The organism is Acinetobacter sp. UBA3461 (assembly GCF_002381195.1).
GTDB lineage: Bacteria > Pseudomonadota > Gammaproteobacteria > Pseudomonadales > Moraxellaceae > Acinetobacter > Acinetobacter schindleri.
Genome location: NZ_DFRO01000017.1, coordinates 1 through 45865 on the forward strand (window position 1 = coordinate 1; position 45865 = coordinate 45865).

Genomic DNA, 45865 nt, shown 5'->3' on the forward strand with positions numbered 1-45865 from the left:
TTATTCTAAACACCCCCTGTCTGATGGCAGGGGGTGTTTTTTTATATAATTTTTTAATTTATTTCGAATTTTTAAAAGCAGATAAGATCATTTGATAAAAATAAGATACTAATTAATATTAATATTAAAAATGAATAGCTTAAATGGTGCATAAAAAATGCAAGGAATTGTATGTAATTTAACAAATCTATGTTATAAAAAATTAAAGCGGCATAAAAATTGCTTATAAAGCGCGGTTTGAATAATGAGGGGTAACAATGAAATTATCAGTGGGCTTAAAAGTTGCGAACTCGCTGTCATTAACTCCACAATTACAGCAAGCAATTCGTTTATTGCAACTGTCGAGTCTGGAACTTGAACAAGAAATTCAGTTACAGCTAGATAGTAATCCTTTGCTGGAAAAAGTTGAAGAACAATCAAATTTAGAAAGTTTGTCTACTTCTGAACTTGAGCCTGACCAAAAAGACTTAACCAATGAATTGAATGCAGATCATTTGCCTGATGATTTGCCTGTAGATACCGATTGGGATGATGTATATACCCATCAACCAACCAGCTTGGGTGCAGCTGAATACGAAGAGCGTGAAGATAATCGTCAGGGACATTTAAGCCTACAGCAACATCTCATTGAACAGGTAAATCTGCTACATTTTTCTAAGATTGATAAGTTGATTGCACATTGCATTATCGACTCCTTGGATGATAAAGGTTTTCTTGAAGTTGATATTTCGGAAATTACAGCCTCAGTTCAACACTTGCTGCAAAGCATGGACTATGAGGAAGAAATTGAAGATGATGAAGTCCTTGTAGTACTCAAACATATTCAACGATTAGAGCCTATTGGTGTCGGTTCGCGCAATTTGGCTGAATGCCTGATGGTTCAGCTGGATAATTTGCCCGCTTCCACACCTTGTCGTAATGATGCAATCAAGCTGCTACAGCATTATGAACTACTCATTACCAATGAATTACCTCGGCTGATTAAGCAAACTGGTTTGAATCCAGAGCAGTTGCGCTGTGCAGTAGATTTACTTAAAACCTTAAAGCCACATCCTGGTCTGGAATTTGAAGATCGTGAATCTGATTATCAGGTGCCCGATGTTGTCGTGTTGAAAAAGAATGACTGCTGGCAAGTAATGTTGAATCCTGACGTGATGCCAAAACTACGTGTGAATTCGTTTTATGCCAATATGATTCGTCGTGCGGATCAAAGTGATGACAATCAGTATTTAAGAAATCAGATGCTGGAAGCCAAAAATTTCATTAAGAGTATCGATGAACGTCATAAGACTTTGTTAAAAGTAGCCACTTGTATTGTCGAACATCAAAAAGCTTTTTTAGAAATTGGTGCTGAAGGGATGAAACCTCTAGTATTACGTGATATTGCTGAAGAAGTGGAGCTCCATGAATCAACAGTTTCTCGGGTGACAACCAATAAATACATGCTGACACCGCGTGGTCTTTTTGAATTGAAATATTTCTTTTCCAGTCATGTCGGTACGACTTCGGGTGGGGAAGCATCTTCAACTGCGATTCGTGCCAAGATTAAGAAATTGATTTCTGAGGAAAATATACGTAAGCCGTTGTCGGATAATGCAATTGCCAATATGTTAAAAGAGGAAGGTATTGATGTAGCAAGACGTACAGTCGCTAAATATCGTGAATCGTTACATATTCCTTCATCTTCTGAACGAAAGGTCTTGATCTAAGTTTTAAAATCTGACTATTCTAGAGATTCATCATGACACTATGATGAATCTCTTTTTCTTTTGAGGAACCGTAAAATGATTTGATCCAATTTCTGAACTGTAACCTTGCATTGGTTATTGTCATCGAATCATTTGACTGTGACTCGTCTAATCCTAACGAAGTTGAGGGATAGAACTATGCAAATAACAATTCGTGGACATCATTTATCTATTACGCCAGCAATTGAAGATACTATAAAAACAAAGTTCCAGCAGATGACTAAACATCTGGATCAAGTGAACAGTATGCAGGTTAAACTTTCAAAAGATCATCAGATTGATAAGCGCTCTAAAAAAGGAAGCAGTAATCATATTGCGGAAGCGATTATCAGATTACCGGGAATCGAATTTTTTGCGCATGCCAATGCCGATGATATGTATACCTCGATCAAGCTTTTGACAGAAAAATTAAAAAAACAAATTGATCGATATCGAAAAATGAACCTGAATTATCAGCCATTGGCTTTATAATCGGGCAGAATGGAAAAAGAGGTTTTTAAAAGCCTCTTTTTTTATATATATAATGTATGTGACTAATGAATTATTTTTTTTATTTATAGTAAAATGATCCGTTTTACACCCTTAGTCCTATAAGAGGTCTTGTGATGAATAATGAACAGCTCGCTGAAATCTTAAAAGCCGCGTTCCCAGAGGCTGACATTGCTGTGAGTGGTCAGGGCGGCAAATATGATCTCCGTATTGTGGATGATCAATTCGATGGTAAGCGACCAGTTGCTCGACAACAAGCTGTTTATGCTCCTCTCAATTCTTATATCGCCAGTGGTGAAGTCCATGCCGTAACAATTCGCGCAATGACCAAAGAAGAATGGCGCAAAGCAAGCTTATTTGGAGCTTAATAGATTAATGGATAAATTTTTAATTCAGGGCGGCAATAAGCTCGAAGGTGAAGTGCGTATTTCCGGTGCGAAAAACGCAGCACTTCCACTACTGGCTGCAATGATTCTTGCAGATACTCCCATTACCTTGACCAATGTGCCTAATCTGAAAGATGTAAACACATTGGTTAAGCTTATTGCCGGTCTCGGGATCACCATGAAATATGAAGGTGATACTGTGGTTGCGGATACTTCAACCCTGGATAACCAGTTTGCACCATATGAGTTAGTAAAAACTATGCGTGCATCCATTTTGGTGCTTGGTCCATTGCTGGCGCGCTACGGTAGTGCGCAGGTGTCTTTACCTGGTGGTTGTGCGATTGGTTCTCGTCCTGTTGATCAGCATTTAAAAGCTTTGGAAGCGCTTGGTGCTGAAATTCAGGTGGAAGCTGGTTATGTCCATGCCAAAGTTGATGGTCGTCTGAAAGGTGGCGAAGTTGTCTTTGACATGGTGACCGTGGGTGGTACCGAAAATATTCTGATGGCGGCTGTGCTGGCAGATGGCGTAACGACAATCCGTAATGCAGCACGTGAACCTGAAATTACCGATCTTGCGCAAATGCTGATTAAAATGGGTGCCAAGATTGAAGGTTTAGACACAGATACGCTGATTGTCACTGGTGTTGAAAGCCTACATGGCTGTGAATATGCTGTGGTTGCTGACCGTATTGAAACAGGTTCATATTTAGCTGCTGCTGCGATCACAGGCGGTAAAGTAAAAACAACGAATACAGATCCAAACCTGCTTGAATCAGTATTAGAAAAATTTGAAGAAATGGGTGCAGAAGTTACACGTGGTGACGACTGGATCGAACTGGATATGATGGGTAAACGCCCGAAAGCTGTCAGCTTCCGTACTTTGCCGCATCCAGAATTTCCAACAGATATGCAGGCTCAGCTAATGGCAGTGAATGCAATTGGCCGCGGTTTTGCGACAATTTCCGAAACGATTTTTGAAAACCGTTTCATGCATGTTCCTGAGTTAGCTCGTATGGGGGCGAATATTCAGGTTGAAGGTAATGATGCTGTGGTGACGGGTGTGGAAAAACTTTCTGCAGCACCGGTGATGGCGACAGATTTACGCGCTTCATTCTCTTTGGTACTGGCAGCGCTTGCCGCTGAAGGGGAAACAGTGATTGACCGTATCTATCATATTGACCGCGGTTATGAAGATGTCGAAGCGAAGTTACAAGGTTTAGGTGCCCAAATTAAGCGAGTAAGTTAATGAGCGATATGAGAAACGATGATCCAAACTTTGACGTAATGGGCAATTTTGATCATGGTTTAACTTTAGCATTAAGTAAGGGCCGTATTTTAAAAGAAACTCTACCGTTACTTGAAACGGCAGGTATTAACCTGCTGGAAGACCCGGATAAGTCGCGAAAGCTGATTTTCCCGACGACCCATAAACAAGTTCGTATTCTGATTTTACGTGCTTCTGATGTGCCAACCTATGTTGAAAATGGCGCAGCAGACATCGGTGTGGCAGGTAAAGATGTGTTGATGGAGCATGGCGCGCAAAATGTCTATGAGCCATTAGATCTAAAAATTGCCAACTGTAAACTGATGACAGCAGGCAAGGTTGGCATGGAACGTCCGAAAGGCCGTCTTAAAATTGCGACTAAGTATGTGAATTTAACCCGTCAATATTATGCAAGCCTAGGTGAGCAGGTTGATGTGATCAAGCTTTATGGTTCTATGGAACTTGCACCGCTTGTGGGCCTGGGTGATTATATCGTTGACGTTGTCGATACGGGTAATACCCTTCGTGCTAACGGCCTAGAGCCACTGGAAGAGATCTGTAAAGTATCTTCACGTTTGATCGTCAATAAAGCCAGCTTTAAACGTAAACAAGTGTTGTTAAATCCAATTTTGGCACAGCTTGAACAAGCGGTTGAAGCACGTGAGCAAGCGAAAAAAGCTTAATTTTTCATTGTTCTAAAAGACCGTCCATAGGGGCGGTTTTTTTTATATCTCGAAATTTATTGATATTTTAGAGAAATCATCAATTTTGCCGAAAGCTATTTCCAATAAAACTCATGCTCAAGAAAGTAGATAGATAACCACAAAGCCTGTTAAAACAGGTAAACTAATCTTTTCCATATCAACCTTGTGGGTAAATTGATGCGACGTTTATCGACTCAAGATCAAAACTTCAAGCAGGTATTTGCTGACTTGTTAGCTTTTGAAACAGTGAGTGATCCTGAACTTTTAAAAACCGTAGATCAAATCATTGCTGATGTGCGTCAGCATGGTGATGCTCATGTTCTTAAACTTACTCAGCAGTTCGATCGACATCCAGCGCATCAATTTTCAGATCTGGAACTGACTCAAGAACAATTGAAAGCTGCCTTTGATGGTTTAACAGTTGAAGTGCGTGAAGCTTTAGAACTCGCTGCCAACCGTGTACGTGAATTCCACCAAGCACAAAAGCAAGATGGCTGGACCTATGTCGATGCTTTAGGTAATACCTTAGGTCAAAAAGTCACACCGCTGGATCGTGTGGGTATTTATGTACCGGGCGGTTTGGCATCGTATCCATCTTCAGTATTGATGAATGCAGTACCTGCCCATGTTGCAGGTGTACCTGAAATTATCATGGTGGTTCCTGCACCAAATGGTGAATTAAATCCATTGGTATTGGCTGCTGCATATTTGGCGGGCGTAATACGTGTCTTTACCATTGGTGGTGCGCAAGCAGTTGCAGCATTAGCCTATGGTACAGAAAGCATTCCATCTGTAGATAAAATCACAGGCCCCGGTAACCGTTTCGTTGCTGCGGCAAAACGTGCGGTATTTGGTCAAGTCGGTATCGATATGATTGCCGGACCTTCTGAAATTCTAGTGTATGCAGAAGGTGAAAATAATGCTGAGTGGCTGGCAATGGATTTATTGTCACAAGCTGAGCATGACACGGTTGCACAAGCGGTATTTATTACCCCTGATGAAGCCTTGTTAAATGCAGTTGGCGACTGGATTGAAAAGCATTTAGAGGCTTTACCAAAAGCAGAAATTGCCCGTACTTCGATTGAAAACCGCGGTGCATTGGTATTGGTGAAAGACCGTGCTGAAGGTGTAGAACTGATTAACCAAGTGGCGCCTGAACACTTAATGCTGTGTTTAGATGAAGCAGAAAAAATGGCTGAAGATATTCGTCATGCTGGTGCGATCTTCATGGGTCGTTACACCCCTGAAGCGATTGGTGACTACTGTGCAGGTCCAAACCACGTACTACCAACGTCGGGTACAGCACGTTTCTCATCCCCACTTGGTGTATATGATTTCCAAAAGCGTTCAAGCTTGATTATGTGCTCGGAACAAGGCGTGAAAACTTTAGCGAAAACTGCAGATGTATTGGCACAAGAAGAAAATCTTGATGCGCATGCACGTTCAGCACGTTATCGTTATCAGTAATTAAAAATATAAAACTTCTCCCTAACCCTCTCTTGCGCTTCATTTTAAAGCAGTGCTTTAAAACTTGCTCAGGAGAGGGAGATTACATGATTGAATTAATTATCTAGTAAAGCAATATGTAAGAGTTTAGAGATCCCTCTCCCTTTGGGAGAGGTTAGGAGAGGGCTAATAAGAGAACAAAGATGTCAAAGATCACCATAGAACAAATGCGTTTTTGGAGTGCTGAAGTACGTGAGTTAGAACCGTACACACCGGGTGAACAACCAAAAATCCAAAATCTTTTAAAATTAAACACTAACGAAAACCCATATCCGCCGTCACCGAAAGTGGTGGAAGCAGTCCAGAAAGTATTGGCAAATGGTGCAGATGTTTTACGTTTGTATCCTGACCCTGATGCCTCTGAACTGAAGCAAGCGATTGCGAAACAGCAAAGTGTGCCCGTTGAGCAAGTCTTTGTCGGCAATGGTTCGGATGAAGTTTTAGCGCATATTTTCAAAGCATTCTTCGTTCAAGAATTGCCATTGCTCTATCCAGATATCACCTACAGTTTCTATCCGGTTTATAGTCAGTTCTTTGGGGTGAAAACCAAAGTATTGCCGCTCAATGATGATTTTGAAATTGTAGTCGATGACTATAAACAACCAAATGGCGGCATCATTATTACCAATCCAAATGCACCAACCAGTATTGCACTGGGTTTATCTGCAATTGAAGAAGTGCTTCAAGCTAATCCAAATTCGGTTGTGGTGATTGACGAAGCCTATGTCGACTTTGGTGCAGAATCAGCGGTGGCGTTGGTTGAGAAATACGACAATTTGGTGGTCTGCCAAACCATGTCTAAGTCCCGCTCATTAGCAGGTCTACGGGTTGGTTTTGCGATTGCGCAGCCACATTTAATTGCAGCATTGGAAGCGGTTAAAAACAGCTTTAACTCTTATCCAATGGATCGTTTTGCCATTGCAGCAGCAGTAGCTTCCTTTGAAGACCAAGCTTACTTTGAAGCGCAAAATGCCAAAGTGATAGCGAGCCGTGAGAAATTGACAACACAGTTAAAAGAACTTAGATTTAAAGTTTTACCATCGGCTGCCAATTTCATTTTTGCATCATTGCCAAGCAAAGATGCAGGTGAGTTAGCATCTGAATTACGTGAACATGGTATTATCGTGCGCTATTTTAATAAGCCACGTATCAATCAGTTCTTACGTATTACTATTGGTACAGATGAGCAGAATCAACGTTTGATTGATACATTGAAAAATGAGATTTTGATTTAAGTGAATCTATCCCTTGCGGAGCAGTGCTCCTCATCCTTTGATAAAGGAGAGAACTCCTTCCTCTAGAAAAGATGAGAAGCATTGTTTCTCAAGGGGAGAGATTCATAAAAAAACGACTCAATTGAGGCGTTTTTTATTTATTCAGGTGTGTACCAAGTATTGAGTAGATTCAACATCGCTTCGACTTTATCAAAACATTCCTGATATTCGGCATCGCAGTCTGATGAAATGGTAATCCCCCCACCAGCCCATAGTGACATCTCATTTTGGTATTTCTGTATTGAGCGGATCAGAATATTCCAGGAACCAGTGCCATCAAAATTAAAATAACCCATTGAGCCACAATATGCACCTCGTGGCGCATCTTCAAGTTCTTCAATAATCTGCATGGCACGGATTTTAGGTGCACCAGTAATAGATCCGCCAGGAAGGGCGGACATTAAAACATTAAATGGATTTACATCTTTTTTTAATGTAGCTTGTACCTCACTAACCATATGATGAACTTGATTAAAGCTTTCAATATTGAACAGCTTTGGTGTTTTAACTGAGCCAGTTTCCGCATAAACACTTAAATCATTACGTAATAAATCCACGATCATCACATTTTCAGCTTGATCTTTCTCAGAATTTTTTAAGGTCTGTTTGGACTGCTCATCCAATATTGGATCTATATAACGCGGCATCGTGCCTTTGATCGGTTTGGTAATAATCCGTCGCTCAGATTGAAACTCAATAAACAGTTCTGGTGAACAACTTAACAGCTCAAACTCACCTACGCGTAAATAACCAGCATAAGGTGCATTGGTTAGCTGCCAAAATTGTTCTGCTGTAGCTAACACAGAGCCTTTAGCTTGTGCTGAAAATTCTTGAGTCAGGTTGATCTGATAACAATCACCAGCTTTGATATATTCCTGAACCTGACTGAAAGCCTCCTGATAAGCCGATTTATTCCAACGCGCTGTACATGGAGAAACTAAATTAAATTCAGACTTATCCTGGAATTGATCAAGTAAAGCCTGAATCTGCTGAAAAATATGTTTCGCTTGAGGATCACTACTTTTAAAAATCCATCCTTGAGGGTTGAGTTCTAAATAAGTAGAGAATTGCCCAATAAAAAGTGCTGGCTGCTGGCGCTGTCTATAATGAACTTGCTGCTGAGCTGCGTAGTCATAAGAAATGAATCCTACAAAGCCGCCATTAAATCTTGTAGAGTCCGAGGTTGATTTAGACGTGAAATTAATAGTTAAATCTGGCGCAACGACTTCATACTGATTAAAAGAAACAGCCTGATAAGTTTGTATAATATCATACTGTATAACTGTATAACGTTCAGCACAGCAGGCAATAAATGGCGTACCGTTGTCATATAAATATACAGCATGATCCAGGGAGCGCAATGCTTCCAAAATGGCATGCGGGGAACTATTTGAAGCAGACAGGAGATGTTGAAAAGTTAGGCTATGCATTCAGTTTAAAGCATTCAAGAGACTGAGATGATTCTATCTCAATTATCAAGAAAAATGAGGTAGAACTTGTATATACCGTTTATCGGTGAATAACGAAATGCGACCAACAACAGTTGAACAAAAAATGACACGCAGCTAATTTAGGGGGGCGAGCAAATCACTCAAGGATTAATTGTTCGTGCTGTCGTAAAATAAAAATACATCATGGACAAAGAGTGATTCACAACCAAAAAAATAATACTCTTGGGAGAGTACGAATGAAAAAATTCACTAAATTAGCTTTAATTTCTTCAATGGCGATTAGCGCAAATGCGATGGCAATGCAAGCCATGGATGATTCAGCATTAAGCGCAACTACAGGTCAAGACGGTTTGAGTATCGGTATTGGTATCTCTAAAATTGAAATTGAAAAGTTGTTTATTCATGACAATGGTGGTTTATCTACAACTGCTACGATGGAATCGTTTGGTGGTATAAAGTTAAAATCAGATCAAAGCGGTATTGAGTATACACCAGGTAAATTACCAACTCTTCAACGTGGTACAGTAGTTGAGATAGACACAAATACAGCTTCATATGATTCAGCCTCTCGAGCTGTTAATTTAGGTGGTAAAGGTGAATCTGCAGCAATTGTTATCTATGGTAATGGTATAGCTGGTGATGCAAACGAAACACATGGTCTTGTGATCGGTGCAAACTATGACGATAACGGTGCGTATTTGCTGGCTAGTCGTAACCTTGCAGATTTAACAATCGACTCTGATGCTGGTGATGGTAATCCATTCATTAATATTGGTGCAAAAGTTTCAGGTTTAGATATCAAAATTGGTAAAATTGGTGTTCAGGCTAGTGCAGCTTTAAATAATAGTGCTACCTCAATCCGTCGTGGTGGTACTGGCAAGGTTAATGATATCTTAAGTGGACTGTCTATCAAGACTGGTCCAATGTCAGCTAATATTCAATTAGGCGCCGCACCACAAGGCGCAATGATTCAATTGAGTGCTAAAATGGTTGGCGGCTTAACGATTGAAAACTTAGGTATTCTTGATAATTCAACGACTGGTGCAACAGTTGCTACAGGTGTAACCACATCAGGTCCAGGTGAAATTTTCATTGGAAGTATTAAGGTAACTGATGCTAATTCTAAAGATTTAACGTTGAATCAAAGTATCAGTGTATTCGGTGCATCAGGTTTACCAGCTGAAAATGCTAATAAAAATGGTTTCATTCGTATTGTAAGTACTAGTGGCGCGCATGATACTTATGTACAAGGTATTCAATTGGGTAGCCGAACTGCAGCTTCTATTGGTGATATGGAAGTTCAGGGCATGCAAACTTACTATAGCCCATCCCAAGGTACTTACCATCCAGGTGCGATTATTACTATCGCTGGTCACTAAGTTCAATCGAAAAAGCGCGTGTTTACACGCGCTTTTTTTATGACTGTATCATTTATCTAAAAAAATAAAAAAAGACTGTATTTTTTTGAAAAAGAAGGTATCTTTCTAGTTACAAGGAAGTAGGGTGAAAACTCTATAAAAAGAATAATCAGGCGCATCATGCCGATGATAAGAAAAGTAAAAAAATATGTTAGAGATCGCGTTGGGCTCGGCATTGATCTACTACGCTGCCAAAGAAGCCTTTGATATAAAGGAACAACCCGCTGAAACAGTTCGCTATACTGAAACCCTAGATTCCCGTCAGGATTCTTTTGTACGTATGCATCGTGAGCCCGTGCGGATTAAACCTGCCTTACAGGATCAATTTAGGGGAATTGTTAGACAAGCTTATGACTACAGTTGTGGCTCGGCAGCGCTTACGACCTTATTGAATGGTTATGTAGGTACGCAACTGGATGAACAGCAAGTAATGAATGGCTTAATGCAATTTGGTGAAACAGATAAGATTGTTGAACGCCGTAGCTTTTCTCTTCTGGATATGAAACGTTTTGTAGCCGCTTTGGGCTTGGAAAGTGGAGGCTATAGAGGAGAATTTGAAGACTTGGTCAAACAAGGGCAGCCGGCTATTGTTCCTATTTCTTATGCAGGATTTAAACATTTTGTTGTCTATAAAGCATATAAAGATGGGCGTGTTTATGTCGCAGATCCAGCACTCGGTAATATTAGTTTTGATGAACAACGTTTTAAACAGGTCTGGGAAAATAATACGCTGTATTTAATCAATGTGCCTGAGCAATATCGTAAAAACCTCTTGGCACTCCAAGATTCAGATATGCGCCATGTTGAGGATGCCACGATTAACCGTTATGCATTGGTAGATTTTCAGTATCCACAGTTCTATATGGAAAAAATTGCAGATAAGGCATCTACAATTCGTCTGGATACCAATATGAATCCAGAATCTGAGTCCTTTGGACAGCCAACCTATAACTTCTTAAGACTTTATTATAAGAGCAAGTAAAAACTAATTAAAAAACTGAATTAGAAAAATAAAAATGGTGGGATGCAACATGAAACGTGAATGGATGAACAAAACTCTCTTGGCACTTAGTGTTCAAATGGTCATGGGGGCAGCATATGCTGCAGATGAGCCGGCATTAGGGGAATACGAGGAAGTCGTAGAAGTAGAAGAAACTGTTGCTGAATCTGTAGCTGAACCTGAATTAGGTGGATATGAGCAAATCATTGAGACAGAGGAGAAAATAGCAGAATCTACACAACCAACTACTGTAGAACAACGAGTTACAGAGCCAGTACAAGCTTCATCTGCATTACAACAGCGTGAAGGGGATGCATCTCAAGAAACGAATCTTGAGGAGGTCTTTACTTCAAATGAGCGTCAGTATTCACTTATTAAGCAAGGTGAAATTTCATCGTATTATGATATTGACTATACCTATTATCGAGATACTCAGTTAGATCTGGAAATGGCACAAGGCCAACTGTATCAGTTACGTGTTCAGGAAAATGCAACCCATACGCTGACTAACACATTCACTGCACAATACGGTCTAAAGGACAATTTAACCCTAACAGCGTCTTTACCGCTGGTAACCAAAACAGACTTATTGAAAGATACGTCTACAGCAGGTTTAGGTGATATAAGTCTTGGAGCACGTTGGGAACCATTTCCATTAAAAGCAGGACGTCTGCCACTCATTTTATTTGGTAATCTTTCCACTAAGACCGGTGATAGTCCATATGAAATTAATGCGGCTGATGATTTATCCACAGGTAAGGGCTATTACGCTGTAGGCGTGGGAGCAAGTACCCGTAAATATATTGATCCAGTCGTATTGTTTGCTTCTGTTTCTGCCAATTATGGATTTAAAGTAACTGACTTAAATCAGCGTCGGGGTTACCGTGTAATTGATGAATTTGAACCCGGAATCAGTGGTGGTTTTGCTTTTGGTTTTGCTTATTCCTTTAATTACGATGTCTCAATGACAATGTCCTATCAGCAAAGCTTTAATACTGGTTCAGAGTTCAGATATTCAAGTGGTGAAAGTTACTCGCCAGCAGATCAAACCAGTTCAACCTTTGCAATTTCCCTCGGGGTACGTATCTCTCCTGAAACAATTGTCAATGGTACTGTAGGGCTAGGATTAACGGAAGATGCACCTGATGTCTCGCTCGGTCTATCTTTCCCACTCGATATTTTAGGTTTTGGTAAGAAAATTCGCTAAGGGGCTGTCTTATGAGACAAATTCGACTCAGCCCGTTAGTGAGTGCCATTCTTTTAACGGGTTGTTCAGGTGCAGCATTTGCACAATTAGGAACAAATTTATCGGTTGACCTGCGCTCGCTTTCACTAGGTAATGCAGTCACTGCAGATCCGCCAGGAGTTAATGCTGTTCATTTTAACCCGGCAGGTTTGACTAAAATTCAGGGCTTACAAACTGAGCAACAGATTATTATTGCTAATTTTGATATTGGACGTGAGTTCAGTGTCCCTGCTGGTTATAACGTTTTCGGTTATTCAGATGATCCTTTGGTTTGTAATGATGGACCAGAGGTCAATTCAGATCTATGTACTGATTTTAAAGATGGGCCGATCAGAGGTGACGTTGAATACGTTAGCTTATATGTACCTATTTTAAAAAAGATGGTAGATCTGGGGGAAGGGATGCCAGTGGCTGCACCCACTATGGGAATTGCCTATAATCCACCAGGCTCCAAAGCAACTTATGCGACAGCTGTATATGCACCTCTTATGGCGGGTTTTGGTGCTGAAAGTGGCAATCCTGCAAACTATATGGGGCAGCAGGTTGCACTTGAGCGGATTACCTATCTGTCACCTTCGGTAGGCTATCAGGTCAGTGATACGCTTTCGATTGGAGGTGGTGTCGGTATGTCATACCAAGCCATGGGTATGAAAACCGACCTACGTTTTCCGAATGAACTCATCGGCATGCTGAGAATGATCGATGAAGTGGTATGTACACCATTTAAAGAAAACTCGGACATTATCACCGATATTCTTTTACTCGGGATGTGTAATGCTCAAGAAGGAATGAATCCATTTGGCAAATTTGGTCAAATGCAACTTGGACTGGAACAATCCCTGAGCCCGAGTTATAACTTGGGTGTACTATGGGAACCTACTGAAGATTTCAGTTTTGGTATGGTCTACCAAAGTTCAGCAAAAATGCGCCTTAAGGGTAAATATCACATTGATAATGCCAGAGCGCCGCAGGAGATGATCAAGGGCTTGATGTCTTCTCCGACAGGGCAGATTCTTGCAGCGATTCTCGGATTCCCAAATTCTGTCCCATCGAGTGAATCTGGTTTGGTATCCATGGATCTGGAATTTCCTGCACATTTTCAGGCGGGGATTAAATATAAATTATTGCCTGATTTACAAGTTAATTTTGATGTTGGGTGGACAGATTATAAAGCCTGGGACAAATTCCGTTTCGAATTTGATCGACAAATTTCAGCATTGAAAATTGCCAAACTTTTATCTGCAAATGTTACCGATACTTCATTGGCATTACCCCTTGAGTTTACCTCGCCATGGAGTTGGGGAATCGGGTTTGAATACTCAGCAACAGACCGATTGAAGCTGCGTGCGGGTTATGAACCACGTTCGAGTGCTATTCCTGATAACAAGCGTAATACGATGGTACCGATCAATAATGCTCAATTATTTGGCCTAGGTGTAGGCTACAAGTTTGATGCAGACACAGATCTCGATTTATCTATTGGTTTCTTACGCAGTAAGGATAACATCCCAGCTAATACCAGTAGCCTTTCAAACCAGACAGGTGTTAACAACTTATTATTAAACCCATATGCGGGGTTAAATGTTAAAACAGATACTAAAATCACAATTTTAGGACTTAACTATAGAACAAGATGGTAGACATATCAGGATGATAGGACATTTATGGCTAAGGATGATAGTTGTGTTGACAACGGCACAATTAGGGAATATCTATGCCGGTACATTTCATACGATTATTGGTCCAGATGGCCGACCGATGGTAGTACAAAAAAATAATATTCAAACTAAAAAGGTCTTAGAATCAAATCAGAAAAATCAGATTTTATATCCTCAATCTCAGGTCATGACTGCACCCCCTAAACTTCAAAGCAGTCAAATCGTTATAGAACAGAAAATTAAACAGAATAATCCAATCGAGGATAAAATTAACTTATCTCATTCTGGGATTATTAATAAAACAGATACTTTATCTTCTTCTATTTTTACCAAAGAGATTTTAAAGACTAGATCGAACAACACCTTAAAACAGAATATTGATAATTCAATTGAACCTATTGTAGCCCAGCAGTCTGTTCTTAAAACTGAAGATATCCAGCCAACATTGGCCGAAAATTTAAAAAAGCACCTTGATGATCAAACTGATATTTTGGAAATAGAAGGAAACCAATACGTCAAAAATGAAGTACTTGAGGAAAAAGAATTTAATCTGGATGGTAAAAAACGCTTCTATACCATGCCGGAAGGTATAATTGATACTAAAAATGGAGCAACACGCCTACAAACGGTTCAACGTGAAAAAGGTATTGGACAATCGGTTATGCAGGCTTTATTTAAGAAAAATAGGGCTACTGGGCAGGATACTCCTCTCATTCTAGCTGTTACCTACTACCGTATTTCTGCAGAAACTGCTTCTGAAGGAATGGGGCGGACCTGTTTTCAGGATAAAAAACTTAAAAAAGCCAAGGATATTGCATTAGATACTCAGGTCAATCTCTGGCCTCGAGCACCTTTAAAGGATGAATTTGACTTTGAAGTGGTCAAGTTAAAACAACCCTTACAAAATATTCAGATTCAATCTTATGCATCCCGTCAAAAAGATCCTACTTTTTATTGGCCTTTTGCAGTGTTCTTGGATGAAAAAGGTTGTATTCTGGAAGGAGCTGGTGGATTTAAAAATAATGATTCAGCATCGGATTACCTGAAATATGAAAATATTGAGGGCATGATACAGGTACCACGTAATAGCCACTATTTATTATTAACGCCATTGGCCTCAGCAATTGATGTTGAGGAACGGGTATTAAGTAACCAGGGACAATTAAAATTAATAGGTGTCCGTTAAGGATAACGATATGAGCATCATGATGAATAAGAATAAAATACTATTACCTTTTGCATTCTCAGCTATGGCAATCATACTGCAAGGATGTGGTGGTGAAAGCGCGGATGTTATTCCAGGAAATAATGATAGTAGTACAGTCAATGGGGCCTGTATTGGCACAAATTCGGGTTGTATTGAATTTGCTTTAGATTATCCATTGCAAACTTTAGATTTCCATTGTGGTGATGATACAAAGCAAACATTTGTCACCACCTATGATGTAGATAAGGGTGTGGCAACAGGTGCCTGTAAAGTAGGCCAGTCAATTACTTTCTATATTCTAGGTAAAGATGAAAGACGTGTAGATCTGGGTTCATTCTCAATGAATAGGATTGGTAATGTTACATCTAAATCTCATTATCCACGTATGAATTTATTGGATATCGCTGAGGGCATCCGTAACACTAACTCAGCAGGTGATCTGTCTCAATATGATATTGCTATTCGCTTAGTCCAGTTAATTCAAGCCATGGGTTTAAATACTGATCAATTACGATCAGCAACGGAAATCTATCCTGTTGCGATAAATGAAGATATTCGAGCTGGACTTGATCAATTAGATGAAGATATTACTGTTGAAAAAATTAAGACTTTATCTGATCAGGATTTTGATGCCTTGCTGAAAAAATGGTTGGGACCAACAACGATTACTAAAGAACAGGCCGAACAGGTACTTCAAGCATTATTAAATATTTCAAATGCTGCTGTTTATCAGCCAGAATTTTCCCTGTTTTCTACTGAATCCTTAGGTAGTTATGTTACCGGTTCAGAAGGGTTAGTAGGATGCAGTAATCTTAACCGAGAATGCTCGCTAACAGATACTGACCTGACACATATCTTGGGTCACTTTATATTGATGACTGACCGTCAGGGGATGACTTTCGGCAGTGGCTTACAGTGGAAAGGCAAAATAGAAAGCACAACCCAGAATCCTGGTGATTTCACCACGATAGGTGGACTGAATGCTCATTTAATTCGTAGTATTAAACCTGTACAAATGACTGCTGATGCCCAAAATTCATGGATTGACCCGGAAACAAAACAAATTGCCAATACACCAGGTTATCTATTCAGAGTAGGTGACTCTACTACCGAGAAACTCAAGATTGAACAAGGTCGCTTATATAATGATTATATGATTGCTGGTAAAGAGCGTTTTTATAAGGTTTTGACCGGTAAGAGTGTGAGTTATAACTTAAATGAGAGTGAAAAACGTGAGCTAGGTCTGTGGCAGCAAACCGGGGGAACGCTGAATTTTGCTGGTACGATGGATCTTTATAAAATCTATCCAATCACACATTTGGACCGAAGGGTTTTCAAGACTCAAAATAATGTAAGAAATCAAGAAAATTATTTTTTCCCACTGTATGGAAATTTAAAATTTACCTTAACAAATGATTCAAACAGAATAATTAATTTGGGCATTGTGATTGATGAGAATGGTGATATTCGTACGAATATTAAACCTGCTACAGCAAAAGTTGATGAGTGTAGTGCTGAATACAATCCATCTACAATGCAAACAACCTATTTGGTCGAGGATTCTGAAGATGAGGATGCGGTAGAAACAGTACAACAATATCGTATTGGAACCGTTTCACGTGCCTTTGTACCTGCAGCAGTAAGAAAGAAAACAGACAATACACTTTCTATTCGTATGGTTTTCGCTAATGAGGAACTAGACGATTTGAACGGCGCTCTCATTGGTATGAATTCCACCATCAAGACATCAACTGATGGTTCTTCAGAATCCATAGTGGTAGGGGGAGCATTAGTGAATTTGACTGATTTATTTAATGTGAGAGTAACAGGTGACGGTACGAATACTCCTAAACCGACGATTAGTTTGACAGACTCTGAAGGAAATACAGTGAAATGGGCAAATAGTTTTGCTAGCTTTAGCCAAGTTTATGGTAAACAGAATCCTTCTGATGAAAGTGTTAAGAGATTATCCAAACTTGCAGGAGGTACAGTTGGCCTGACCGCTGCTGAATGCTATAAAGTAAAAACAAAATCCTAATATAAAAATTTCAATAAAAACCAGTCGCATCGACTGGTTTTTATTATTCGGTTCATCTGTTTTCAAGAGGGGGCATGTTGTTACATGAACCCTTCAAGCGGAAGCCAAGACACAAACTTTAACAGGGCTTTTTGATGCCATTTCATTTTCGGTTCTTTGGTCAAAGTTTTAATTTCACCATCCGGTTGCTGGATCTTCCAGTTGATATTCTGATTGGCATCTAATACCAGCTTATAAGCATATTTACTCAAGTTCTGATCCATGGTCTTATGCACAGCTTGTGCTAAGGAAGGGCTATTGAGTAATACACCAATCTCTGTATTTAGATAGGCTGAACGCGGGTCGAAATTAAATGAACCAATAAACACCTGTTTCTCATCTAAGGCCATCAGTTTTGCGTGTAAACTGGAACGACTCAGACCTTTCAAGCTCACTTTAGCCTTGTCAGCAATTTCCTTGGTATTGGCATTCAGGTTTGCTGCATCTGGCGCCGCTAGGAATTCGTACAACTGTACATCATGTTCCAGTAAATCTTTACGGTACTTAGAATAAAAAGCATGCACAACAGGAACATCATTGGCTTTATAAGAATTGGTGAGTACTCGAATCTTTATATCTTTTTGAGCCAGACTTTTGAGCCGTTCTGCACCTTCTTTTTCTGGTACAAAATAAGCAGAGACAATATCTACACTTTGTTCAGGTTTTTCCAGATGTTGTAACAATTGGAAATTCAGGTGTTCTTCTTTCTTTGCCTTGGACTTGATCTTGGTGGGTGGGTCTTTAACTACTTCTGCTTCAACCCAATCCAGCTGGATATTATGATCAAGCCATTTATCAAAAGCCTTAGACCTGTTGGCTAAGTCGAGGTAGTTTTGTACTCGTGGGTCATCCTGATGTGCTTTTAGCTGCTGTTTAAGGCTTTCAAAGCGTAGGCTATGGTGACGTGGATTAACAATATTCCGCACTGGATAGGCATAGTCATCATTCCAGTATTCATCAAAGGAATGGATAATCCCATCTGAGGCGGCACCAACCAGCAACACATCTACATCGGAAAATTGATAGGCATCACTTACATTGTAATACTGATTGCTCATATTACGTCCGCCAATCAAGGCAATCTGATTATCTGCAATAAAGCTCTTGTTGTGCATACGACGATTGATACGTTTCAAATCCAGTACCATATCCATGGCACGATGCTGGCGAAAACGATAGGGATTATATAAGCGGACATCGATATTCTGATGCTGATCCAGTGCCAGATAAATGCCTTCCATCTTCTTGGCATTGTTGTCATCAATCAGAAGGCGGACCTTTACTCCACGGTCGGCGGCCTGAATAATGCCATTTAAGGCCAGTGCGCCAATCCGGTCATTGTCCCAAATATAATATTGCAGGTCTAAAGTCTGCTCGGCCTTATGAATCAATTGCATACGGGCTGCAAGTGCTTCAAGTGGATCATAGAGAACATGATATCCAGTTAAACCTAGATATTGATCACGTAAAGGTTGAACAATTTTAGCTAGGGAAGTCTGTGAAGTATCAGTTTCAAAGGCAGTATGTGAAGGTCGTTCTACCTGCGGAGGAAGCGTGCTGCAGGCAGGGATCCCCAGAACAAGGCTCAAACCCAGTAAAACAGCAGATTTATATAGAGTATTACGTTGGGAAGTGACCATGGGCTGGTCAGCCTTGGAGCGGGGAGCATTCGTCATATGAATCTAAGCGTGATAAATTAGGTTTGAGTATAATTGCCAGCTGTGAAAAGATAAATACAGAGCAGAGAATGTACTAAAGAACTGGACAAGGCGAAATTATGGGGAATATCGATTCCGTGATCTTATATTTCTATATCGGAATGGCGATTTTGGCGCTGTGGTGTATATCGCAGGCGTGGATCAGTCAGTCACATACCCAGACGATTCATCCCTTTAAAGCCTTTACCCATCTGCTCGCTTATTATCTATCTTATCTACTGATTCCTTTATTTTTCTTTAGTATTTACGGCGGTTTTAATGGGTATTATTCCATTCATGAGGCAGTATTTATCTGTCTGCTCAGTGGTGTACTGTCTTATGCACGTTTTATTGAACCGCATTTAATCCAGATTAAGACTACCCGTTATCAGATTAATACTGATAAAAAAATGCGAAAACCTGTTCGTATTGCTTTAATTGCGGATTTGCATATTGGTTTATTTTCTGGTCATGAACGTCAGCTAAAACAAATTGTACATAAATTAAATCAGCAGCAGCCTGATTTGGTGGTCGTCGCAGGCGACTGGACCTATGAACCGGAAGATACTCTGACCCAAGAACTCGCCATTTTGCAGGAAATTCAGGCACCGGTATATTCTGTGAATGGTAACCATGACGAACAGTATCCGGGACCGCCTATTCAGGAGCTATTACATACTGCTCTAGCAAGCAATAATGTTATAGATATTGAAGGGCAAATTGTTGAGTTTGATGAATTTCGCTTGGTGGGTATTGGTGATCTCTGGGCGGGTAAAGCGGATATGCGGTTCTTGCCGGAGTTGCCGCAAGATAAGCCCTGGGTGATCCTGTCACATAACCCAGATACGGTAGACATGGTGCCGAAATTGCCAAGCCGGCCATTGATGCTCTCTGGGCATACGCATGGCGGGCAAGTGGAATTACCGTGGTTGACGGACTATGTGATGAAACGGGTGTCAATTCTCGGACATAAGCGCGGCTTATATCGACATGAACATGCCGATGTATTTGTCACTGTCGGAACAGGTCTCGTGGGTGTACCTTTCCGTTTTCGTGTACCACCTACCATCGATATCATCGAGCTTGTATAAATAAGTTGGCTGATTTCAATATCTAGCCAACCATCCAGATAATCAGCAGAATCAGAAGAATAATAGCTGCAATGATCCAGATCAGATGCGGTCCATTTTTTGCAGTGACTGGTTCAGCGACTTTTTCCTGTAACTCTTGGGTCGACTCTGGAATGGGTGGGCGGGTAGCATGATCTTGTGTAGCGCTTGTAGGGATGGAGACTGCAATAGAGTCGGTTAGCGCTTCAGTCTTCAGCTGTGGATTAATGGTGACATCATCACTAAATCTTGCGCCTTGTGTCTGTACCTGTAAAGCAGCATCATGTTCCATTACGATCGCGGCAATCACTTCAAGCGCCTGCTGTTGGTCTAATGGCGTGTGTTGAACAATATATTGGATGGCTTCGGTTTTCTTATCTTCTTCCAGTAAGACCACAATATGAACCAGCTGGTCTTCGGTCAAATGTTCGATTGGATCCTGCATATCTTATCCTTCTCGTTATGAATCCGTTTCTGTATTGTTCCGTAAATAGAGAGGGAGAAATAGCAGTTTTTTGTTGCACACCAAATTTCGGAAATAAAAAAGCCAGTGCGAACGCACCGGCTTTTCTTATAGGCCAATACCTGAATTAGATCTGATTGTTTACATCATCATTCTTGGTTTCACGAATGAGCAGGAATGCCAGCAGTGACAGGATAGAGGCTGCTGTCAGATAATAACCTACGGCAGATAAGCCATATTGTGTTGCCAGCTTGGTTGCGATTAAAGGCGCAAAAGATGCACCGAAGATGCCTGCCAAGTTGAAGGTCAAAGCGGAACCTGTATAACGTACTGAAGTCGGGAAGATTTCAGACAATACGGTACCAATTGGGCCATAAGTTAAGCCCATGATCGCAAGTCCGATACACAGGAACAGGAATACGATAACTGTACTGCCTGATTCAAGCATGTCGGCAAAGAAGATACCGAAGATCGCAGAAACGATACATACACCGATGGAAGTCGCTTTACGACCGAACTTTTCTGCGAATACAGCAGATAATGGAATGAATGCAGCAAAGCATAGCGTTGCAACTAATTGCAACTGAAGAAATTCTTCACGTGAATAGCCTAGCTGCTTAGTACCCCATTGCAGCGCAAAGACAGTTGTTAAGTAAAACACAACAAAGGTACAGATAGCTGCAATTGTACCCAGTACTAACATTTTAGAATGTTTTTTAAATACTTGAACAAAAGGTACGTTTACTTCTTTTTGCTTGTCCAAAACGTTCTGGAATGCAGGTGTTTCATGCAGTTTTAAACGAATCCAAAGACCTACAATAACAAGAAGCGCACTTGAAATGAATGGAATACGCCAGCCCCAAGCCATGAAGTCAGCTTCAGACATTAATGCACCGAGCGTCAAGAATGAGCCAGTTGCTAGAATAAAGCCAATTGGTGCACCCAATTGCGGGAACATACCATACCAGGCACGTTTACCTTCAGGTGCATTTTCAGTTGCAAGTAAGACCGCACCTGACCATTCACCACCCAGACCAAGGCCCTGACCTAAACGGCATAATGCCAAAAGCAAAGGCGCTACAATACCAATTTGACCATAAGTTGGCAGTAGGCCAATCGCTACCGTAGACAGTCCCATGGTGAGCAAGGCAGCGACCAGGGTGGCTTTACGACCAATTCTGTCGCCGAGGTGACCAAACAATGCCGCACCGATCGGACGCGCAATAAAGGCAATTGCGAAAGTCGCAAGTGACTGGATCGTTGCGGTCATTGGGTCTGTACTTGCCGGGAAGAACAAATAAGGGAAAATAATGACAGCGGCAGTAGCATAAATATAGAAATCGAAGAACTCGATTGTAGTGCCTACTAAACTCGCTGTTAAAACGCGGAATTTTGAGTTTTGTGCTGGCTGAGCAGCAGAATTTGACGACGCCATGAATGACCTTACACTTACTAAAAATAAAAGAACTTAGTTTTAAAAGCGTAATCTTTTTAAAAAAGGCGTAATTTCTTAAAAAAACAACTGCAATCTTCTCAATTCAACTCGCTCAGGGTCACTGAAATGGAGAATGAGAGGATTAAATCACGTAAAGATAGATGGACAGAAAATGTGATCCTGCGCCTATCAATACAAAAATGTGCCAGATAGCGTGCGTATATCTTACTCTTTTTAATGCATAAAACAATGCACCCACCGTATAAGCAAGTCCCCCAATGATGAGAAAGGTTAAAGATTGTACTGATAAATATTTCTGCATATCATCAATAACTAACAGTGCAAGCCAGCCCATTGCGAGATAAGCAAACAGGGAAAGTTTCTGAAAACGATGAATGAAAATGAACTTGAATAGTGTTCCAAAGACAGCAATGATCCATAAAGCAATCAACAAATACTGGGCTTTGGCCGTTGGAATGGCAATTGCCAGAAAGGGCGTATACGTACCGGCAATCAGATAGTAGATCGCAGTATGGTCAATTTTTTTATAGAAATAACGACGGTCTGCAGTTGTGGCCATGTGATACAGCATGGATGCAGAAAAAAGTACAATCATGCTCAGTGCATAGACCCATAAGCCAATCCATTGACCCGTACTAAGATAAGAGCCTTTAATCACCAGTAAAATACCGGCAATTACTGACAAGGCAGCACCTACACCGTGACTGATGTAGTTGATGCGCTCTTCGATAGCATCATAATCCTGAAGCAATGGTGCATTTGACATAGTTATCATTCTTCTTAAATATACAAATGTATAGTAATTCAATTTTGCTTTTAGGGTAAGAACATTTACACTTTAATGGCAATTCATTTCAGGTTTCTTTTATGTCCATTTTGGCTTCTCTCTCGGTTCAAGAACAGCAATTTCTGGATACTTTCCAGCAAGCCATTGAAACAGATCAATTTGATCGCCTGATTTTAAGTCAGTATAAGGGCGAACTGGAACAACTGGAGAAAATGACCTTGCGCATCATTTGGCTGAATGAGCAAAAAGTACTGAGTTGTCTGTACCGATATAAAACCCAGGACGTCACTAAAAATTATCCTTTAACTGAGGCTTTGTCTCAGGTCACTGAAATATTGGCCTGTTGCAAGCAGGCCAATCTGATCACTACAGCCGAAGAATTGCAGCTGAAAAAAAACAAGAAAAAAGTCATGCTGACCCGCAGCAAAACTCAACCTGTCGTTAAATCCAAAACTGCTGAACAGGGCCATGACCGGGTCAAGCAGCGTTATGTGGATCAGGACAGTGTATTTTTACAGCATCTCGGCATTACTGATCAACAAGGTCAGGTCATTCCGAGCATGGCGCGCAAGTGGAAACAGATTAACAAGTTTGTGGAAATTTTCTCGAATGCGCTTTCGCAGATTAAAGCCTCTCAGGAAGGTCTGCGTGTGGTGGACTTTGGTTCAGGTAAGGGCTATCTGACTTGTGCCTTGTATGACTATATGCAAAAGCATGGACAGACGCCGTGGGTGACGGGTGTAGAACTGAATCCGAAAATGGTCGAGTTTTGCCAGAAGGTGGCCGACCAATCCCAGTTTAACCAGCTCGATTTCTTCCAGGGTGATGTGCGCACCTATGAGCCTGAGCATCTGGATGTGATGATTGCTTTGCATGCTTGTGATGTAGCGACAGATTTTGCTATTCATACCGGTATTCGCCTGAATGCGCAGATCATCATGTGTGCCCCATGTTGTCACAAGGAGCTACGTCCCCAGTTACAGGCGCCAAAAGTTTTGAGTCCAATGCTGCAATTCGGGATTCATGCGGGCCAGCAGGCAGAAATGCTGACAGATACCATTCGTGCCTTGTTGCTGAAAGCCTATGGTTATGAAACTAAAGTATTCGAATTTGTTGCGCTTGAGCATACCAGCAAAAACAAAATGATTCTGGCGGTGAAGCGCAAGGACGATCAGGAACCGGATCAGGACGTGCTGAACCAGATTCAGGCTTTGAAAGAGATGTATGGGATTCAGAAACACTCCCTTGAATTATTGCTCAAGGATGAATGGGATCAACAGGGGATTGGTTGTAAATGCTAAATCATGCTGAGCTAAAAATTGTTGCAGGCACTTGGGCCGAGCTGGCTGCCGAAGCCAGACTGATTCGCGAAGCTGTGTTTATTCAGGAACAGCATATTGCACCGGAAGATGAATGGGATGCAGAAGATAAGCTGTGCACCCATTTTGTGGCTTATCTGCATGATCAACCGGTTGCCACAGCCCGACTATTAACAAGTAATAGTATCGGTCGTGTTGCAGTACTGAAATCAGCGCGTGGTTTCAAGATCGGTCAGCAGTTAATGCAGGCAGTGATTGACTATGCATGCGCTGAAGGACGGCAGTTTGTCAAACTTTCCTCTCAAGTACATGCTATCGGCTTTTATCAGGCTTTGGGTTTTCAGCTACAGGGTGATGAATATCTGGACTGTGGAATTCCACATATTGATATGTATTTACAACTTTAAAGATTCATTTTCAGATATAAAAAAGCGAGGCATGAACCTCGCTTTATTTATCTTAAGATCTTAGTGACCATGTGCACCATTTGCAGCATGTTCGGTATCCATATGGGCATGTTCATCTGCTGACATATGCTGTTCTTCAGCAGCTGTTGATTGCGGTTCAGTACCTTGTTGAGCTGCTGCACGTGCTTCACGATCTGCCTGAGCTTTGGCAATGGCTTCTTCTGACATGGTTGGGGCATTTTTAAATGCGTGTTGCTGGGTATCCTGTTTCTTCTGCTGGCTTGGCATGTAGTCCGGTTCATTGCTGACAGCTAACCAGAAGATAAACATGAATATACCACCAATTATGCAGAAGATAATCAGTGCTCTCCAACCCCAAGGCGAATTTTCAGGAGTATTTTGATCAGACATGGTATGAACCCAAAGAGGATATAGAATCTATGTTACTTTATAACATAGATTGGCTGAAAAGCAGACTGGATTTGCACTGTAAAATATGATCATTTTTTCAGTAGACTTATAAAAAGAGGAGCTGAACGCTCCTCTTTATTCTGTGCGAATTAGATTAGAAAGTTTCAGCAGCAGAAACCTTATTTTTTAACAGTGCCGGTGCTTTAAAGCGTTCACCATATTTTTTTTCCAGTACATTGGCACGTGCCAAGGCCTTCGCCAGTCCATACTGATTTAAATACTGCACTGCACCACCGGTCCAGGCAGGGAAGCCAATGCCAAAGATCGAGCCAATATTTCCTTCTGCAGTTGACTGCAACACGCCTTCTTCCAGGCAACGTACGGTATCCAGTGCCTGTACAAACAGGAAGCGTTCAATCATCTCCTGCTCAGAAATCTCGGTATTTTTATTCCAGTGACTGAGGCCTGACCAGAGTTGTTTTTTCCCACCTTCAGGATAGTCATAAAAGCCCGCGCCAGCTGCCTTTCCTTTGCGATTAAACTGGTGAATCATGGTTTGAATGACTGCATCGGCAGGTGAGGCCTGACGTTCTTTACCTTCTGCCTGAAGTGCCTTGCGCGTTTCATTGCTAACATGCTCGGTCAGGGTTAAGGACACTTCATCCTGAACTGCCAATGGACCAACGGGCATACCGGCTTTTAAAGCAGCTATTTCAATACATGCTGGATGTACACCTTCTGACAGCAGACGCAAACCTTCTTGTACAAAAGTGCCAAAGACACGACTAGTAAAGAAACCACGACTATCATTCACGACGATTGGCAACTTGCCGATCTGCTGCACGAAATCAAAAGCTTTGGCGAGGGTTTCGTCTGAGGTATTTTGCCCCCTGATGATTTCTACCAGCTGCATTTTATCCACCGGACTAAAGAAATGCAGACCGATAAATTTATCTTGATCCTTACTTGCCTGTGCCAGATTGCTAATTGGTAAGGTCGAAGTATTTGATGCCATTACGCCGTCGGCAGCCAGATATTGTTCTGCTTCCTGAGTCACCTGAGCTTTCAGTTCCTGATTTTCAAAGACCGCTTCGATGATCAGGTCACAGCCCGTCAAATCTTCTGTGTTTGCAGTGGGATGAATCAGATTTAAAATCTGTTCGCGCTGTCCAGCTGTAAGTCGACCTTGACTGACTTTCTTGTCCAGCAGTTTCTGGCTATAGGCTTTGCCTTTTTCAGCAGCTTCGATCGAGATATCTTTTAGAACGACCTGAATACCTCTGCTGGCGGTGACATAAGCAATTCCAGCGCCCATCATCCCTGCACCCAAAATCCCAACTTTCTTGGCTTGCCAGTTGGCAAAATCTTTCGGGCGATGAACCCCGGATTTAATACTGTTCATGCCATGCCAGAAAGTGCCGATCATGTTTTTCGATATCTGACCGGTCGCCAGATAGGTGAAATAACGGGATTCAATACGGAGGGCTGTATCGACATCGACCTGCGCACCTTCAACTGCTGCAGACATAATCGCTTCAGGTGCTGGATAACAAGCTTTGGTTTTATCACGTAGCATCGCAGGAGCAATTGCCAGCATTTGTGCCACTGCTGGAGTGGATGGTGAGCCGCCTGGAATCTTGTAGCCTTTTTCATCAAAAGGTTGTACGGATTTAGGATGGGCTTTAATCCATACAATTGCTTTTTCCAGCAGCTCATCAGGGCTATCAGCCGTGTCATGAATCAAGCCCAATGCGTTGGCTTTTTCTACACCGAGCTGCTTACCTTCCATCAATAAAGGAAGGGCAGTTTGTAAACCCAGCAAACGAACAGAACGGACTATACCACCACCACCGGGTAGCAGACCTAAAGTCACTTCAGGTAAACCAAATTTGCTTTTCGGATCATTCAAAGCAATCCGGTGATGGGCACACAGGGCGATTTCCCAGCCACCGCCAAGTGCGGTACCGTTCAAGGCTGCAACCACCGGAATACCACGGGTTTCGATATAGCGAAGCTGTGCTTTCATCTCTTCAATCATGTTGAAGAATTCAGTGGCATGTTCTGGTGTAGCTTGAATCAGTTCATCCAGATCACCACCAGCGAAAAAGGTCTTTTTGGCTGAACGGAAAATAATTCCGGAAATTTCATCATCTACTTTAAGCCTATCGACAACTTCGCTAAGTGCAGTGCGAAAGTCGGCATTCATGGTGTTAGCAGACTGGTTTGGAGAGTCAAAAGTCAGAACAACAATATTGTCCGCTGTTTTTTCAAATTGAATGGCGCTCATGGTTCTCTCCTTAAACCAGTTCAATAATAGTGGCAATACCCATGCCGCCACCGACGCATAAAGTTGCTAATCCACGTTTTTTACCCTGGCGTTCCAGCTCATCTAACAAAGTACCGAGAATCATGGCACCAGTTGCACCGAGTGGATGTCCCATGGCAATGGCGCCACCGTTAACATTGACTTTGGCTGGATCAACGTTGAGCTCTTTAGTAAAGCGCATAACGACTGCGGCAAAGGCTTCATTGACCTCAAACAGGTCAATATCATCAATACTGAGGCCAGCTTTAGCCAAAGCTTTACGTGCAGCCGGAGCAGGACCGGTGAGCATAATGGTGGGATCAGCGCCTACCAGAGCCGTCGCCAAGACTTTGGCGCGCGGTTTCAGATTCTGCTCTTTAATAGCCTGTTCTGAGGCAAGCAGGACCAATGCAGCACCATCTACGATGCCAGAAGAATTTCCCGCATGGTGCACATGCTTGACTGTACCGACTTCTGGATATTTTTGCAGGGCAATTGCATCAAAGCCCATCTGTCCCATGGTGGCAAAGCTTGGGTTGAGTTTACTGATTGTTCCAATAGTCGTATTCGGTTTAATGAACTCATCTTTATCCAGAATCACCACACCGGCTTTATCTTTAACTGACACAATCGATTTATCAAAATAACCACTGGCCTGAGCTGTTGCCGCTTTTTTCTGGGACTGTTCTGCAAAGCTATCTACATCATCACGGGTATAACCATCAATGGTCGCGATCAGGTCGGCACCAATGCCTTGAGGAATAAAGTCACAAGCCATATTGGTTTCAGGATCGAGCGCCCAAGGGCCGCCATCCGAACCCATCGGTACGCGGGACATGGATTCGACTCCACCCGCAACCACTAAATCTTCCCAGCCTGAACGAACTTTTTGTGCGGCCAGATTGACTGCTTCCAGACCAGAAGCGCAGAAACGGTTAATCTGTACACCAGCCACATCATTATCCCAACCCGCTGCAATTGCTGCAGTTTTGGCAATATCAGCACCTTGGTCACCAATCGGGGTGACACACCCCAAGACAATGTCATCAACCTTGGAGGTATCTAAGGAATGACGCTCTTTCAGTTCATTGAGCAGGGTAGTGAGTAAACTGATCGGTTTGACTTCATATAAGGATCCGTCCTTTTTTCCCTTGCCACGTGGTGTGCGAATGGCATCGATAATATAGGCCTCGCTCATACAATTTCCCTTTTTTGAATGAATAAGATTTGTTCTAATCATTTTGAGTGTAATGATTCTTTAGCTAAGCGCAATGACGAGAACGAACCAGGTCATTTGAGCAATCTGGTCAATGGCGATGATTTAAAAAAAGATCAGACAAAAAAATGCCCAAGTCTGGAGCTTGGGCATGAACTGAGATTAGCAAAAGAGCTAATATTGAATATGAAGAGGATGTGGCTTAATGGTAACCATGTAATTGGCGATATAAACCTGGTGTTACACCGGTCCATTTTTTGAAAGCACGATGGAAGGTGCTGGTTTCACTAAAACCAACTTGCTGCGCGACATCTTCCAGGGTTAAATCTGGATTTAACAAGAGGTGAATCGCAGCATCTCGACGCAGTGCATCTTTAACGCCTTGATAACTCTTGCCTTCCGCAGCCAGACGACGACGTAAAGTTTGTGGAGATAGATATAGCATGGAAGCGACATCATTCAGCGTCGGCATTTCTTCGCCGATCTGGCTCTTCAGTACATCACGAATACGGGAGGTTAGAGAGTTGGTATTTTTGAATTTCACCAACAGTTGAGCAGGTGCAGCTTTCAGGAACTCTTCCAAGGTTTCTTCATTCTGACGGATTGGCAAATCGAGATAATCCGCTGCAAAAGTAATTTCAGTACGTGGCGCGTCAAACTGCATCACGGGTGCGAAGAATAATGCATCATATTCATCCGCATGATTTGGACGTGGATAGCTGAAATGTACACGTTCTAATGGGAGGCGGCGTTCAATCAACCACGAAGCCAGACCATGCCAGATCATTAGCATGCTTTCAGTGATGAAATGATCCGGGTCCATCTCTTTCGGAATTTGAGGGACTAAACGTGCTTCATGCTTGTCACGTTCCAGTGTCACCGCCCAGTCATCGCCAAACAGCTTGTAGAACTGGGAAGAAAGTTCCAGCGCATCACCTAAAGTTTTAGCATGGATGATCAGCTGACACATGATTGCAAATGTGCCCAGACGGCGAGGCTGTTTGTCAAAGCCGACATGCTCGTCCTGTGTCACCATCCACAGCATTTTAATAAAACGGGTATATTGTTCTGGCGAGATACGGGCCTTAGGCTGATGCAGAAGTTCAGCTTCAATACCAACATGAGACAATAACGTATCGACGTCCATGCCGAGACGCTTCACGCCGTAGAGTGCAGCGTTAACGAAATGGATACTGATCGTATCGCGACTCATGTTTAATCCTTCAGTCTCTTTGATGTTCACTAATGCTTGACCTAATTGACAACAAATAATAAATCAATGGCAATTTACAAAATCAGATTTGCCATTTGTTACATATTAAATTGCCGAAATGATCAAGGTAAATGGCTGAACATGACATTGTTTTTGTGTGTTTATGTTTCTAATATGCATAAAAAACCATCATAAATAGAGTAATTATTCTAATGTCCTATGCGTTAAAAGGATTGAAAGTCCTCGATTTTTCTACACTTTTACCTGGTCCTTTTGCCACCATGTACTTGGCAGACCTCGGTGCCGAGGTTGTGCATATTGAATCACCAACACGTCCTGACCTGTTGCGATTAGTGCCACCATACGCACATGGACAGGCAACTGCACACAATTATTTGAATCGTAACAAACACTCTATCACGCTGGATCTTAAAAATCGTGACTGTATCGAACAGATCAAAACTAGGATTTCGGACTATGACATCGTGGTTGAACAGTTCCGTCCCGGCGTAATGCAACGTTTGGGACTGGATTACGCCACCTTGGCTGAAATCAATCCGCGACTTATTTATTGTTCCATTACTGGCTATGGGCAAACTGGTTCTTATAAAGATAAGGCCGGGCATGATATTAATTACTTGGCCTTATCCGGAATTGCCGGACATAGCGGTCGGGTTCAGGGTGGTCCACCGGCTTTAGGTATTCAGGTCGCTGATGTAGCTGGCGGTTCCATGCATGCGATTATCGCTATCCTGGCAGCGGTGATTGAGCGCCAGCGTAGCGGAATGGGACAGTATATTGATATTTCCATGACCGATTGTGCGGTGACCTTAAATAATATGGCAGCCGCCGCCAGTCTGGCAGCAGATGTGCATGCCCAGCCTGAGTCCGGTCATCTTAATGGGGGGGCTTTTTATGACTATTATCAAACCCAAGACGGTCGTTATCTTTCTATTGGCAGCTTGGAGCCACAATTTATGCAGGGTTTGGCACAGGCATTGCAGTTACCAGTTCTGTTAGAAAAAGGTTCATCTTTAGATGCTCAAGACCAGAAAGAAGTGAAGGCAGCGATTCAAGAGAAAATTCGCAGTAAAATTCTGAATGAGTGGCAGACTATATTTGATGCTTTAGATGTGTGTGTGGAGCCGGTATTACACCTAGATGAAGCCTTAACTTCACAACTGGCACAAGAGCGGGGCTGGGTGGTGCAGGTTCCAGTCAAAGCAGGGGAACAGGAGACTGAGCCACAGCTGGCCTGTCCAATCAAATTTTCCCGTTCTAGCTCACGCTATGATTTTATGGGACAGGCACTAGGCGAATCTGAACAGTGGTAAGTTTTTGGATCTTTTAATGATTATTTATTGATTAGTAGAGGTGAGCTGCTTTTATATGAAAATAAATGCTAAAGATTTAAAAAATAAATCATTATTCGTTAAAAAGGAGTTTTGCTCGACAAATCCTTTAAATCACTGAATTTCTGGTAGGCTTATCAATAAAATCGCTATGAAATATGTATAAAAAGCATTTTATTGATAGATTCAATCTCGTTATCCTTGCCGACGATATAATAGAAACTACTAGCTGTACGCCATGTATTTATATACTGATTTCGATCAGCAACTGATTAATGAACGTGTTGCACAGTTCCGTGACCAGACGGAACGTTATTTAGCGGGCAAATTGACGGAAGATGAATACCGTCCGCTCCGCCTTCAAAATGGCCTATATGTACAACGTTATGCGCCAATGCTACGTGTAGCAGTACCGTATGGTCTGATGAACTCTAAACAGTTACGTAAAATTGCGGAACTGGCAAAAGAATATGACCGTGGTTATGCACACGTATCAACACGTCAAAACTTCCAGTTCAACTGGCCTGCACTGGAAAATGTGCCAGATATGCTGCAAGAATTGGCATCAGTACAAATGCATGCGATTCAGACATCAGGTAACTGTATCCGTAATACGACGACTGACCAATATGCTGGTGTCGTTGCAGGCGAGATTGCGGATCCGCGTCCAACATGTGAATTGATCCGTCAATGGTCTACTTTCCACCCGGAATTTGCTTTCTTGCCACGTAAGTTCAAGATCGCTGTTTCAGCACTGGAAGAGATTGATCGTGCAGCAACTTCATTCCACGATATCGGTGTATATATCGTAAAAAATGAAGCGGGTGAGATGGGCTATAAAATCAAAGTCGGTGGTGGTCTAGGCCGTACACCAATTATTGGTAGCTTTATCCGTGACTTTCTGCCACGTGAAGACCTGATTGCATACCTTGAAGCTGTACTTCGTGTATACAACTTGCATGGTCGTCGTGACAACAAATATAAAGCGCGTATCAAAATCTTGGTAAAAGCACTCACACCTGAAGTATTTGCTGAGAAAGTAGAAGCTGAATTTACACATACCATTAAAACATTGAAAATCGATGCTGAAACCTTGGCAAAAATGGATGAGAACTTCACGCCATTTGCTTATCAAGATTATGCAGATGAAGATTTTTCTGAACAGTTCGCGGCGCATCCGAAATTCAAGCAATGGTTCAATATCAATACCAATGCGCACAAGGTGAAAGGCTATCGTATCGTTACGATTTCACTGAAACGTGCAGGTGTGGCTCCTGGTGATGTAACCACTGAAGAGATGAACCTGATTGCAGATCTTGCAGACAAGTACACTTTCGGTGAATTACGCACGACTCATGAGCAAAATATTGCCCTTGTTGATGTCCCACAAAAAGACCTGTTCGAATTGTGGACGATCCTGGAACAAAACAATCTGGCACGCGCTCACATCGGCTTCTTGACGGACATCATTTGCTGCCCGGGCGGTGACTTCTGTTCATTGGCAAATGCAAAATCAATTCCGATTTCTGAAGCAATTTCACGTCGTTTTGATGATCTGGATACGATTTATAACCTTGGCAAAATTGACCTGAATATTTCAGGTTGTATGAATGCCTGTGGCCATCACCACGTTGGTAATATTGGTATTTTGGGTGTAGACAAAAAAGGTGCTGAATTCTACCAGATCACTTTAGGTGGTAATGCAGACCATGATGCATCGATTGGTGACATTCTTGGTCCATCATTTGCTGCTGACGTAGTGCCGGATATCATCGAAGAAATCCTGAATACTTATCTTGACCTGCGTCAGGAAGGTGAAGAATTTATCGATACCTATCGTCGTGTAGGCATTCAACCATTCAAGGAGCGTGCATATGCTTAATACCGCACTACAAGTGCTCTCTAAAGATGGCACGATTGCAGACAATACTTACCAGTTGATTGGTGAAGATGGCGTATTGCCACAAGGTGATGTGGTTCTGACTGTTGAACAGTTAGACCAAATCGCCAATGTTTCGGGCAAAAAAGCACTGTACTTAACGGTAGATGCTTCTCCTGAGACCAATGAATTTCCACTGGATCAACTTGATGCAATCTTTATCGAGTTTGCAGGCTTTAACGATGGTCGCGGATATTCATTTGCAGCGCTACTTCGTCGTCAAGGTTTCCAAGGGGAACTGCGTGCAACAGGTGATGTATTTAAAGACGTACTAAACTATATGAAGCGTTCGGGTTTCGATACTTTCGTGATTAAAGAAGGTAAAGATATTCAGGAAGCGGCAGCAGGTTTAAACGACTTTAGCAATCCGTACCAGGCATCCACAGCTGTGCCAAAACCGAACTATCAGACTGGAGCTTAATCCGTCTTCAGTTAAAAGCCTCCAAATGGAGGCTTTTTTATTTCTAGAAATTTGGACTACGTTCTTCTAATAGACAGTTAATCATCCACTGCACACCAAACTGATCGGTACAGGCACCGTAAAGTGCGCCCCAAAAAGTTTTTTCCAAAGGTATTTCAATTTGACCCTTGGCAGATAAAGCCTCAAACAGTCGTTGAGCTTCGGCTTGTTCACTGGCACTTAAAATAATTGCAATATAATGATTGGTCCCTTTGGTAAAAGTAGGGGAGCTAGGGCTGTATAGCTTTTCATTAATATCTGATCCCATTAATTCAGTATATTCATTGATAGGAAGTGAAATATACAAAATCTGGCTTCTATCTGTATCGGAGAGGTCAATGCCTTCCTGTCCGGGCATATCACCATAACGGCTCAAATTAGAAAATTCACCACCAAACACTGAACGATAAAAAGTAAAAGCGGCTTCAGTTTCACCTTGGAAGTTGAGATAGTGATTAAATCGCATGGGGGGTTCCTTTTTTCTTGTTTTGATTCTCTCTAATTTACTCCTTGCAACGTGTCTGATTGATAAAGAAGCTTTATGAAAATGTAAGTAAGGGAATTCTTCTATTGATAGGATAATCAAGACAAAAATAATTTTTAGTTTAAGACCCGGTTTTAAATGATTGTTCGAGTAATGCTTTAGTAGACATCATTAAAGCCAGATTTTGGATTAATAAAAAAAGAGGGCTTTAAAAGCCCTCTTCAGTCGTTTGACTTTTTGAAAATTAGATTAATTCAATCGCGACTGCAGTTGCTTCACCACCACCGATACATAGAGCTGCAACACCTTTCTTGCCGCCAGTACGCTTTAAAGCATGGATCAAGGTCAGGATAATACGAGAACCTGTAGAACCCACTGGGTGACCTAGTGCACAAGCACCACCATTAATATTGACTTTTTCAGGATCAAGCTTGAACTCATCCATTGGACACATGGTGACCATGGCAAAGGCTTCATTAATTTCCCAAAGATCTACTTCTTCAGCTGTCCAGCCTGCTTTATCCAGTACTTTCTGAATAGCACCAACCGGAGCAATTGTAAACTCGGATGGATGCTGAGAGTTTGACGCGTAGGCAACAATTTTTGCTAATGGGTTTAAACCTTGAGTTGCTGCATTGTCAGCAGAAGTTAGAACCAATGCAGAGGCACCATCAGAAATAGAGCTGGCATTTGCTGCAGTAATGGTACCATCTTTGGCAAAAGCAGGGCGTAATGTTGGAATTTTATCAATATTGGCATTGAATGGCTGTTCGTCTTTATCAACCACTACATCACCTTTACGGGTGGAAACAGTGACTGGCACAATTTCATCTGCAAAGTAGCCTTCATTTACCGCAGTTTGTGCACGTTTTAATGAACGGATAGCGAAATCATCCATCTGTTCACGCGTATAACCTTTAGTATTTGCCATATCTTGGGCAAAAGAACCCATTAGGCGACCAGTTTCTGCATCTTCTAAACCGTCCAGGAACATATGGTCTTTAATTTCACCATGGCCCATACGAAAGCCGCCACGTGCTTTAGGTAATACATAAGGCGCATTGGTCATGGATTCCATGCCACCAGCAACTACATAAGTTGCAGAACCAGCCTTGATCATGTCAGCAGCTTGCATCACTGCTTTCATACCTGAACCACAAAGCTTATTAATAGTTACAGCACCTGTGCTGTCTGGAAGACCTGCTTTACGCATTGCCTGACGGGCAGGACCCTGTTTTAAACCGGCAGGAAGAACACAACCCATAATGACTTCTTCGATGTCTGTTGGTTGTAAACCTGCACGTGCAATGGCTTCTTTGATCGTGACAGCACCCAGTTCAGGCGCAGTCACACCTGATAAGCTGCCTTGGAAGCCACCCATGGCTGTACGTGCACCATTGACAATTACGATGTCAGTCATTGTTGTATCTCCATATGAGTTTTAGTCTTTTATTGTCGACCTAAGCAGTATATTGAAAAAACTGCAAGATTAAAGCCTCAAAAAAAATTGAATCATAAACCGGACAGTTTTCTCAGCATGTATTTAGATTCTCTTTACGCAGATGCCCCATTTTGCTAAGTACAATTTTGTAATAATAGGAATGCTGAAAAGAACAGTAGTAAAAGCTGCCATTGGAGCCAATAGGTAAATTAGTTTGAGCCTGATAGTTGACACTTGGGATACTTAAAGCACCTCTCCAATCCAGCTGTCCATATTTAAGCCTTAGATGATCAACATGCAGTACGGTTTCGCCGGCATCAACCTGTCTATTTTTATTTTGATCGACAAATACCAACCAGGCATTGCTCCACTGATTTGTTTGACAGGTCGATAGATTTAATGTGGGACAAATCACAATATTCTGCCGTAATACTGCCGATTGACTACGTGCATAGCGATTCACTGCTGTAATCTTCTGATAAATACTGTTAGCTTCTTGTTTTGACTGATATTCTTGAAACAAAGGAACTGCTAGGGTTGTAAGTATTGCAAGAATGGAAATAACAACAATAAGCTCCACAATTGTGAACGCATTATTTCTTTTTATATACATGGTTTAACCTATTTATATATTATTTTTATTTGAAACATGCTATTAATTAGGCGTTTTTTAATGCTTTTTTTTATTTACCTAGTATTTTTGTACTTGAAATAGGAGAAAGCTGTTAAAATTAGGTAAGAGACAATAAGGTATTCACAATAAAAAATTGAGTAAAAATTTACCGAATTACAACGGAAATTGTAAGTAATTTTGTCAATAATTTACTTGATTAGATTAATCAAGCACTTGGAAAATTTATTCAGTGTTTGTATGATTCCCTGTGAATAGCTTAAAAATAAAACTGGGGTAAAAGAAGCCTATCTCAGGAAAGCCAATTTAGGCTTGAGCTTGAACAACAATTTGTTATCTCTGGAGGATAAATCCATGAAAATGAGTCGTATTGCTTTAGCAATGCTTGTAGCTGCTCCTTTAGCTGCTGCAAATGCAGGCGTAACTGTTACTCCACTATTAGTTGGTTACAACTTTATTGACACTAATCACAACAATGACAAACTAACTGATAGCTCTGTTGAGCTTCAAGATGACTTGTTTGTTGGTGCAGCACTTGGTGTTGAATTGACTCCATGGTTAGGTTTTGAAGCTGAATATTCACAAGTTAAAGGTGACATTGAAGCTACAGCAACTGGTGAAGAGTTCGCAGAATACAAAAAGCAACAAATTGCTGGTAACTTCTACGCAACTTCTGACCTGATTACTAAAAACTACGATAGCAAAATCAAGCCATACGTACTTTTAGGTGCAGGTCATGTAAAATATGAAGCTGATGGTGTAGATGACATCGAAGGTACTATTGGTAACACTGGCCTAGGTGCTTTCTGGCGCTTAAACGATGCTTTATCTCTACGTACTGAAGCTCGTGCAACCTATAACTTTGATGAAGAGTTTTGGGATTACACAGCACTTGCTGGTTTGAACGTAGTTCTTGGTGGCCACTTGAAACCTGCTGCGCCAGTCGTAGAAGTTGCTCCAGTTGAACCAGTTGCTCCAGTTGCTCCAGCTCCACAAGAGTTGACTGAAGACCTGAACATGGAACTTCGTGTATTCTTTGATACAAACAAATCTAACATCAAAGATCAGTACAAACCAGAAATCGCGAAAGTTGCTGAGAAATTGGTTGAATATCCAAATGCAACTGCTCGTATCGAAGGTCACACTGACAACACTGGTCCACGTGCACTGAACGAACGTCTATCTCTTGCTCGTGCTAACTCTGTGAAATCTTCACTAGTTAACGAATACAACGTTGATGCTTCTCGTTTGTCTACTCAAGGTTTCGCTTGGGATCAACCGATTGCTGACAACAACACTAAAGAAGGTCGTGCTATGAACCGTCGTGTATTCGCGACTATTTCTGGTAGCCGTACTGTACTAGCTGAACAACCAGCTGCTCAATAATTCATTATTGAACACTGATTAAAAAAAGCGACTCTCTTATGAGTCGCTTTTTTTATTGCCCTGATTTGACTACACTGCATAGCCCTAAACCTGTTTTTGAGTCCGAGCATGAGTGTGGAACTTCCTGAAGATTTACAAAATCTGGATGCCAATAGTGGTCTCTATGCGATCTGGATGATTTTTCATCACTATGGTATAGATCTGCATATTCCGGATCTGGTACAGCTCACACGCCATAATTCTGAAATGGGAACTTCCAGTATTGCGCTTGCAGTTGCTTTAAAAATACTGGGTTTGGATGTTAATTTTTATACTGAACATGACCCAGATAAGCAGCCAATTGAAATTGAGTTCTATCAACAAGCATATCGTTTACAAATCCCGGTTATAGAACAGCCATTGTCTTACGCAGACATTCAGGAAAATGTAGAAGCTGGTCGTTTTGTGATTGTGTTCTATGACACCCTGGAGGGAGTAGGGAATCATTCTTTGGTGTACGAAATCAATAAAAGTGAAATCAGCTTCTTTGACAGTTTTGAGTCCATGCGGAAAGAGGTGTTTGAACAGCAGCGTCGGGTAGAGGGAATTTGTCAGCAAACTATCGTCATTGATGATCGAAATTTTGTTATGCGCCACAGTTAATACAATAAAAAAGCAGCCTGAATGGCTGCTTTTTCAGATCAAAAATTATTCATGATCTATTTTCATCGGCTGAACATCCATCTCTTTATAAGAAATGAGTTTGGTATTGTGTTTCCACTTATAACCTAACCAGATCGCCAAGAATAAGAAAATACCAATGTAAGTAGAAAGTACTGCAAGCCATTCACCACTCAGTACTGCCTGATAGTTTTGCCCTAGGACCACAATCGCACACAGCACAAAAGCAAACCATGGTGCAAACGGGAAGAACTTGGCACGATACGCCAGATCCTCAAGTTTATAACCTTGAGCCAGATATCCTTTACGGAAGCGATAATGAGATATTGCAATACCCAACCATACAATAAATCCACACATACCAGACATATTGAGTAGCCAGTTAAATACTTCCTGTTCACCAATAAATGTTGTCAGAAAACATAATGCTGCGATTGCAGTGGTGGCATATAGTGCATTCATTGGCACACCGCGCGCATCCAGATGACCAAACAATTTTGGTGCACTGCCTTTACGTGCCATATCAAACAGCATACGAGTAGAGGAGTACATGCCCGAGTTACCCGCAGACAGAATTGCAGTCAAAATCACTGCATTCATCACACTGGCAGCAAAAGCGAAACCAGCTTGTTCATATAGCAAAGTGAAAGGCGAAAGCGCAATATCTTCACTAGACGCTGCCTGTAAAAGACGTGGATCATCATAAGCAATCAGGGTGCCGATAATGAAAATACACACAATATAGAATAACAGGATACGCCAGAAAATTTGCTTGATTGCTACTGGAATGGTTTTCTGCGGATCTTTAGATTCACCTGCAGCGACACCGACCATTTCAGTCCCTTGGAAGGAGAATCCGGCAATCATTGCCACCCCGATCAGGGCAGATAAGCCACCCACAAATGGTGCTTCACCTTTGGTCCAGTTGGCAAATGTAGCAACCTCAGGAGTTAACATGATTTTTGCAATCATGAAGATACCAATGATGATAAACGCAATAATCGCCAGCACTTTGATTAAGGAGAAGAAAAATTCAGATTCACCAAAGCCTTTTACCGTCAGTGCATTAATCCCGAAGACCACCGCCAGGAACAGGGCGCTCCAGTAAAAACCAGGAATGTCTGGAAACCAGAATTTCATGATGAACTGGACTGCGACCAGCTCAAAGGCTACGGTGATTGCCCAGTTATACCAGTAGTTCCAGCCTAAAGCGAAACCAAAACCGCCTTCGACATATTTAGTACCGTAAGTAAAGAAAGCACCTGAAGTCGGATTATGGGTTGCAAGCTCCCCCAAGCTGGTCATCAGGAAGTAAATCATGACACCAATGAGCGCATACGCAAGTAATGCACCACCTGGTCCGGCATTGGCAATAGTTGCACCTGAAGCCAGGAACAAACCTGTACCAATTGATCCACCGATGGCGATCATATTCAGATGACGAGCACTTAGCTTACGCTGCAGCTGTGTGCTGTGTTGAGTTTCGCTCATCATGATTCCTTAACATTTTTTTGAGTGCTGGCGAAAAGCACTTTGAAGCCTTGTTGATCAGTTTTGACGGTGCACTGGCCAAAGCTTTGCTCAATTAAAATCGGGTAATTTAAGAAGCGGTTCGCCACAATCCATAATTCACCACCAGACTTGAGATGACGACGTGAAGTCTTGCACAGATTTTCACTGGCATCATAGTTGGTCTGAATACCCTGATGGAAGGGTGGATTACTGACGATAGCGTGCAAAAATAATGGTGCATCTTCAATCCCGCTCACTGCCTTAATTTCAAGCTGCTCAGGCTCAAGCTGATTTTTCTCAAAAGTCATTTTGGTAGAGGCTAATGCAAAAGCATCTACATCTAAGGCAAAGATACGATTGTTCGGATTGAGCTTGGCAAGATAGGCACTAATGACGCCGGCACCACAGCCAAAGTCGGCAATTTTACCTGAAGTCACTTCAGACAGGTAGGGCAGGAAAACCGCTGTACCGACATCCAGATGATTCTGGCTAAATACACCAGGGAGTGCACAGATTTGTAAATCACCTTTGGGAGTAGAGACGCTATAGGTTTGTGCCCAGTCAGCTAATGCCTTTTTCTCGACGTTGCAGTCTAGTGTCAATTGCCATAATTGGCAATGTCGTGCGCTATCGAGTTTGAGGCTTTTACCATAGGGTTGCAGCTGTTTTGCCGCGCGTTCCACGCCACCTTTTTTCTCACCTACCAAAAATACCTGGCTGCCTTGTTTTAGGTAAACCGCTACATTGTGAATCAGGTAATTAAGTAATTCTCTGGATTTTGGAACAAAGATTACAGCCTGATCAAATTCACCTTCAGGAAATTCTGCACCAAAATGTACATTAGCTTGCTGGGCCTGAAAATACAGGTAGTCATTATAATTCCATGTCCATACTGCAGCTTGAATGGATTGATCAAATTCAGCCAGCAGATGATCCGTTGGAGGATTAATCAGCAGTACACGACCCGACAAATAATCATATTGTCTTAATAAAACTTCGCTTTTAGCATCCATAGGAATCTCTCCAATAGAAAAACACTGTCCAAGTTCAACTCAGACAGTGTTTTCTGGACATGAACTTACTTCTTTGTGTCAGGAAGTACAATATTTAGAATCAAGGCCGCAATACCGCCGGTCGCAACACCAGAACTAAAGATATTACGGAATAATTCAGGAAGATGTTCCAGAATCTGTGGAACCTGTGCCACACCTAAGCCTAATGCAAGAGAAATTGCAATGATCAGTAGAGCACGACGGTCCAGGTGAATACCAGACAGAATATTAATACCAGAGGCAGCGACTGCACCAAACATCACCATCACTGCGCCACCAAGAACAGCTTGAGGAACCGCCTGAATCACGCCAGCCACTGCTGGAAGTAAACCCAGAATGACTAAAAGTGCTGCAATCCAGATGCCGACATAACGGCTCGCTACACCAGTCAATTGAATCACACCGTTATTTTGTGCAAATACAGAACTTGGGAATGTATTGAATAAACCCGCAAGTAAAGAGTTCGCACCATTCACTAACACGCCACCTTTAATACGCTTCATCCAGGTCGGGCCATCGACTGGCTGGTTAGAGAGTTTAGATGTTGCAGTAATGTCACCAATCGCTTCTAGCGAAGTCACCAAATAAATAAACGCCATTGGAATGAATAAGCTCCAAGAGAAGCTTAATCCAAAATGCATTGGTGTCGGGATTTGAACCAGTGGGGCATCTTTTAAGCCTTCGAAGTTCAGGTGACCCATAAAGCCAGCAAGAATATAACCTACAACCAGTGCGATCAGAATTGCCGAACTTTTTACCCAGGTAATGCGCACACGATTCAGTAAAATAATCAGTGCTAGAACTGTACATGACATGATCAGGTTGTCAGCATTAGCAAAGGTTTTGTCATTCATGGCCTGATAACCACCACCCATGCTGATTAGGCCTTCTTTAATTAAAGTCAGACCAATCAGTAAAACTACAATCCCTGTTACTAAAGGTGTGATCAGCTTTTTAATCCATGGCAGGATTTGCGATACGCCCATTTCAATAAATGAACCTGCAATCACCACGCCAAAGATCGAAGCCATGACAGCTTCTACGGGTGTACCGGCAGCAACCATCGCCGAACCAATACCAATAATTGGACCAATAAAGTTAAAACTGGTGCCTTGAACAATCAGCAAACCTGCACCAAATGGGCCAACTTTTTTGGATTGTAAAAAAGTCGCGATCCCTGAAATTACCAGTGACATGGATAAAATCATGTTAGTGTCTTCTTTAGAGACACCTAGTGCCAGACAGATCAGCAAGCCAGGAGTCACAATTGGGACAATAATGGCCAATAAATGCTGGAACGCTGCTAGAAATGCGATAAATGGTTTAGGGCGATCTTCAAGGCCGTACACGAGGTCAAGTTGATCTTTGGAAGAAGGAGATTGATTAAAATCAGACATGTGTCAATGCAAATTAAGGCTGGGTGGCGCTATTCTAATCGAGTTACACGTCATTACAAAAGGCATTGGAAAAAAAATTGACGAAGTCAACAAACTGTCACTGTCAAAACTTTGTATTTTTCTGTATAATTTGCCCTCAAATTTAATACGTATCGAATTTACATGTCAGATATTAAAACTCTCCGTAACATCGCCATTATTGCGCACGTCGATCATGGTAAAACCACTCTTGTAGACAAACTTTTGCAACAATCAGGTGCTCTCGGTGATCGCGCGGGTGAGATCGAGCGTGTCATGGATTCTGGCGCTATTGAAAGTGAACGTGGTATTACCATTCTTGCAAAAAACACTGCAATCAAATGGACTGATGCACGTACTAACACAGAATATCGCATTAACATCGTGGACACCCCGGGACACGCCGACTTCGGTGGTGAAGTTGAACGTGTTCTTTCTATGGTGGACTGCGTATTGCTTCTTGTAGACTCACAAGAAGGTCCAATGCCACAAACTCGTTTCGTAACGCAAAAAGCGTTCGCACGTGGTTTAAAACCAATTGTTATTATCAACAAAGTCGACAAGCCAAGCGCACGTCCTGACTGGGTAATTGACCAAGTATTCGATTTATTCGATAACTTAGGCGGTACTGACGAACAGTTAGACTTCCCGGTTGTATATGCATCTGGTCTTCGTGGTGTAGCGGGTCCTTCTCCTGAAGAACTTGCTGACGACATGACGCCGTTGTTCCAAACAATCGTAGACATCGTTGAACCACCAGCAGTTGACGTTGATGGTCCATTCCAAATGCAAGTGTCTTCACTTGACTATAACAGCTTCGTAGGTGTAATCGGTGTTGGTCGTATCCAACGTGGTTCAGTGAAATTAAACACGCCTGTGACTGTGATCGACAAAGAAGGCAACACTCGTAACGGCCGTATCTTGAAAATCATGGGTTACCATGGTTTAGAGCGTGTTGATGTTGAATCTGCTCAAGCAGGCGACATCGTTTGTATCACTGGTATTGATGCACTAAACATTTCTGACACAATCTGTGATCCGAAAGCAGTTGAAGCACTTCCAGCACTTTCTGTAGACGAGCCTACAGTGTCTATGACCTTCCAGGTCAACAACTCACCGTTTGCTGGTAAAGAAGGTAAATTTGTAACTTCACGTAATATCCGTGAACGTCTTGACCGCGAATTGATCCACAACGTAGCACTTCGTGTTGAAGACACTGACAGTCCAGACCGTTTTAAAGTATCTGGTCGTGGTGAGCTTCACCTTTCAGTTTTAATTGAAAACATGCGTCGTGAAGGCTTCGAAATGGGCGTGTCTCGTCCACAAGTCATCATCAAGGAAATTGATGGTGAAAAACAAGAGCCATATGAAAACGTAACGTTTGACGTTGAAGAGCAGCACCAAGGCGCTGTAATGGAGCAAATGGGTCACCGTAAAGGCGAAATGACCAATATGGAAGTTGACGGTAAAGGCCGTATCCGTATTGAAGCAACTGTACCTTCACGTGGCTTGATCGGTTTCCGTTCAGAATTCCTGACCATGACTTCTGGTACGGGTATCATGACGTCTAGCTTCTCGCATTATGGTCCAATGAAACAAGGTACTGTTGCGAAACGTCAAAATGGTGTACTGATTTCTATGGTTCAAGGTACTTGCCTGGGCTATGCATTGTTTACGCTGCAAGACCGTGGTCGTCTATTCGCTAAACCACAGTTAGAAGTTTATGAAGGCATGATCGTGGGTATTAACTCACGTTCTGATGACATGGTTGTTAACCCAACTAAAGCAAAACAGTTAACCAACGTACGTGCCTCTGGTACTGATGATGCGTTAACACTTGTTCCTGCAATTGAATACACGCTAGAACAAGCGCTTGAATTCATTGAAGATGACGAGCTCGTTGAAGTAACACCGAAGTCAATCCGTATCCGTAAGCGTTACCTGACTGAAAACGAACGTAAGCGTAACCGTGCTAAATAAGTTCGATTACTAATAGTTTAAAAAACCGCTGACATTGTTCAGCGGTTTTTTTATATACCTAGATAAGGTTGGACAAGATTACATAAACCTGATCAATTAGGCTTAAATAGAAATATATAACTCCTGTATAATCTATCGCAAAATTGAAAATTGTATAAGAAACAGGTGACTTTATGAGTATTATTCAAGAATTTAAGGAATTTGCGGTTAAGGGCAATGTCATGGATCTCGCAGTCGGTGTGATCATTGGTGGCGCCTTCGGTAAGATTATTGACTCGATGGTAAAAGATGTCATCATGCCTTTAGTGAGCTGGGTTCTAGGTGGTGATGTCGACTATTCCAACTGGTTTGTTGTATTAGGAGATAATCCAAACAATATAAGCAACCTGGCTGCTGCACAGGCAGCGGGTCTGAATGTCCTTGCTTATGGTAATTTCCTGACGATTTTAATTAACTTCCTGTTATTGGCATGGGTCGTATTCTGGTTAGTAAAACTAATGAACAAACTGCGTCGTAAACAAGAGGTAGCTCCAGAGCCAGCAGCAACACCGGAAGATGTTGCATTATTACGTGAAATTCGTGATGAGTTAAAAAAACGACCTGAATCTTAAGCTTTCTTGATCAAAAAACGGCGCTTCTCGCGCCGTTTTTTATTTCTTAACCTCTCCCTAAAAGAAGAGGGGAAGTCCCCTTTACTTATAGAGGAATTTAGGGGGATTAAAAATCCATTCGGAACTTGATTTCTAGCAAATGAAAACCAAACTGACTTTTCACTGGTCCATGCAAAACACGTTCTGCAGCAGTAAAAACCAGTTTATCAATCACTGGGACCAGCTGACCTTTTTTCACTTCACCCAGTTCACCACCGCGTTTAGCTGAATTACAGGTCGAATATTGTTTAGCGATCTTGGCAAAATCTGCACCTGCTAGAATCTTTTTCTTGAGCTGTTCGGCAGTTTCTTTATCTTTGACCAGAATATGACGGACGATTGCAGTCTTCATTAGTTTTTACCTCGTACAGCTGCTACACGTTTGCTGGAAAGCTTTACCTTCTTTAGCGGCTGGCATTCAGGACAGTAGACAGATGCACGTTGTCCTAATTTGATATTTTCCAGCGTGGTTTCACAGTTCACGCACATTTCCCCAGCACGGCCATAAGCCAGCAGCGTTTGCTGGAAATAGCCATTTTCTCCCATGGCATTGGTATAATCGCGTAAGGTTGAGCCACCCAGATCAATCGCCTGTTTTAAAATGCGCTTAATTTCAATGACCAGCTTTTCAATCTGCTCAAAACTCAATGTAGAGGCAGGTTGTGCAGGATGAATGCCCATATTGAATAGGCTTTCGGTTGCATAAATATTGCCTACACCAACGACAACATGGTTATCCATAATTGCAACTTTGGTGCCAACATTTTTATTTTTTAATTTTTCAAATAGATATTCAGCATTAAAACTATCACTGAGTGGCTCTGGCCCAAGTGTATCAATCAGCTTGCTTTGAGACTGTGCATCTAACCACAGGATGCAGCCGAAACGGCGTGGGTCATGATAGCGCAGCTGGATATCTTCAAACTGAATAATCAGATGATCATGCTTACGCAATTCTTCACTGGCCTCACATAAGCGAAAACTGCCTGACATGCCTAAATGCCATAGCATCGTATCCTGTTCAAATTGCGCTAGAATATATTTGGAACGACGTGTCAGTTGAATCAGGCGTTGTCCTTGCAGACGAGCAAT

The 45865-nt window shown here is 41.9% G+C and carries 40 protein-coding genes; 23 read left to right on the plus strand and 17 right to left on the minus strand.

Annotated elements, in window-relative coordinates; translation table 11 throughout:
- The first annotated feature begins 257 nt into the window (after positions 1–257).
- The 7 genes from B3D47_RS03190 (at position 258) to hisC (ending at position 7332) form a co-directional block, all read left to right on the plus strand.
- Entirely contained in the window at positions 258–1709 is a 1452-nt protein-coding gene (locus B3D47_RS03190) for an RNA polymerase factor sigma-54 (protein ID WP_163165067.1), read from the plus strand.
- 177 nt (positions 1710–1886) lie between these two features.
- Complete coding sequence (gene hpf / locus B3D47_RS03195; RefSeq protein ID WP_004814456.1) at positions 1887–2219, plus strand: ribosome hibernation-promoting factor, HPF/YfiA family; 333 nt, start codon at positions 1887–1889, stop codon at positions 2217–2219.
- Between the two features lie 134 nt (positions 2220–2353).
- The gene (gene ibaG, locus B3D47_RS03200) at positions 2354–2605 is read left to right on the plus strand and encodes a BolA family iron metabolism protein IbaG (protein ID WP_004814457.1); all 252 of its coding nucleotides are present in this window, start codon (positions 2354–2356) and stop codon (positions 2603–2605) included.
- 7 nt (positions 2606–2612) lie between these two features.
- Positions 2613–3869, plus strand: coding sequence for a UDP-N-acetylglucosamine 1-carboxyvinyltransferase (gene murA / locus B3D47_RS03205; RefSeq protein WP_004814459.1), 1257 nt, complete (start codon positions 2613–2615; stop codon positions 3867–3869).
- Complete coding sequence (gene hisG / locus B3D47_RS03210; RefSeq protein ID WP_004814462.1) at positions 3869–4570, plus strand: ATP phosphoribosyltransferase; 702 nt, start codon at positions 3869–3871, stop codon at positions 4568–4570. Before murA ends, hisG begins: the two co-directional genes overlap by 1 nt.
- 186 nt (positions 4571–4756) lie before the next feature.
- Complete coding sequence (hisD, locus tag B3D47_RS03215; RefSeq protein WP_163170915.1) at positions 4757–6058, plus strand: histidinol dehydrogenase; 1302 nt, start codon at positions 4757–4759, stop codon at positions 6056–6058.
- 182 nt (positions 6059–6240) lie between these two features.
- Positions 6241–7332, plus strand: coding sequence for a histidinol-phosphate transaminase (gene hisC / locus B3D47_RS03220; protein ID WP_286859899.1), 1092 nt, complete (start codon positions 6241–6243; stop codon positions 7330–7332).
- Between the two features lie 137 nt (positions 7333–7469).
- On the opposite strand, the gene pabB is transcribed toward hisC, so the two are convergent.
- Positions 7470–8801: an aminodeoxychorismate synthase component I gene (pabB, locus tag B3D47_RS03225; protein WP_004814469.1), complete on the minus strand. Its 1332-nt coding sequence runs from the start codon at positions 8799–8801 to the stop codon at positions 7470–7472.
- Positions 8802–9058: 257 nt separating this feature from the next.
- Between pabB and B3D47_RS03230 the strand changes: the two genes are divergently transcribed.
- The 6 genes from B3D47_RS03230 (at position 9059) to B3D47_RS03255 (ending at position 17389) form a co-directional block, all read left to right on the plus strand.
- Positions 9059–10201, plus strand: a complete 1143-nt coding sequence (locus B3D47_RS03230; RefSeq protein WP_004814473.1) for a DUF6160 family protein — start codon at positions 9059–9061, stop codon at positions 10199–10201.
- A 187-nt stretch (positions 10202–10388) separates the two neighbouring features.
- On the plus strand, positions 10389–11222 hold the full coding sequence (locus tag B3D47_RS03235; RefSeq protein ID WP_163170917.1) for a C39 family peptidase: 834 nt from the start codon (positions 10389–10391) through the stop codon (positions 11220–11222).
- 49 nt (positions 11223–11271) lie between these two features.
- Positions 11272–12447, plus strand: coding sequence for a hypothetical protein (locus tag B3D47_RS03240; protein ID WP_004814475.1), 1176 nt, complete (start codon positions 11272–11274; stop codon positions 12445–12447).
- An 11-nt stretch (positions 12448–12458) separates the two neighbouring features.
- Complete coding sequence (locus B3D47_RS03245; protein ID WP_004814477.1) at positions 12459–14126, plus strand: OmpP1/FadL family transporter; 1668 nt, start codon at positions 12459–12461, stop codon at positions 14124–14126.
- 46 nt (positions 14127–14172) lie between these two features.
- Positions 14173–15330, plus strand: a complete 1158-nt coding sequence (filE, locus tag B3D47_RS03250) for a putative pilus assembly protein FilE (protein WP_286859901.1) — start codon at positions 14173–14175, stop codon at positions 15328–15330.
- Positions 15331–15340: 10 nt separating this feature from the next.
- Positions 15341–17389 carry a hypothetical protein gene (locus B3D47_RS03255; RefSeq protein WP_004814480.1) on the plus strand — a complete coding sequence of 683 codons (2049 nt, stop codon included), beginning with the start codon at positions 15341–15343 and terminating at the stop codon, positions 17387–17389.
- Between the two features lie 80 nt (positions 17390–17469).
- Here the strand turns inward: B3D47_RS03255 and B3D47_RS03260 are convergent, their stop codons facing one another.
- Entirely contained in the window at positions 17470–19104 is a 1635-nt protein-coding gene (locus B3D47_RS03260; protein WP_376747634.1) for a phospholipase D family protein, read from the minus strand.
- A gap of 101 nt (positions 19105–19205) precedes the next feature.
- Between B3D47_RS03260 and B3D47_RS03265 the strand changes: the two genes are divergently transcribed.
- Positions 19206–20216 carry a metallophosphoesterase gene (locus B3D47_RS03265; RefSeq protein WP_286859903.1) on the plus strand — a complete coding sequence of 337 codons (1011 nt, stop codon included), beginning with the start codon at positions 19206–19208 and terminating at the stop codon, positions 20214–20216.
- Between the two features lie 22 nt (positions 20217–20238).
- Here the strand turns inward: B3D47_RS03265 and B3D47_RS03270 are convergent, their stop codons facing one another.
- The 3 genes from B3D47_RS03270 to trhA form a co-directional block, all read right to left on the minus strand.
- The gene (locus B3D47_RS03270) at positions 20239–20679 is read right to left on the minus strand and encodes a hypothetical protein (RefSeq protein WP_286859905.1); all 441 of its coding nucleotides are present in this window, start codon (positions 20677–20679) and stop codon (positions 20239–20241) included.
- Positions 20680–20824: 145 nt separating this feature from the next.
- Positions 20825–22132, minus strand: a complete 1308-nt coding sequence (locus B3D47_RS03275; RefSeq protein WP_004814487.1) for an MFS transporter — start codon at positions 22130–22132, stop codon at positions 20825–20827.
- Positions 22133–22274: 142 nt separating this feature from the next.
- Complete coding sequence (gene trhA, locus B3D47_RS03280) at positions 22275–22919, minus strand: PAQR family membrane homeostasis protein TrhA (RefSeq protein ID WP_286831656.1); 645 nt, start codon at positions 22917–22919, stop codon at positions 22275–22277.
- Between the two features lie 101 nt (positions 22920–23020).
- Between trhA and B3D47_RS03285 the strand changes: the two genes are divergently transcribed.
- Together B3D47_RS03285 and B3D47_RS03290 are read left to right on the plus strand one after the other, a co-directional pair.
- The gene (locus tag B3D47_RS03285; RefSeq protein WP_286859907.1) at positions 23021–24241 is read left to right on the plus strand and encodes a class I SAM-dependent methyltransferase; all 1221 of its coding nucleotides are present in this window, start codon (positions 23021–23023) and stop codon (positions 24239–24241) included.
- Positions 24235–24666: a GNAT family N-acetyltransferase gene (locus B3D47_RS03290; RefSeq protein WP_286859908.1), complete on the plus strand. Its 432-nt coding sequence runs from the start codon at positions 24235–24237 to the stop codon at positions 24664–24666. The genes B3D47_RS03285 and B3D47_RS03290 overlap by 7 nt, the downstream gene beginning before the upstream one ends.
- A gap of 60 nt (positions 24667–24726) precedes the next feature.
- On the opposite strand, the gene B3D47_RS03295 is transcribed toward B3D47_RS03290, so the two are convergent.
- From B3D47_RS03295 to B3D47_RS03310, 4 genes are all read right to left on the minus strand, one after another.
- On the minus strand, positions 24727–25077 hold the full coding sequence (locus tag B3D47_RS03295) for a hypothetical protein (RefSeq protein ID WP_163165096.1): 351 nt from the start codon (positions 25075–25077) through the stop codon (positions 24727–24729).
- Between the two features lie 154 nt (positions 25078–25231).
- Entirely contained in the window at positions 25232–27364 is a 2133-nt protein-coding gene (locus B3D47_RS03300) for a 3-hydroxyacyl-CoA dehydrogenase NAD-binding domain-containing protein (protein ID WP_286859911.1), read from the minus strand.
- A gap of 10 nt (positions 27365–27374) precedes the next feature.
- Complete coding sequence (locus tag B3D47_RS03305) at positions 27375–28580, minus strand: acetyl-CoA C-acetyltransferase (protein ID WP_286859913.1); 1206 nt, start codon at positions 28578–28580, stop codon at positions 27375–27377.
- 220 nt (positions 28581–28800) lie between these two features.
- Positions 28801–29811, minus strand: coding sequence for an AraC family transcriptional regulator (locus B3D47_RS03310; protein ID WP_004814497.1), 1011 nt, complete (start codon positions 29809–29811; stop codon positions 28801–28803).
- 212 nt (positions 29812–30023) lie between these two features.
- Between B3D47_RS03310 and B3D47_RS03315 the strand changes: the two genes are divergently transcribed.
- From B3D47_RS03315 to B3D47_RS03325, 3 genes are all read left to right on the plus strand, one after another.
- Positions 30024–31145, plus strand: a complete 1122-nt coding sequence (locus B3D47_RS03315; protein WP_286859915.1) for a CaiB/BaiF CoA transferase family protein — start codon at positions 30024–30026, stop codon at positions 31143–31145.
- A gap of 256 nt (positions 31146–31401) precedes the next feature.
- Positions 31402–33045 carry a nitrite/sulfite reductase gene (locus B3D47_RS03320; RefSeq protein WP_163169247.1) on the plus strand — a complete coding sequence of 548 codons (1644 nt, stop codon included), beginning with the start codon at positions 31402–31404 and terminating at the stop codon, positions 33043–33045.
- Entirely contained in the window at positions 33038–33523 is a 486-nt protein-coding gene (locus B3D47_RS03325) for a DUF934 domain-containing protein (RefSeq protein ID WP_163169248.1), read from the plus strand. The genes B3D47_RS03320 and B3D47_RS03325 overlap by 8 nt, the downstream gene beginning before the upstream one ends.
- 43 nt (positions 33524–33566) lie before the next feature.
- On the opposite strand, the gene B3D47_RS03330 is transcribed toward B3D47_RS03325, so the two are convergent.
- The 3 genes from B3D47_RS03330 to B3D47_RS03340 all read right to left on the minus strand — a co-directional run bounded on the left by B3D47_RS03330 (position 33567) and on the right by B3D47_RS03340 (position 36100).
- Complete coding sequence (locus B3D47_RS03330; RefSeq protein WP_163169249.1) at positions 33567–34028, minus strand: VOC family protein; 462 nt, start codon at positions 34026–34028, stop codon at positions 33567–33569.
- Between the two features lie 262 nt (positions 34029–34290).
- Complete coding sequence (locus B3D47_RS03335) at positions 34291–35466, minus strand: thiolase family protein (protein WP_163169250.1); 1176 nt, start codon at positions 35464–35466, stop codon at positions 34291–34293.
- A gap of 112 nt (positions 35467–35578) precedes the next feature.
- Complete coding sequence (locus B3D47_RS03340; protein ID WP_163170926.1) at positions 35579–36100, minus strand: GspH/FimT family pseudopilin; 522 nt, start codon at positions 36098–36100, stop codon at positions 35579–35581.
- A gap of 372 nt (positions 36101–36472) precedes the next feature.
- Here B3D47_RS03340 and omp38 point away from each other — a divergent pair, with 372 nt between their 5' ends.
- Together omp38 and B3D47_RS03350 are read left to right on the plus strand one after the other, a co-directional pair.
- Positions 36473–37504, plus strand: a complete 1032-nt coding sequence (gene omp38 / locus B3D47_RS03345; RefSeq protein WP_286859919.1) for an outer membrane protein Omp38 — start codon at positions 36473–36475, stop codon at positions 37502–37504.
- A gap of 108 nt (positions 37505–37612) precedes the next feature.
- Complete coding sequence (locus B3D47_RS03350) at positions 37613–38146, plus strand: peptidase C39 (protein WP_180185602.1); 534 nt, start codon at positions 37613–37615, stop codon at positions 38144–38146.
- Between the two features lie 45 nt (positions 38147–38191).
- Here B3D47_RS03350 and B3D47_RS03355 read toward each other — a convergent pair whose 3' ends face one another.
- The 3 genes from B3D47_RS03355 to B3D47_RS03365 form a co-directional block, all read right to left on the minus strand.
- Positions 38192–39655, minus strand: coding sequence for an amino acid permease (locus B3D47_RS03355; protein ID WP_286859921.1), 1464 nt, complete (start codon positions 39653–39655; stop codon positions 38192–38194).
- Positions 39655–40689, minus strand: a complete 1035-nt coding sequence (locus B3D47_RS03360; protein ID WP_004814512.1) for a methyltransferase — start codon at positions 40687–40689, stop codon at positions 39655–39657. Before B3D47_RS03360 ends, B3D47_RS03355 begins: the two co-directional genes overlap by 1 nt.
- A 65-nt stretch (positions 40690–40754) precedes the next feature.
- Complete coding sequence (locus tag B3D47_RS03365; RefSeq protein WP_286859923.1) at positions 40755–42125, minus strand: uracil-xanthine permease family protein; 1371 nt, start codon at positions 42123–42125, stop codon at positions 40755–40757.
- A 162-nt stretch (positions 42126–42287) separates the two neighbouring features.
- Here B3D47_RS03365 and typA point away from each other — a divergent pair, with 162 nt between their 5' ends.
- Positions 42288–44123: a translational GTPase TypA gene (typA, locus tag B3D47_RS03370; RefSeq protein WP_004814517.1), complete on the plus strand. Its 1836-nt coding sequence runs from the start codon at positions 42288–42290 to the stop codon at positions 44121–44123.
- 173 nt (positions 44124–44296) lie between these two features.
- Complete coding sequence (gene mscL, locus B3D47_RS03375; RefSeq protein ID WP_004814520.1) at positions 44297–44734, plus strand: large conductance mechanosensitive channel protein MscL; 438 nt, start codon at positions 44297–44299, stop codon at positions 44732–44734.
- Positions 44735–44840: 106 nt separating this feature from the next.
- Here the strand turns inward: mscL and B3D47_RS03380 are convergent, their stop codons facing one another.
- Both B3D47_RS03380 and mutM read right to left on the minus strand, forming a co-directional pair.
- A complete protein-coding gene (locus B3D47_RS03380; RefSeq protein ID WP_004891582.1) occupies positions 44841–45125 on the minus strand; it encodes a peptidylprolyl isomerase in 285 nt (94 codons plus the stop codon).
- Positions 45125–45865 (minus strand): bifunctional DNA-formamidopyrimidine glycosylase/DNA-(apurinic or apyrimidinic site) lyase (gene mutM, locus B3D47_RS03385; RefSeq protein ID WP_286859924.1); only part of this gene is annotated, 741 nt, incomplete at its 5' end. The genes B3D47_RS03380 and mutM, both read right to left, overlap by 1 nt.

Coding starts and splice junctions, on each gene's coding strand:
- B3D47_RS03190 (WP_163165067.1), top strand. CDS start 258: ATGAAATTATCAGTGGGCTTAAAAGTTGCGAACTCGCTGTCATTAACT.
- hpf (WP_004814456.1), top strand. CDS start 1,887: ATGCAAATAACAATTCGTGGACATCATTTATCTATTACGCCAGCAATT.
- ibaG (WP_004814457.1), top strand. CDS start 2,354: ATGAATAATGAACAGCTCGCTGAAATCTTAAAAGCCGCGTTCCCAGAG.
- murA (WP_004814459.1), top strand. CDS start 2,613: ATGGATAAATTTTTAATTCAGGGCGGCAATAAGCTCGAAGGTGAAGTG.
- hisG (WP_004814462.1), top strand. CDS start 3,869: ATGAGCGATATGAGAAACGATGATCCAAACTTTGACGTAATGGGCAAT.
- hisC (WP_286859899.1), top strand. CDS start 6,241: ATGTCAAAGATCACCATAGAACAAATGCGTTTTTGGAGTGCTGAAGTA.
- pabB (WP_004814469.1), bottom strand. CDS start 8,801: ATGCATAGCCTAACTTTTCAACATCTCCTGTCTGCTTCAAATAGTTCC.
- B3D47_RS03230 (WP_004814473.1), top strand. CDS start 9,059: ATGAAAAAATTCACTAAATTAGCTTTAATTTCTTCAATGGCGATTAGC.
- B3D47_RS03235 (WP_163170917.1), top strand. CDS start 10,389: ATGTTAGAGATCGCGTTGGGCTCGGCATTGATCTACTACGCTGCCAAA.
- B3D47_RS03240 (WP_004814475.1), top strand. CDS start 11,272: ATGAAACGTGAATGGATGAACAAAACTCTCTTGGCACTTAGTGTTCAA.
- B3D47_RS03245 (WP_004814477.1), top strand. CDS start 12,459: ATGAGACAAATTCGACTCAGCCCGTTAGTGAGTGCCATTCTTTTAACG.
- B3D47_RS03255 (WP_004814480.1), top strand. CDS start 15,341: ATGAGCATCATGATGAATAAGAATAAAATACTATTACCTTTTGCATTC.
- B3D47_RS03260 (WP_376747634.1), bottom strand. CDS start 19,104: ATGACGAATGCTCCCCGCTCCAAGGCTGACCAGCCCATGGTCACTTCC.
- B3D47_RS03265 (WP_286859903.1), top strand. CDS start 19,206: ATGGGGAATATCGATTCCGTGATCTTATATTTCTATATCGGAATGGCG.
- B3D47_RS03270 (WP_286859905.1), bottom strand. CDS start 20,679: ATGCAGGATCCAATCGAACATTTGACCGAAGACCAGCTGGTTCATATT.
- B3D47_RS03275 (WP_004814487.1), bottom strand. CDS start 22,132: ATGGCGTCGTCAAATTCTGCTGCTCAGCCAGCACAAAACTCAAAATTC.
- trhA (WP_286831656.1), bottom strand. CDS start 22,919: ATGTCAAATGCACCATTGCTTCAGGATTATGATGCTATCGAAGAGCGC.
- B3D47_RS03285 (WP_286859907.1), top strand. CDS start 23,021: ATGTCCATTTTGGCTTCTCTCTCGGTTCAAGAACAGCAATTTCTGGAT.
- B3D47_RS03290 (WP_286859908.1), top strand. CDS start 24,235: ATGCTAAATCATGCTGAGCTAAAAATTGTTGCAGGCACTTGGGCCGAG.
- B3D47_RS03295 (WP_163165096.1), bottom strand. CDS start 25,077: ATGTCTGATCAAAATACTCCTGAAAATTCGCCTTGGGGTTGGAGAGCA.
- B3D47_RS03300 (WP_286859911.1), bottom strand. CDS start 27,364: ATGAGCGCCATTCAATTTGAAAAAACAGCGGACAATATTGTTGTTCTG.
- B3D47_RS03305 (WP_286859913.1), bottom strand. CDS start 28,580: ATGAGCGAGGCCTATATTATCGATGCCATTCGCACACCACGTGGCAAG.
- B3D47_RS03310 (WP_004814497.1), bottom strand. CDS start 29,811: ATGAGTCGCGATACGATCAGTATCCATTTCGTTAACGCTGCACTCTAC.
- B3D47_RS03315 (WP_286859915.1), top strand. CDS start 30,024: ATGTCCTATGCGTTAAAAGGATTGAAAGTCCTCGATTTTTCTACACTT.
- B3D47_RS03320 (WP_163169247.1), top strand. CDS start 31,402: ATGTATTTATATACTGATTTCGATCAGCAACTGATTAATGAACGTGTT.
- B3D47_RS03325 (WP_163169248.1), top strand. CDS start 33,038: ATGCTTAATACCGCACTACAAGTGCTCTCTAAAGATGGCACGATTGCA.
- B3D47_RS03330 (WP_163169249.1), bottom strand. CDS start 34,028: ATGCGATTTAATCACTATCTCAACTTCCAAGGTGAAACTGAAGCCGCT.
- B3D47_RS03335 (WP_163169250.1), bottom strand. CDS start 35,466: ATGACTGACATCGTAATTGTCAATGGTGCACGTACAGCCATGGGTGGC.
- B3D47_RS03340 (WP_163170926.1), bottom strand. CDS start 36,100: ATGTATATAAAAAGAAATAATGCGTTCACAATTGTGGAGCTTATTGTT.
- omp38 (WP_286859919.1), top strand. CDS start 36,473: ATGAAAATGAGTCGTATTGCTTTAGCAATGCTTGTAGCTGCTCCTTTA.
- B3D47_RS03350 (WP_180185602.1), top strand. CDS start 37,613: ATGAGTGTGGAACTTCCTGAAGATTTACAAAATCTGGATGCCAATAGT.
- B3D47_RS03355 (WP_286859921.1), bottom strand. CDS start 39,655: ATGAGCGAAACTCAACACAGCACACAGCTGCAGCGTAAGCTAAGTGCT.
- B3D47_RS03360 (WP_004814512.1), bottom strand. CDS start 40,689: ATGGATGCTAAAAGCGAAGTTTTATTAAGACAATATGATTATTTGTCG.
- B3D47_RS03365 (WP_286859923.1), bottom strand. CDS start 42,125: ATGTCTGATTTTAATCAATCTCCTTCTTCCAAAGATCAACTTGACCTC.
- typA (WP_004814517.1), top strand. CDS start 42,288: ATGTCAGATATTAAAACTCTCCGTAACATCGCCATTATTGCGCACGTC.
- mscL (WP_004814520.1), top strand. CDS start 44,297: ATGAGTATTATTCAAGAATTTAAGGAATTTGCGGTTAAGGGCAATGTC.
- B3D47_RS03380 (WP_004891582.1), bottom strand. CDS start 45,125: ATGAAGACTGCAATCGTCCGTCATATTCTGGTCAAAGATAAAGAAACT.